Here is a 53,006-nt window from a genome sequence, read left to right on the forward strand (position 1 = left end):
AGGGCGTGCTGACCAGCGTCGCGGACGCCAACATCGGCTCCATCCTCGGCATCGGCTTCCCCGGCTGGACCGGCGGCGTGCTGCAGTACATCAACGGCTACCCGGGCGGGCTGGACGGGTTCATCGCCCGGGCCCGCGAGCTCGCCGCCCGCTACGGCAGCCGCTTCGACCCGCCGCAGCTGCTGCTGGACAAGGCCGCCCGCGGCGAACAGTTCCGCTGACCGCACACCGAAAGCCGGGCCCGGGGATGCCGCCACCCCGGGCCCGGCCCTGGTTTCTGGCCTGGTGTCAGGTTTGGTGTCCGGTCTGGTACATCTCGTCGATGACGGCCGCGTGCCGCTCGGCGACGACCCGGCGGCGCACCTTCAGCGACGGCGTGAGCTCACCGCTCTCGGGGGTCCAGGGGTCGGGCAGGATGCGGAACGCCCTGATCTGCTCGGGGTGCGCCAGCCGCTCGTTCACGGCGGACACCGCGGACGCCACGGCGGCGTGCACCGCGGGCTCCTTGGCGAGCGCGGCGGGCCGCCGGTCGGGCAGGCCGTGCGCGCCGGCCCAGATCGGCGCAACTTCCTCGTCGAGCACGACCAGCGCGGTGATGTACGGCCGCCGGTCGCCGATCGCGGCCGCCTGGCCGATCAGCGGGTTGGCCCGCAGCAGGTTCTCGATCTGCTGCGGGGCGATGTTCTTGCCGCTGGAGTTGATGATGAGGTCCTTCTTGCGGTCGGTGATGGCGAGGAAGCCGTCGGCGTCGAGCTCGCCGACGTCGCCGGTGGACAGCCAGCCGTCCTCGTCCACGACCGGCTCGACCTCGCCACTGGCCCGCAGGTACCCCTGGCACACGAGCGGGCCGCGGACCTGGATCTCGCCGTCGTCGAGCAGCCGCAGCTCCATACCGGGGTTGATCCGCCCGACGGTGCCGGGGCGGAAGGCAGCCGGGGTGTTGACGGTGGCTGAGCCGGTCGTCTCGGTCATGCCCCACACCTCGAGCACGTCGATGCCGAGGCCGGCCAGGAACAGCAGCACGTCGGCGGGGATCGGCGCGGCGCCGCTGCCGGCCCAGCGCAGCTCGTCGAGGCCGAGCATGCGCCGCATCGGCTGCAGCACCGCGGCGTCCGCCTCGGCGAGGCGGGCCAGCTGCTCGGCGGTGAGCGTCCGGCCCTCGGCCCGGGCGAGGTGGTGCTCGCGGGCCAGGGCGCTCGCCGCGTCGAACGCCTCGCGTACCGCGGGCTCGGCGGCGTCGAGGTGTGCCCGCACGCCGGCGGCGAGCCGCTCCCACACGCGCGGTACGCCGAACAGTGAGTGCGGCCGCACGACCCGCAGCGCGGCGGCGAACTGCTGCGGGTCGGGCACGATCGTGACGTACCCGGCCCGGTACACGAAGTTGTAGATGCCGAGCATCCGTTCGGCGATGTGCGCCAGCGGCAGGTACGCCAGGGTGCGCGGGTGGTCCGGCAGCGTCACCGTCGCCTCCAGCACCGCGGCCTGGTGCAGCACGTTGCGGTGGGTGAGCAGGACGCCCTTGGGGTCGCCGGTCGTGCCGGAGGTGTACAGCAGCGTCACCGGCTGCTCGGCGCGCACCTGCTGCCAGAGCGCCTCGAACACCGTGGGGTCGGCGCCGTGCGCGGCGGCGCCGTAGGACTCGACGGCGGCCAGCGGGGTCGTGCCCGGCTCGGCGGCGCCGGCGTCCACGACGATGACGTGCCGCAGGTCCGGCAGGTCGCCGAGCACGCCGAGCCAGCGGCGCAGCTCCTCCGGGCCGTCGACGACCAGCACCTTGGCCCGGCTGTGCTGGGCGACGTACCGCAGCTGGCCGGTGCTCAGGGTGGCGTACACGGTGCAGGGCACGGCGCCGAGGTGGACCGCGGCCAGGTCGAGCGTCCAGTGCTCGACCCGGCCGGGCATCATCATGATCATGCGGTCGCCCGGGCCGAGGCCGAGGGCACTGAGCCCGCGGGTGAGCACAGCGACCCGATCGCGCAGCGCGCGCCAGGTCACGATGCTGTCGACGCCGTGGATGCTCAGCGCCGCGTGGCCCGGGTAGTCGGTGGCGTTGCGGTGCAGCAGTTGGGGGATGGTGGCGCCGTCGGCGGTCGGCACGGGGACCTCCTGCTCGGGTTCAGAGGCGGGCGGCGAGACGTTGCGCGTTCATGTGGGCGATCGCCTGGATCGAGATCATCGGGTTGACCCCGGACGACGTCGGGAAGGTGGACGCGTCGGCCACGACCAGGTTCGGCACCTCCCAGGTGGCGCCGTCCGGGTCGGCGGCGGAGGTGGTGCGGTCGGTGCCCATCCGGGCGGCGCCCATGATGTGCATCGCGGCCATGGCGAGCTGCCCCGGGGCAGTGCCGAGGGCGGTGGTGTGGCCGATGAAGTCGTCGATGGTGCCCTTGCCGCGCCGCCAGGTGAGGCCGCGCTGGTGGCCGGAGAAGATGCTGGTCGCGCCGGCCGCCTCGACGATGCGGGCGGCGCCGTCGATCCCGGCGCGCAGGTGCGCCGCGTCGTACGGCGACAGGCGGTAGTGCACGACGGGCTCGCCGTCGCGGCCGACGGTGACCCGCCCGCTGTCGCGGTCGCGGGTGATGATGCCGACCCCGCTGAGGTGCGGCAGGGACCGCATCCGCTCCAGGTGGGCGCGGGCACCGGTCCAGCTCATGAACGACACGGCGATGGCCGGGTTGGTGGCGGCGGTCTCGTAGATGACCCCGTACCCGTGGCCGTCGAGGTCGGCGTGCTGGGTGGAGTACCGGGTCTGCATGCCGCCCTCCCACGGCCGGACCTCCTCGTCGAAGATGCCCCATACCCCGGTGGCCGGGTGCAGGCGCAGGTGCCGGCCGATGTTGGGGTTGCGCAGCCCGGAGCGGCGCAGCAGGGCCGGGGTCTGGATGCTGCCCGCCGCGGCGACGACGGCGCGGGCGTGGACGGTCACCGGGTGGCCGCCGGCCGCGGTGCCGGTGACGCCGGTGGCCCGGCCCGCCACGATCGTCACCGCGCGCACGTCGACCCCGACGAGCAGCCGGGCGCCGGCCTCCTGGGCGTCGACGAGCCAGGTCTTGGCGGTGGAGCGTTTGGCGCCGATGCGGCAGCCCAGCCCGCACCGGCCGCACTCGATGCCGGTGTCGCAGCCTTCGACGTTGCGGGGCATCGCGTCGACGTGCCAGCCGAGCCGGTGCAGGCCCCGTTCCATGAGCGCGTCGCGGGAGGAGGGCCGGTTGTGGCGCAGGTTGACGCCGAGGCGCTCCCACACCGCGTCGAGGCTGCGGTCGTACTCGGCGGTGGTGAACGGCCCGCCCCACTCCTCGCGCACGCGCGGCGGGGTGCGGAAACAGGTCGAGTAGTTCACCACGGTGCCGCCGCCGACGCCCTGACCCTGCAGCAGGCTGAGCTGGCCCTCGGCGGTGCTGGACGGGCCGGGCGCGTAGAGGCGGGACAGCCCGGACAGCTCCCCGCCGTCGAAGTCACGGTCGTCGTGGTACTCGCCCTTCTCGATGACGACGACATTGAGGCCGGCCGTGGCGAGGACGGCGGCCGCGGTGCCACCACCGGCGCCGGAGCCGACGACGACCACGTCACAGTCCAGGACGGTCGGGCCGGTCGGGCGGATCGGGGTGAGCGGCGGTTCGGGGGCGTCGGGGCGGGTGCCGAGCGGGCCGGGGTAGCCGATGGCGTCCCAGACCGGCGAGTGCCCGGTCGGGCCGGGCGTCATGTAGTACGCGAGCGTCGCGGCGCCCTTGAGCGCCTGGAACAGCGCCCGTTTCTGGGTGAGGCCCGAGTTGGCCAGGGCGAGCAGCATCTGTTCGCGGCGCTGCTGGGGCTGGCGGCTGAACCGCCGGGCGCCGCCGCCGAGGGCGAGGCGCACCAGGCGGGAGTCCCAGCCGCTCAGCAGCTGCAGGAACTGCCGGGTCTCCGCGGCGCGCGGGTTGTGCAGCGCGAGCGCGGCGACGACGTCGACGGCGCCGAGCCGGCTGGCGGGCGGGACGCCGTCGCCGTCACCCGGTGTGAAGGTGTCGCAGATGCTCTCCAGGGCGGCGCGCTGCTTCGCGGTCAGGTCCATCGGGTGGTGCCTCCGGGTCGGTGGGGGTGGTGCCGAAGTACGCCTCGGCGACGGCGTGCCGGTCGGCGCGCAGTTCGGCGGCCGGCCCGGCGAGGGCGACGCGGCCGTGGTGGAGCACGATGGCGCGGTCGGCGATGGACAGGGCCAGGTCGATGTGCTGCTCGACGAGCACGACGCCGACGCCGTGCCGGTCGGCGAGGGCCCGCACGGACGGCAGCAGCGCCTGCACCGCGACCGGGGCGAGGCCCATGCTCATCTCGTCGACCAGCAGCACGCGCGGCCGGCCGACGAGGGCCTTGGCGATGGCGAGCATCTGCTGCTCGCCGCCGGACAGCAGGCCGCACCGGCGCGGCATCAGCTCCGCGAGGGCGGGGAACAGTTCCAGGACCTGTTCGAGGCCGCCGCGCCGGGCGAGGGCGAGGTTCTCCCGGACCGTCAGGCCGTGGAACACGGCCCTGGTGTCGGGCACCAGGATCAGCCCGGCGCGCGCGTTGCGTTCCAGCCGCCGGTGCAGCGGCCGGCCGAACGCGGTGACGGTGCCGGCGCTGGGGCGGATGACGCCGGCGGCGGTCAGCAGGGTGGTCGTCTTGCCGGCGCCGTTGGGGCCCAGCAGGGCGAGCACCTCACCCTCGGCGACCTCCAGGTCGAGGTCGCGCACGGCGGGGATCCCGGCGTAGCCGGCGGTGATGCGGTCCAGGCGCAGCACGGCGGTCACGGCACCAGCTCCGATCCGAGGTACGCGCGGCGCACGAGCGGGTCGGCGAGGACCGCCCGCGGTGTGCCGTCGGCGATGACGCGGCCGTAGTCCAGGACGTAGACCCGGTCGCAGACGTCGGCGACGAGGGTCATGTCGTGGTCGATGAGCAGCACCGCGAGGCCGGACGCGGCGATCGCGCGGACGTGCGCGCCGAACTCGGCGCTCTCGTCGGTGTCCAGGCCGGCGGCCGGCTCGTCCAGCAGCACGACCCGGGTGGCGCCGACCAGGGCGCGGGCCACGCCGGCGATCTTCTGCCGGCCGAGGCTCAGCTCGCCGGGCTTGAGGTCGGCGACGAAGTGCAGGCCGAACATCTCCAGCACGTCGTCGACCCCGTCCTGGGGCGCGCGGCGGCCGATGAGGTCGCCGTACAGGTTGCGCAGCGGGCCGCGGCCGGTGGCGACGGCGACGTTCTGCCGGACCGTCAGGTCGGCGAACAGCTCGCCGGCCTGCCAGGTGCGGGCCAGCCCGGCGCGGCGGCGCCGGTGCGGCGGGAGCCGGTCGATGCGCTGCCCGGCGAGGCTCACCGTGCCGTGCGCCGGGGTGAAGCCGGTGACGGCGTCGACGAGGCTGGTCTTGCCGGCGCCGTTGGGCCCGATCAGCCCGACGACCTCCCCCGCCCCGACGGTGAGACTGACGTTGTCGTCGGCCAGGACCCCGCCGTAGCGGACGGTGAGCCCCGCGACGCTGAGCATAGTCATGCCGTCACCTCCGCTTCGCTCCGGCGCCGGCCTGACCTAGAAACTGCGCCCATGACCGAGAAACTGCGCCCATGATGACCAGCTCCTCGCTCCGCTGCGGGCCGGTCATGCCGCCACCTCCGCTTCGCTCCGGCGCCGCCCTGACCTAGAAACTGCGCCCATGATGACCAGCTCCTCGCTCCGCTGCGGGCCGGTCATGCCGCCACCTCCGCCGGGCGGCGGGCCGGTTTCGGCCGGCGTCTCAGGTGGGTGAGGCCGCCGGCGAGCCCGGACGGGTTGAGCACGGCCGTCACGATCAGCGCGCAGGCCGCGATGAGGGTGTAATACCGGCCGAGGCCGAGGGTGGAGCCGAGCAGCGTGTACAGCACGCCGAGCGGGGCGACCAGGCCGGCCACGAGCGCGCCGCCGATGCTGGTGATGCCGCCGACGTAGGCCATGCACAGGACGCTGAGCCCGACCACGACGTTGAACGACTCGGCCGACAGCTGGGAGCGGCTGTAGCCGATGAGGCACCCGCCGACGCCGGCGAGGAACGCCGACAGGGCGAACCCGGCGAGCTTGGTGCGGGCCACGTCGATCCCGGCGCTCGCCGCGGCCCGTTCGTTGGAGCGGATCGCCAGGAACGACTGGCCGGTCGCCCCGGCGAGCAGGCGGGCGACGAGGGCGACGAGCAGGCCGACGACGACCAGGACCGTGCCGGAGAACGCCGCGGTGGTCAGGTCGGTGCCGTTCCGCACGGCGAGGTCCCAGCCGAACAGGGCCGGCCCGTCGATGAGGTTGCCCTCGAACGGGGTGAGCGCCGGGTTGGCGAAGATGAGCTGTTGCAGCGCGACGGCCCCGGCGAGGGTGACCACCGCGAGCTGCGCGCCGCGGATGCGCAGCGCCGGCAGGCCGACGGCGACGCCGACGAGCGTGGCGACGGCCGCGGACACCAGGATCGACAGCGGGAACGGCACGCCCCAGGCGACCGTGGCCCGGGACAGGACGAACCCGCCGGTGCCTGCGAACGCCATCGAGGCGAGCGAGATCTGCCCGAGGTACCCGGTGAGCACCACCAGCGACAGGGCGATGAGGCCCATGATGACGGAGGTGACGACGCCGAAGCGCCAGCTGCCTGAGGTGACCGCGACGGCGACGGCCGCGGCGGCGGTCAGCCCGGCCGCCGCGGCCCACGGGTGCCGGGGCAGGGTGACGGCCGGCATGCGCACGGCGCCGAGGGCGCCGCGGGCCGGGATGTGCCGGCCCAGGACGACCAGCGCGACGACCACCAGGACGAACGGCAGCGCCTCGCCGAAGCCGGCCTGGGCCCAGGCCGGCCAGCCGTCCTTGGTGCTCAGCAGCAGCAGGATCGACTGCAGGCAGCCGATCGCGACGCCCGCCGCGCCGGCGACGGCGACCGAGGTCAGCCGGGCCAGCAGCGCGGCGGCGAGGCCGGGCAGGACGGCGAACATGGAGCCGATCGGGTCCAGGCCGATGCTGGGCGCGGCGAGGGTCGCCACGAGCGCCGTCGCCGCGCCGGTGATCACCCACATGACGCCGGCCAGCCGGTCCGGTGACAGGCCGGTGAGCCGGGCGGCGCGTTCGTCCTCGGCGCACGCCCGGGTCGCGACGCCCCACCGGGTGAGGCGGAAGTAGGCCGCCAGCGCCCCGGTCACCGCGACCGCCACCGCGAGCAGGAGCAGGTCGCTGACGTTCACGAAGGTGCCGCCCACGGCCAGGGTCCGGTCGGTGAGCAGCGGCTCGGCGAGGGCCCCGTTGGTGCTGAACCGCAGCGGCACCAGCGCGGCGATGGCCAGCATCAGCCCGACCGACGCGACCACCTGCGACAGCGGCGGCGCGGTGCGCAGCGGCCGGAACACCAGCCAGTGGGCGGCCAGCGCGAGCGCGGCGGTGCTGAGCACGCCGATCCCGACGGCCGTCCAGGCGGACACGGGGGCGCCGAGCGGCACCGAGCCGACCGGCAGCACGAGCGTGCCGCTGCGGCGCAGCTCGGCGACCACCCACATGCCCCACAGCGCGAACGAGCCCTGGGCGAAGTTGAGGACCCCGGTGGCGGCGTGCAACGACACGATCGACGCGGCGATCACGGCGTACACGGCGCCGGCCGCGAACCCCAGGGTGACGAACAGCAGGACCTGATCCATGGCTCGGGTTACACCGCTCCCGGGATGACGGCGAGGACCTGCGGCACCGGCGTGATCCACGTGCCGGTGGTGGGCTTGGCGGTGCCGTCGGGCTGCACGACGAACAGCAGCATCTGGGTGGTGCAGTTGGGTGAGGTGGCGCTGCCACAGGTGATCTTCGGGCCGAGGAAGCTCGGGAAGTCCTTGAGTGCCTTGAGGGTCTTGAGCACGCCGGGCCCGGTCAGGTCGGCGTCGCCGGCGGCGGCCAGGGCCTTGGCGAAGGTGACGAAGAGCGCGAACTCGCCGTAGGCGTAGTAGCCGGCGGTGCCGCCGTTGACCGCGGAGATGTACTTCTGGGCCAGGGTCAGTTCGGCCTGCGCGTCGGCGGGGGCGTACTTCGCCGCGGCCGGCAGCCAGGTCGAGGAGTACAGCGCGCCGCCGGCGGCCTGCGCGGGCGAGCTCTTGATGTAGTCGGTGCAGGCGGCGGTGAAGATCTCGCCCTGGTACTGCAGCTGCCGCAGCGCCTTGACCAGCGCCGAGCAGACCGCCTCGCTCGGGGAGGCGACGAGGCCGCCGACGTCGGGGTTGTCCTGCACGATGCTCGACGCGACGGCGGTGAAGTTGGGGCTGGTGGCGGAGAAGTAGATACCCTTGGCGGAGATGCCGAGCGTCTTGGCGAGCACGGGCAGCAGGTTGTCGATGGTCTGGTGCGAGGACGGGGTGTCGACCAGGGCCAGGGTGACGGACTTCTTTCCCTCGGCCTTGAACGCCTGCAGCGCGCCGATGAGGAACGACGCCTGCGGCGCGGCGAAGAACACCCGGTTCTCGGCCTTGGCGCCGGTCACCGAGTCGAACGGGATCATGCCGACGAGCGGGATCTGCGCGGCGGTGAGGGCTGGCAGGGCGGCGCTGGAGGACAGGTTGTAGCCGTCCATGACGGCCACGACCTTCTTTTCGACGAAGGTGTTCGCGCACGACTGGGCGCGCTCCGGCGTGGTGTCGGTGTCGCAGGGCACGACCTCGAGGGGGTGGCCGTTGATGCCGCCGAGCTCGCCGTTGATGTACGACAGGGCGGCCTTGACGCCGGTGTCGGTGCCGGGCTGCGGGACCGGCCCGCCGGACGGGTTGAGGAAGCCGACGGTGATCGGTGGTTTCGAGAAGGTGGGCGAGGCGCCCTGGGGGGTTGGGGTGGAGGAGGAAGAGCAGCCGGCCAGCAGGGTGGCGGCAATGACGGTGGCGGCCAGGGGGACGGTGGGAGACCGGCGCATGGGTTCGCTCATTTCGAAGACGTGGTCGCCGCCCGGTGGTGGTTGGGCGGTCGACGGACAGCTCGCCGTTGATGCAGACGCGGGATGGCGCGTGCCGGTGAACCGGTGTGCGGCCGGTTCACCGGCACCGGAGGTGCCAGGCTGATCGACCCGCGCGTTGCGCGGGCCCTCGTCGTTCTGCACGGCACTGTAAACCGGCGTTAACTTCTTTGGGAAGAGGGCACGTTTTTTGGCCGCCATGCTTGAGCCGGCAGGCGGTCATCGGTGAGAATCAGCCCTAACAAAAGGGCGGGGCGGTCAGGCCGCCGGGGCGTCCAGCATCGGCACCAGGAAGCGGCGGGCGACGTCGCGCAGCTGCTCCTCGTCGTCGAGATCGACCACGGCGCTCGGGGTGATCAGGAAGGAGGCCGACAGGCGGGTCCACAGCTCGGCGACGAGCTCGACGTCCACCTCGGCGCAGATCGTGCCGGCGTGCTGCTCGCTGCGCAGCTGCCCGGCGACGAAGCGCTGCACGGTGGCGTGCGTCCGGCCGCCGTCGCCGACCACGGACGGCACCACCAGGTCGGGCTCGGCGTTCATCAGCCCGCCGATCAGCGGGTTGCGCCGGATGGCCTGCAATGAGCTGACGAAGCCCAGCACGACCCGGTCGGCGACCGTCTCGGCGCGCTGGATGTCGAGCAGGAACTGGTCGAAGTAGCGCCGGAACTCGCGCCGCACGACCTGCTCGACCAGGGCGTCCTTGGTGGCGAAGCGCCGGTACGCGGTGATGCGCGAGACCCCGGCCCGCCGGGCGACGTCCTCCATCGTGGAGCGCCGGATGCCCATGCGGCTGAACTGCTCGTAGGCCGCGTCGAGCAGCCGCGTGGCGACCTCGTCGTTGTCGCCGGTGCGCTCCAGCGCCTCCGCGTAGGCCCGCTCCAGCAGCGAGTCAGCATCGGAAGTGGTGGCGACGAGGGCCGACAGCAACGGTTCCACGCGGCCGCCCCTCCCCCACTTCCGGACCGCGTCATCATACCGGGGAGCGCCGCCTGCCCGGATCGGCCCGGCGGGCGAGCGTGCCCGCCGAGCGGACCTGCGCCAGCGACACTGTGGCCAGGCTCAGCTCGTCCGGGGCGGGGTCGTCGACCAGCACGACCCGGCGCAGGCTGGGCAGGTCCGGCAGGATCGGCCGCCAGCGGACGAGGTCGGCCGGGCCGGCGAGGACCAGCAGCTGCGCGGCGCTGTGCCGGGCCAGCCGGCGCAGCGCCTCGATGCCCAGCGTGGGCCGCACCGGCACCGGCGTGGCGCCGACGTGCACCACGGCGACGTCGATCAGCCGGTACTCGGGGCGGCCGGCCAGCATGATCAGCACCCGGCCGCCGGGGCGCAGCCCGATGACGGTGAGGCCGCGGGCGACGACGGCGGCATCCTCGGGCAGGTCCTCAGACAGGGTGGTGCCGTCCCAGCGTTCGCCGGTTCCGTCCACGACGCGCTCCCTCAGGTCACTGAGCCGTCCAGCCGCCGTCCACGTGCAGGACGCTGCCGGTGACGTAGCTGGCCGCGTCCGAGGCGAGGAACGCGACCGCGCCGACGATCTCCTGCGGGCGGCCGAACCGGCCCATCGGGATGCGCTCACGCAGCCGCTTCGACCACACCTCGTGGTTGCGCAGGTCCTCGGTCATCTGCGTCTCCACGTAGCCGGGCGCGACCGCGTTGACCCGTACGCCGGCGTGCGCCCATTCCAGCGCCAGGGTCCGGGTGAGCTGCTCGAGGCCGCCCTTGCTGGCGCTGTACGCGGCCAGCCGGGGCAGCCCGACCTGGCCGTGCACCGACGACATGTTGATGATGCTGCCCGCGCCCTGGCGCAGCATGACCACGCCGGCCGCGCGGGCGCAGATGAAGACCCCGGTGAGGTTGGTGTCGAGCACCCGCTGCCAGTCGGCGGTGCCGAGCCGCTCGCTGCGCTGCAGCGCCGGGCTGATCCCGGCGTTGTTGACCAGCACGTCGAGGCGGCCCCAGCGCCGCTGCGCCAGCTCCACGACCGCGTCGGCGGTGGCCTCGTCGGTGACGTCGCCGGCGACGGTCTCCGCGGTGCCGCCGGCGGCGACGATCCGCTCGCACACCTCCCGCAGCGTGCCGGCGGCCCGCGCCTGCAGGATCACCGCGGCGCCCTGCTCGGCGAGACCCTCCGCGACCGCCGCGCCCAGCCCCCGTCCGGCCCCGGTGACCCAGGCGACCTTGCCTTCCAGCTGCCGGGTCATGCCATCGCCTCCGCTGCGCTCCGGCGCCGCCCTGACCCCGAAACAGCACCCATGACGCCCAGCCCTCCGCTACGCTGCGGCCCGGTCATGCCATCGCCTCCGCTGCGCCCCGGCGCCGCCCTGACCCCGAAACAGCACCCATGACGCCCAGCCCTCCGCTACGCTGCGGCCCGGTCATGCCGGCTTCCGGACCTGGAGCATGGGCACGAGGAACTGCCGGGCGACCGCGGCGAGGCGGGCCTCGTCGTCGAGGTCGACGATCTCGCTGGGGATGGCGAGGAACGACGCGGAGACCCGGACCATCATCTCCGCGGTGAGGTCGACGTCCAGCTCGGCGGGCACGTTGCCGGCGCGCTGCTCGCGGCGCAGCTGCCCGGCCAGGAACCGGCGCACGGTCGCGAGGGTCTGCCCGCCGTCGCTGATCATCGACGGCGCGACCAGGTCCGGCTCGGCGGCCATCAGGCCGCCGATCAGCGGGTTGCGCCGCAGCGCGCGCAGCGAGCTGACGAACCCGACGACCACCCGGTCGGCCACCGTGCCGGCCCGGCCGATGTCCAGCAGGAACTGGTCGAAGTAGCGCCGGAACTCCCGCCGCACGACCTCCTCGACGAGCGTGTTCTTGTTCGCGAAGCGCCGGTAGACGGTGATGCGGGAGACCTTGGCGCGGCGCGCCACGTCCTCCATGGTGCAGCGCTGGATGCCCACCCGGCAGAACTGCTCGTAGGCCGCGTCGAGCAGGGCCGCCTTGGCTTCGTCCTCGTCATCCACACCTTCAACTGCGTCAATGTATGCGCGTTCCACGAGCGACGTCACGATCACCTCCTTGAACGGTCTTGTGATGGCCGACACGGTGTGGTCTCATACGTGAAACACCGAGGCAATCTGCGTTTCATCGTATCAGATCTGCTTAAGACCTCAAGAAGGGGAGACGGGCATGGACCGGCTCAGCAGACGGAACGTGTTGGTGGCGGGCGGCGCCCTGGGCGCGATCGGTGCGCTGGGGGTGCCGGCCCCCGCGTGGAGCTGGTCGCCGTCCGGCTCGATCGCCGGCGCCGGCGCGGGGGTGGACCCGCGCTGGGTGTGGGACGAGGAGGCCGACCCGCTGGTCGCGGCGCTGATCGAGCGCGGCGACGTGCCGCGGGTCAACGACCTGCTGCGGACCTGGACCAAGAACGGCCAGGCACTGCCCAGCGGGCTGCCGGCGGACCTGCGCGACTTCATGGAGCACGCCCGGCAGCTGCCGGCCTGGGTCGACCAGCGCAAGCTCGCCCTCGCGGTGGACTTCAACACCAAGCGCGGGCTCTACCTGGGCGTGCTGTACGGGCTGGCCAGCGGCATGATGAGCACGGTCATCCCGAAGGAGGCGCGGGCGGTCTACTACTCGCAGGGCGGCGCCGACATGAAGGACCGCATCTCCAAGACCGCCAAGCTCGGCTACGACATCGGCGCGTACAACGCGTACCAGCCCGACGGCGAGATGATCGTGACCTGCGTCAAGACGCGCCTGGTCCACGCGGCGGTGCGCCACCTGCTGCCGCAGTCGCCGTACTGGTCGGCCGCCGCCGACGAGGAGATCCCGATCAGCCAGCGCGACATGATGGTCACCTGGCACAGCCTGCCGACGACCGTCATGCAGAAGCTCAAGGCCTGGAAGGTGCCGATCCCGGCGGCGGAGTCCGCGGCGTTCCTGCACTCCTGGCAGCTCGGCGCGTACCTGCTGGGCATCAAGGAGGAGTACATCCCCGCCTCGTGGGCCGAGGCCGACTCGCAGGCCGCGCAGGTGCTCACGCCGGTGCTGGCACCCACACGCGAGGGCATCAACCTGGCCGACATCCTGCTCAACCTGGGCGCCGGGATCGACGGCGGGCTGCTGACGAAGCCGATCCTCGGCGCGTTCACCCGGTTCCTGCTCGGCGACCAGATCGCCGGGTGGCTGCAGATCGGCCGCGAGCCGCTGTGGGACACGCTGCTGCGCACCGCCTGGGGGCCGTTCATCGCCGTGCGGGAGGGGCTGCTGCCGTTCCCCCTGGCCCCGGCCGCGTACTGGATGTTCGACGAGTTCCTGCGCAAGGCGGCGCTGCTGTTCCTGTCCGAGGCGCGGCCGATCCGCATCGAGATCCCGGTCGCCAACCGGCCGACCTGAGCTTGTTCTGATACGGAGAAACATCTAGCGTATCTACGTATCATTGCGAATACCCGAGGAGGGTGTACGGCATGGCGGAGCTCAGCCGAAGAAAGATTTTGATCTCGGGCGGCGCGTTGGGTGCGCTCGGTGCGCTGGGGGTCGTGTCCCCGGCGCACGCGGCGCCCTGGAACTGGCCGTCGGCGGGCTCGCTCGCCGGCGGCGGGGCCGCGGCCGGCGCCGACCCGCGCTGGGTGTGGGACGCGGAGGCCGATCCGCTGCTCGCGTCCCTGATCGACCGGGGCGACGTCCCGATGGTCAACCAGCTGCTGTGGGACTGGAACCGCAACGACCAGCCGCTGCCCGCCGGCCTCCCGGCGGACCTGCGCGACTTCATGGAGCACGCCCGGCAGATGCCGGCGTGGGCGGACCGGGCGAAGCTCGAGCGGGCGGCGCAGTTCAACAAGGCCCGTGGGCTGTATCTCAACCTGCTCAACGGCGTCGGCGGCGGGATGCTCAGCACCGCCATCCCGAAGGAGGCCCGGGCGGTCTACTACTCCAAGGGCGGCGCCGACATGGAGGACCGGGTCGCCAAGACCAGCATCCTCGGCTTCGCCGTCGGCGACCTCAACGCCTACCGCCCCGACGGCGACTGCATCGTGCAGGCGGTCAAGACCCGCCTGGTGCACGCCGCGGTGCGGCACCTGTTGCAACAGTCGCCGCACTGGGACGGCACCATCCCGATCAGCCAGGAGGACATGCTCGTCACCTGGCACACGCTGCCGACCTTCGCCATGCGCCGGATGCGTGACTGGCAGGTGCCGATGACCACCGCGGACACCGACGCCTACCTGCACGTGTGGCAGGTGACCGCCCACCTGCTCGGCATCAAGGACGAGTACATCCCCGCCAGCTGGGCCGCCGCCAACGCCCAGTCCGACCAGATCCTGCCCCGCAACATGGGCCCGACGCCCGAGGGCGTCATCCTCACCGACATCCTGCTGGGGCAGCTCGCCGAGCAGACCAGCCCCGGCTCCATCAGCCGCCCGCTGTGCAACGCGCTCGCCCGCTACCTCGTCGGCGACCAGGTCGCCGACTGGGACGGCATCCGCCGCGAGCCGGTGTGGGGCCCCCTCGTCAGCACCCTCTGGCCGCTGCTGGTCAAGTTCCGCGAGGGGCTCATCCCGCTGCCCCTGGTGCCCGAGACCGCCTGGGTCATCGACGAGGCCGTCCGCCGGTACATCCTGTTCTACCTCACCAAGGGCAAGGAGACGAAGCTCGAGATCCCCACCATGAACCGCCCCGAGTGAGGCGGCGATGAGCGAACCATTCGGGCGGCGGCGGTTTCTCGGCTACGTGCTGGCCGGCCCGGTCCTGGCGACCGCGGCCGAGCTCGCCCTGGGCCGGGACACCGCCGCCGCCCAGGCCCCGCAGGTACCCTCGCCGGAGATCACGGACCTGCTCGACCTCAACGACATGATGACCGCGGCTGCCCTGCCGACGTCCGGCCTGATCTCGGTCGAGGTGCAGCCGGACGGCACGGTCTCCTTCTCCCTGCCCCGGGCCGAGGTCGGGCAGGGCATCACCACCTCGACGGCGATGCTGATCGCCGAGGAGCTGTCGGTGCCGCTGGACCGGGTCCGGGTCACCCTCGCCGACGCCCGGCCCGAGCTGCTATTCAACCAGCTCACCGGCGGCTCCAACACCACCATCGCCACCTACACCCCGATCCGGGTGGCCGCCGCCGTCGCCCGCCTGCGGCTGCTGCAGGCCGCCGCGGGCGAGTTCGGCGCGGCCCCCGCCGACCTCCGCCTCCGCGACGGGATCGTCCTGGACCGGGCCGGCCGCAGCATCGCCATCGGCGATCTCGCGGTGAAGGCCGCGAGCACGCGGACCGAGCCGGTCGCGGTGGACCTCGCCCCCCGCGAGTCCTTCACCGTCATCGGCCGCCCCACCAACCGCGTCGACGCGCTCGCCGCGGTGACCGGGCGCAAGCGGTTCGCCATGGACCTCGACGTCGCGGGCGCGAAGCCGACCATGGTGTGCCGCCCGCCGACGATCAACGGCAAGGTCGGCTCCGTCGCCAACCTCGCCGAGGTGCGCGCCATGCCCGGCGTCACCGACGTCGTGGTGATCTCCACCGGCGTGGCGGTCCGCGCGGACACGTTCGGGCAGTGCATCGACGCGGTGCGGGCGCTGCGGGTCACCTGGCGGCCCGGCACCGCCGAGGGCAAGTCCGACCAGAGCGTCCGGCAGTCCCTCGCCGCCGCCGAGATCCCGCTCGGGCTGCGCCCGCCGACCCCCGTCGTGGAGGGGCTGTTCACGTTCCAGTTCCGCAGCAACAGCGCGCTGGAGCCCAACTGTGCCATCGCCGACGTCCGCGCCGGCCGGGCCGAGATCTGGTCGGCGCTGAAGTCGCCGATCGTGACCAAGCAGGCGATCGCGGCGAAGCTCGGGCTGCCGGTGTCCGCCGTCACCGTGCACGTCACCGAGGGCGGCGGGTCGTTCGGCCGCAAACTGTTCGGCGACGCCGCGCTGGAGGCGGCCGAGGTGTCCCAGAAGCTCGGCAAGCCCGTGAAGCTCATGTGGCACCGGGCCGACGACTCCCGCCAGGGGCGCGTGCACCCGATGGCCACCTCCCGCGTACGGATCTCGTACCTCGGCGGCACGGTGCTCAGCTACACCCAGCGGCACACCAGCGTCGCCACCGACCTCAGCCACGGCCTGGGCGAGATCATCACCGCCATGGCCGCCCGGCTGCCGGTCGGCGACATCGGGTTCTCCGAGACGTTCTTCCAGCTCAGCCAGCAGATGTCGTACAACTTCGGGGCCAACAGTCGGCTGCTGTCCGAGACCGACAAGAGCTTCAACACCGGCAGCATGCGCAACGTGTACTCCCCCGACGTCACCTGCGCCCGGGAGCTGGTCGTCGACCAGGTCGCAGCGCGGATGGGCAAGGACCCGTACCGGTTCCGGCGGGAGTTCCTGCGCGACGCGCGCTGCCGCGCGGTGCTCGACGCGGTGGCCACCGCCGGCGGGTGGGGCCGGTCGATGCCGGCCGGCACCGCCCAGGGCATCGCGTTCCACGCCGAGTACAAGGCGGTCAGCGCCGCGCTGGTGGAGATCGACTGCCGGCCCGCCACGGTCAACCGGCCGATCCGCGACGGCGTGGCCGGCCCCCGGGTCACCAAGGTCGTGTTCGCCGTCGACGTGGGGCTGGTCGTCAACCCGCGCGGGCTGGAGGCGCAGATGATGGGCGGCGTCATGGACGGCATCGCCCAGGCGCTGACCGCCGGCCTGCACCTGCGCGACGGGTACTTCCTCGAGGCGAGCTGGGACAACTACTTCTACACCCGGCAGTGGAACACCCCGCCCGAGCTTCGGGTCATCATCGTGCCCAGCACCAGCGAGCAGCCCGGCGGCGCGGGCGAGCTGGGCGTCGCCGCGTCGATGGCCGCGGTCGCGTGCGCGTACGGGCGGGCCACCGGCACCATGCCGACCACCTTCCCGATCAACCACGGCACGCTGTCCTTCACCCCGAAGCCGACGATCCCGCCCGTCCCGCCGTCGCCGTCCGACGGCCTCGCGCACCCCTGGGAGCCCTGACATGCCCGAGCACACGTTCCGCGTCAACGGCGAGCAGGTCACCGTCGACGTCCCCGACGACGTGCGGCTGCTGTGGGTGCTGCGCGACGTCCTGGGCATCACCGGCCCGAAGTACGGCTGCGGCATCAGCGTCTGCAAGGCCTGCACCAGCCACCTCAACGGCAAGGGCATCACGCCGTGCGCGGTGCCGGTGAAGGACCTCGGGCCGGCCGACGAGGTGACCACCATCGAAGGGCTGGCCGCGACCGCCGGCGGTGACCTGCACCCGATGCAGCAGGCCTGGCTCGACCACGACGTGTCCCAGTGCGGGTACTGCCAGCCCGGGCAGATCATGGCCGCGGTCGCGCTGGTTCGGCGGGTCGCCGCCGAGGGCCGCGCCATCACCGACGCGGACCTCGACAGCCTGCGCAACGTCTGCCGCTGCGGCACGTACCCACGCATCCGCCAGGCCATCAGGGCGGCCGCGGCGAACATGTGACGGCGGCGGTCACCGACCCCCGGCCCGGGCGCTGCCACCAGGAGGCGCGCCCGGGCCGCGGCCGATCACACCGCGGGCTGCCCGCCCGCCTGCGGGCCGCCGCTGGTCAGCCCGGCCACCGGAGCGTCACCGGCCGCCGGGGCATCGCCAGCCACCGCGGCACCACCGGCCGCCAGGGCACCACCGGCCGCCAGGGCACCACCGGCCGCCGGGGCACCACCGGCCACCGCGGCACCACCGGCCGCCGGGGCATCGCCGAGGCCGAACTGGCCGCCGGCCTGTACCGCCCCGGCGTCACCGCCGGTTGACCCGGCCCGGCGTCACAGCTCGGCGCGGGTCAGCAGGAGGCGGCGCAGGCTGGTGGGGTCGCCGGCGAGGAGGCGGTTGGTGGTGGCGCGTTTCAGGTACCGGTGCGCGTCGTGCTCCCAGGTGAAGCCGATCCCGCCGAGCAGCTGGATCGACGCCCTGGTCACGGTCCACGCGGCCTCGGTGGCGATGAGCTTGGCGAGCGGGGCGGCGGTCGCGAACTCGGGGGTGCCGTGGGCCCGCAGGGCGTACCAGACCGACGACTGCGCCTGTTCGACGGCGACGTGCAGGTCGGCGACCCGGTGCCGCAGCGCCTGGAAGGTGGCCAGCGGTACCCCGAACTGGGTACGGGTGCGCAGGTGCTCGGCGGTGCTGCGCAGCGAGGCGCGGGCGACCCCGACGGACTCCGCGGCGAGGGCGGCGTGCAGCAGGTCGTGCGCGCGGCCGGCGTCGCGGGCGACGAGCCGGGCCGGGGCCTGCCACAGCACGAGGGTGCCCTGGCCGCGGGTCTGGTCCAGGGTGGGCTGCGGGCGGATGTCGGGGTCGGTGACGGCGTACAGCGCGGTGCCGTCGGACACCATCACCACCCCGGCCGTGTCCGCGTCGAGGACGTGCGCGAACGAGCCGTCCAGGACGTAGCCGTCGCCGTCGGGGCGGGCGGTGCAGGTGCCGTCGAGGGCGACGGCGCCGACGAGGTCGCCGGAGGCGAGCGCCGGCAGCAGCTCGGCGGCGGCGGGCAGGTCCGGGTCCAGGGCGAGGGTGGCGACGGTGGTGGCCAGCAGCGGCGAGGCCAGCAGTGCGGCGCCGGCCTCCTCCAGCACGATGCCGGCCTCCACGAGGGTGGCGCCGAAGCCGCCGTGCTCCTCGGCGACCGCGAGGGCGGTCAGGCCGAGTTCGCCGGTGAGCCGGTCCCAGTCGGCGCCGGTACGGAAGAACGCGGCGACGCTGTCGCGCAGGGCGGCGTGTTCGGGGTTCATCGGGTGCCTCGCGGGGTGCGGCCGAGGACGTGGTCGGCGACGATGTTGCGCTGGATCTCGTCGGAGCCGCCGTAGATGGTGTCGGCGCGGGTGAACAGGAACAGCCGCTGGGCGTCGGTGAGCTCGTACGGCGCGGCCTCGGCGATCGTCGCGGCGGCCCCGGCGACGTCCATGGCGAGCTCGCCGAGGCGCTGGTGCCAGCCGGCCCACAGCAGCTTCGCCACGGACGCGCCGGCCGGGTCCGGTGACGTGGCCGACAGCGCCCGCAGCGCGTGGTGGCGCAGGCCCTGCAGTCCGGCCCAGGCGTCCGCGATCCGGTCGGCGACGACCGGGTCGTCGAAGGTGCCGTTGGCGCGGGCGGCAGCCACGACGGCGGCCAGCTCGCGGGCGAAGCCGAGCTGCTGGCCGAGGGTGGCGACGCCGCGCTCGTAGGTCAGGGTGCTGGTGGCCACCCGCCAGCCGTCGCCGGGTGCGCCCACGACCAGGTCGGCGTCGGTACGGGCACCGTCGAAGAACACCTCGTTGAACTCCGAGGTGCCGGTGAGCTGTTTGATCGGCCGGACCTCGACGCCGGGCTGGCGCATCGGGACCAGCAGGTAGGACAGGCCGTCCTTGCGGGTGGCGGCGGGATCGGTACGGGCCAGGACGAAGCACCAGTCCGCGACGTGCGCCAGGGACGTCCACACCTTCTGCCCGGTGATCCGCCAGGCGCCGTCGTCGCCTTGGATCGCCCTGGTACGCACGCCGGCCAGGTCGGAGCCGGCGCCAGGCTCGGAGTACCCCTGGCACCACAGCTCCTCGCCGCGGGCGATCGGCGGCAGGAACCGCTCGCGCTGGGCGTCGGTGCCGTGCGCGATGAGGGTCGGCGCGAGCAGGTACTCGCCGATGTGGCTGAGCCGGCCTGGGCCGCCGGCGCGGGCGTACTCCTCGAAGAACACGACCTGTTCGGCGATGGTGGCGCCGCGGCCGTACGGTGCGGGCCAGCCGAGCCCGATCCAGCCGGCGGCGCCGAGGACGCGTTCCCAGCGGGCCCGCAGCTCGAGGTGCTCGTGCTCGCGGCCCGGGCCGCCGGCGCCGACGAGCGGGGCGAACTCGCCGGTCAGGTGCTCGCGCAGCCAGGCGCGGATGTCCGCGGCCCGCAGCGCGACCTCAGGCGCCATAGACGGCCGCCGGGGCTGGGGCGCGCGAGAGCAGCTCACGCACGACGGGGCCGAGCTCGTCGGGGTGCCAGCGGCGGCCGGCGTCGCGGGTCTCGCCGTGCTGCCAGCCGTCGGCGACGCTGATCGCGCCGCCGGAGACCTCGAAGACGCGGCCGGTGACGTCGCCGCTGTCGGCGCCGGCGAGCCACACGACGAGCGGGGACACGTTCTCGGGGGCCATGGCGTCGAAGCCGGTGCCGGGGGCGCGCATCGCGTCGGCGAACACGGTCTCGGTCATGGCGGTGAGCGCGGCGGCGTCCAGGTCGTTGAGCACGAGCCGGGCGCCGGCCTCGGCGAGCGCGAGCGCGTGCGCCCGGCCCAGGCCCTGGGCGGCGCCGGTGACGATGACGGATCTCATACGCGGAGCACCTCTCGCTGGTACCGGCGGATCTTGTCGCGGACGCCGACGGGGTCGTTCGGGTCGGCCCGGATGACGACCCGGGACACGCCGAGGGAGCGCAGCGTCTCCAGGTCGCCGACGTTGCCGGGGGCCCGCATGGTGATCTCGATGTCGTCGAGGCTGCGCCCGGCGGCGGCACACTCCTCGGCGAGGGCGGCGCGCAGCTCGGCGAAGCGGGTGCCGGTGACGCCGAGGGGGTACCAGCCGCTGCCGTGCCGGGCGGCGCGGCGCACCGCGGCCATGGAGTGCCCGCCGACGACGATCGGCACGCCGCCGGGGCGGGTGGGCCGGGGGCGGCTGTGCACGTCGCGGAAGTGGACGAACCGGCCGGTGTACGTGGCCGGCGCCTGGGTCCACAGCGCGCGCATGGCCTCGAGGTACTCGTCGGCGCGGGCACCGCGGTGCTCGAAGGGTACGCCGACGGCGTCGTACTCCTCGCGCAGCCAGCCGACACCGATGCCGGCCAGGAGCCGCCCGCCGCTGAGCACGTCCACGGTGGCGAGGCGTTTCGCGAGGTCGACGGGGTGGTGCTCGGGCAGAATGAGCATGGCGGTGCCGAGGCGCAGGCGGGTGGTGTGCGCGGCGGCGAAGGTGAGCCAGTGCAGCGGGTCGGGGATGTCGTCACCGGCGCCGAGGTTCATCCGGCCGCCGGGGTCGTACGGGTACGCCGAGGTGTAGTCGTCAGGCACGACCACGTGCTCGACGGCCCAGACCGACTCGCACCCGAGCTCCTCCAGCAGCCGCACGAAACGCGCGGTCGTGGCCGGGTCGGCCGCGCCGGTGCCACCGAGGACCGGCATGACCCCGAGTTTCAGCTCCACGACGGGTACTCTACCAAACGCTTGCTTGGTAACGTAAGCGGATGGATTTCACGTTCCGCAAGGGCGTCGCGGTCGTCACCGGCGCCACCGGCGGCATCGGCGAGGCCGTCGCCCGGCTCCTCACCGCGCGCGGCAGCCGGGTGCTGCTGGCGTACCGCAGCAACGCGGCCCGCGCCGAGGCCCTCGCCGCCGAGCTGCCCGGCGCCACCACACACCGGGTCGAGCTGACCGACCCGGCCTCGTGCGCCGCGCTGCTCGACGCCGCACCGGTCGTGCACACCCTCGTGCACGCCGCCGGCCCGCACGTACCGATGCTGCACCTGAGCCGGGTCACGCCGGAGCACTTCGCCGCGCAGCTCACCGACGACGTGGCCGGCTTCTTCAACATCCTCGCCGCGACCCTGCCCCGGCTGCGCGAGTCCCGCGGCAGCCTGGTCGCCGTCACCACCGCCGCCACCCGCCGCTTCCCCGTCCGCGACGGCCTGTCCGCCGGCCCGAAGGCCGCGGTCGAGGCCCTCGTGCGGGGCATCGCCGCCGAGGAGGGCCGCTTCGGCGTACGAGCCAACTGCGTCGGCCCGGGCATGCTCACCGACGGCATGGCGGCCCGTCTGATGACCGACGGCGACCTGGACGAACGCGCCCTGGAGGTGACCCGGGGCAACATCCCGCTACGGACGTTCGGCACGGCCACCGACGTCGCCGAGGCGGTGTGCTTCCTCGCCAGCGACCGGGCCAGGTTCATCACCGGCCAGAAACTCGACGTCGACGGCGGCTACGCCGCCTGACCGATGTCATGACCGACCAGCGGCAGCGCTCGTCCGCAGCAGGATCGCGCGGTGGTCAGCGCTCGCTGTCGCCGAGTCCGCGCCATTGCCCGTCCGGCAGCATCTGGTACCGGCGCGGCGGTCTCATACGTTGCAGGACGCTCTTCATCCTTGCCTCGCGTTCCGCCGCTTCCTGGCCGGTCGGGTCAGCAACTCGGAATCCGTGCAGGTGAACCTCGAACGGATCGACATCGTCCGGATGCGGACGGCCTTCGAGGATGAAACCGAACAACGCGCGCAGGGCCATCTCCCCCAGCTCCAGCGGATGGAAGGGCAGCGGGTACGGGCCATCGCCGGGCACCATCGGCTTGACCGGATGCGCGCCCGCCCGGTACGGCAGCTCGAACTGGTACGGCTCGCCGATGTTCTCCCCGATGCCGCCGTCCGGTGAGACACTCAGCGAGCGGACGAGGTCGCCGTTCTCCCACACGGCGAAGCACAGCCAGCCGGAGCCCGAGTGCATCCCGTGCATGACGATCCGCCGGCCCGCACCGGCTTCGAGCAGGCGGTCCGGCAGCTGCGACGGGCGGTCGCAGATGAGCCTCCGGTCGCAGAACAGCTCGGCGCCGGCCAGGACGGTCGCGTAGCTCGTGTCGTCTGGCGGGTAGACGTCATCACCGAGCGAGCCGTCGCCGATCGCCGTCACCTCGTAGCCGGGATGCAGTCCGCGCACGAGGTCGATGACCTCCGCCGGATCCGACCGGACCGCGCCCCGCAGCGAGGGCCGAAGCTCGCCGTCGGTGAAGGCGAGCAGTGCGGTCTTCGCGCCCATCGAACCTCCCGCCTCCATCCAGGATGACCTGCACAGACTCCGGCCGTGGCACCTCCGCGGTCGCGGCCCGATCACCGGTGATCTTACCCCGTTGATCGAAGTCCCGGCGTGGTCATCCAGGCGACCGGGACGCGACTTCGATCACCGCCCGGCGATCTCCTGCCAGCGGGCTAGCCGGCATCGACCTCGGTGGGCGAGTCGCTGGTCGTACGCTGTTGCGGTCCGCGGACCAGGACGACGGCCAGCAGGACGGCCATGACGCCGACACCGACCCACATGCCCTGCTGCCAGCCGTCGACGAAGGACTCCTTTGCGGCGCTCACCAGCGTCGCGGCCTGAGGGCCGGCCGTGTCCGCCACCGCGAGGGCGTTGGACACACCTTCCCGGGCGGTCTCCGCGGCGCCGGCCGGGATCCCGTCGAGGCGAGGGCCGATCGCTGTGCGGTACCCCGCGGACAGCACCACGCCCAGCAGTGCCACGCCGAGCGCGGTGCCGACTCGCGCGTGACGTCGTTGAGCGCGGACGCCACACCCTGCTGCGAACGGGGCAGCGACGAGGTGATGGCCTCGGTGGACGGCGTCATCGCCAGGCCCATGCCCAGCCCCATCGCGACGATGCCCGGCAGCACCGACAGGTAGCCGCCCTCGACGGACACCAGACCGGCCATCAGCGCCAGCCCCACCGCGCCCAGCGCGATACCGGGTGCCAGCCACGACTGGGTCTACGTCCTCAACGGCACACTGCGCCTCGTCCTGGGCGAGCACGACCTGCTGCTCAGCGCCGGCGAGGCGGCCGAGTTCGACACCCGCACACCGCACTGGTTCGGCGCCACCGGATCCGGCCCCGTCGAGTTCCTCAGCCTCGTCGGCCGGCAAGGCGAACGCGCACACGTCCGCGCCGCGGCACGAACAGCCTCCCCCGAGTGAGCGACGGGACCTCGGCACTCGCCTGTCTGGCCAGAGCCGGCGTTATGGCGCGTCCACTGCTCGAACCTCGGCGAGCCGCTTGACTGCGTACTCGTCGTCCCAGCAGACAGCGGCCTCCCACGCGGCCGACGCCTGCGCGGCGATGTCGTACGCACCGTCGTCGAGGCCGGCGGCGTTGCCCGGCAGCACGAGGTCGAGGTCGGGCACGTCGACGTGCGCCTCGTCCCAGTCGATCAGCGCGACGTGATCCACGGTCATGCGGACGTTGCCGGGGTTGGGGTCGCCGTGCACGACGCAGGTCTGACGTCCGGCGAGCCGCGCCCATGCCGCCCGGCATCGGGCGACGCCCTCGACCGGCATCGCACCGAGGTCGATCTTCGTCCCGGTCTCGGCGTGCAGGAGGTCGGCCGACGACCGCCAACCCGGGCGCTGCGGCCAGCCCCGGGTCAACCGATGCAGCTCGCGGAGCGTGCCGGCCACCCGACGCCAGTCCGCCTGCGTCTCCGGTGGTCCGCCCTCCAGGTAGGTCATCACCACCAGACCGTCGGCGAACAGCCGGCCGTCCGTGGTCGGGATCGGCACCGGCACGGTCAGACCCGCACGGTCGAGATATCGGAGCAGCCCGGTCTCCCACGCGAGATCAGCATCGCTCCTGCCGCCGAGACGACCGACCGCGAGGTGCCCGTCGACGCGCACGCTCCACACGTCGTTGGCGACCCCGCCGGCGAGCGGCTCGATGCGAGCGACGCCTTCACCCCACTGCCCGAGCGCCTCCCACCCCATCCGCCCCACCTTACGGGCCTCCCGGCATCGACGTTCCGGCATTTCGAACGCCGGAGATCGGCGGCCTGGCCCGCATGACCGGACAACGCATGTACGTGTGGTACGAGGGGTGACGGTCGGACCGCCGCATCGCACGCCGACGACCTGGCCGTCCGGCATGCCTGAACCCGCGGCGCGGCACGACCGCCACCCTGCGCTGCCGCCAGGGTCAGTGTGCGGCGGTTTTCAGCACGCCCATGCGGGTGCGGTACTCGTCGTCGAGGGCGGCGCCGCCGTCCTCGCGGGTGGCGACGACCTCGCCGCGGACCAGGACGTAGCCGCGGTCGACGGCGCCACGGACGGCGCCGAGGGCGGGCTCGGCCATGAGGACCGCGACGCCGTCGGCGGCGAGCTGGGTGACGGTGCGCAACAGCTCCTGCACGACGAGCGGGGCGAGGCCGGTCATCATCTCGTCCAGCAGCAGCACCCGCGGCGAGCCCATCAGGGCCCGGGTGACCACGAGCATCTGCTGCTCGCCGCCGGACAGGACGCCGACGAGGCTCTTCATGCGGGTCCGCAGGATCGGGAAGCGGTCGATGGCGGTGTGCACCGCGCTGCGTGGCAGGCGCAGCAGCTCCGCCATGACCTGCAGGTTGTCCGCGACGTTGAGCTTCGGGAAGAGCTGGCGGCCCTGCGGCACGACGGCGATGCCGGCGCGGGCCCGGGCGGCGGGCTTGAGCTTGCTGACGTCCTCGCCGTCGAGGAAGACCCGGCCGGTGGCGGCGACGGAGCCGTACGCGGCGAGCAGCGCGCTGCTCTTGCCGGCGCCGTTCGGCCCGACCAGGGCGGTGACCACGCCGCCGGGGGCGACGATGTCGGCGTTGGTGACGGCGCTGGCGTGCCCGTAGCGGACGCTCAGCCCTTCCAGGCGCAGTTCATGAGCCGACACGGTCAGCCTCCTCGGGGGCGTCGGTGACGCCGAAGTACACCTGCTGCATCTGCGGGCTGTCCAGGCACTCTCGGGGCGAGCCGTCGAACACCGACCGGCCCCGGTCCAGCAGCATGATCCGGTCGACGAGCCCGGCGACCAGGTCGACGTTGTGGTCGACCAGGATGACGCCGTGCCCGCGGCGCTGGACGGTGCGCACGACCTCGGAGATGCCGGTGACGCCGGCCGCGTCGGAGCCGGCGAACGGCTCGTCCAGCAGCAGCACCAGCGGGTCCTGGCCTAGGGCGCGGCCGACCTCGACGAGCCGCTGCTCGCCGAGAGACAGGTCGCCGGCCGGGCGGTCCAGGCGGTCGATGCCGAGCTCCTCGGCGATCGCGGCCACGGCGGCGGTGTCGGCGGCCGGGTACGGCCGCAACGCGCCGCTGAACGAGCCGGCGATCATCTGCCAGACGGTGCCGTGCCGTCGGGCCGCGCGGCCGAGCAGCAGGTTCTCCGCGACGGTGAGCTCCAGGGCGAGCTGCGGGTACTGGAAGGTGCGGGCCAGCCCGGCCTTCGCCCGCCGGGACGCGGGGCCGGTGAGCCGCTGCCCGCGCAGGGTCAGCAGGCCCTCGGTGGCCGGCTGCGCGCCGGAGATGAGGTCGACCAGGGTGGTCTTGCCTGCGCCGTTGGGGCCGACGAGGCCGAGGACCTCGCCGGCGGTCAGCGAGAACGACACGTCCTGCAGCGCGGTGACCCCGCCGTAGCGTTTGGTGAGGCCCGATCCGACCAGCAGCGTCTCAGCCACGACGGCCTCCTGCGAGTTTCAACAGTCTGCTCGCGTAGCCGATCACGCCCTGCGGCGCGACGAGCAGGATGACGAGGACCCCGAGCGCGAGGATCAGCGTGCCGCTGGTCTCCACGGCGGGGAAGTTGAGGGTGAGCTCGACGGCGATGACGGCGCCGAGCACGGCGCCCCAGGGGGTCGCCGACCCGCCGATGAGCGGCATGAAGATGGCCAGGAACACCAGGTTGAGGGTGAACGTGTCCGGGGTGACGCTGCCGGCGGAGTAGGTGAACAGCCCGCCGCCGATGGCCGCGATGGCGGCGCCGATGGCGAGGGCCACCAGGTTCATCACCGGCACCCGCACCCCGGCGGCCTCCACGGCGCGGGGGGCGTCGCGCATGGTCCGCACGATCACGCCCCACGGTGACATCCGCAGCCGGTCGAGCAGGAACGCGATGACGCACACGACCACGGCGGAGCCGACGACGACCTGGTAGTGGCTGGGCTGCCAGCCGAGGATGTCGAGCTTGCGGAGGCTGCCGAGACCGGCGGAGCCGCCGGAGATGCCCTCGGCGTCCACCAGCCAGGCGGTGAACGCCATGCCGAACAGCAGCGTCACGGCGGCGAGGAAGAACCCGGACAGCCGGCGGGTGGCCAGGCCGAGCAGCACGGCGACGGCGGCGGCGACGATCGGCCCGACGATCCAGGCGACGATCATCGGCAGGCCGCTCTTGCTGGAGATGAGGCCGACGGCGTAGCCGCCGATGCCCGCGTACGCGCCGTACGCCATCGACAGCGAGCCGGCCATCAGGTACGGCACGTACATGCCGAGCGCGACCAGTGCGTAGGTGGCGGTCGTGGTGACCAGCGTCTGCTTGTAGCCGTCGGCGCCGACCCACAGCAGGATCAGCACCGCGCCCACGGCACCGACCAGCAGGCCGAGGGAGCCGGGGATGCGCTTCATGCTCGTACCCTCCGCACGAACAGGCCGCTCGGTTTGAGGGCGAAGAACAACAGGGCGACGATGAGCAGCCCGTACACGTGGGACTGCCCGCCGAAGTAGTACGGCACGAACACCTCGACGGCGCCGAGCAGCAGCCCGCCGACGAGCGGGGCCCACACCGAGCCGGTGCCGCCGACGACCATCGCGAGGAAGCCCGACAGCGCCCAGCTCAGCCCCGACAGGGAGCTGACGCCGGCCTTCGGCGCGAACAGCAGCCCGGTGATCCCGGCGAGCAGGCCCGACAGGACGAACGCGATGAGCCGGACCCGGTTGACCGGCAGGCCGAGCAGCTGGGCGGCGTGGGTGCTGTCGCCGACGGCACGCAGCAGCCGGCCGGAGCGGGTGGCCCGGATCCACGCGGCGAGCGCGCCGAACGCGACGACGGTGAACGCGAGCAGCACCAGGGTGCTCGGCTGGACCGCGGTGTCACCGACGGTCACCGGGTCGAACGTGAACAGGTGCTGCCCCGGCAGCGTGGTGTAGCCGAACAGGTACCCGGCGAGCTGCTGGATGGCGAAGAGCACGGCCGCGACGGCGACCAGCGCCGGCAGCTCCCCGCCGCCGGAGCGGCGCTGCACCGGCCGGACCACCGCGAGCTCGGTGACCACGGCCAGGGCCGCGGCGGCGCTGATCGCCACCGCCGCGGCGGCCCACACGTTCATGTCCTCGTACAGCACCAGGTAGGACGTGCACAGCCCGCCGATCATGGCGTACGGGCCGATCGCGAAGTTGAAGAACCCGGCGCCGACCAGGACCAGGTAGTAGGCCAGCGCAAGGAGGCCGAAGAAACACCCCATCTCGAGGGCGGACAACCACAACTGCAGCTGGCCCATCTGCCTACCTTTCTACTTGTTGCACGGCGGCTGGAAGGTGGCCCAGGGACCCTTGGGCTTGTTGTCCGCGCCGAACTCGATCAGCGACAGCCCGCACGGCCCGTCGGCGCCCAGGTGCTTGTCAGCGCCGAAGGAGAGGGTGAAGTTCGCCTGGCCGAAGGTGGCAGGGTACCCCTTGATGCTCTGGATGGCCTCGTTGAGCTTCTTGGAGTCGTCGACCCCGCCGGCCTTCTCGATCGCCTGCTTGAGCACGTGCACCGAGTCCCACGCCTGAGCGTCGTACGCGGTGATGTCGTAGTCCTTGCCGTACTTCTCCTTGAGCAGCGTCACCAGCGCCTGGGTGCGCGGGTTCGCGGTGTTGATCGAGCCCATGAAGATCAGGCCCTCCAGCGCGCCGGGGGCGGCGAGCTTCCAGGACGAGGGCTGGTTGCCGATCGACGCGAGGGAGAAGCGCTTGGTGCCCTTCATCTGGCTGCCGAGGGTGTTCTGGGCGAGGACCTCGAACGCGCCGCCGACGCTGGTCACCAGGATGGCGTCCGGGTTGGCGTTCTTGAGCCGGGCGACCTGCGCCGACAGGTCGGAGGCGTTGGCCGCGCCCTTCTCGGTGGCCACGATCTGCACGCAGTTCAGCGCCGGCAGCAGCGCCTTGTCCAGCGCGGCGATGGTGGTCGTGTCGTCGGTGAGGACGCCGAGCTTGGTGATGTTCGCGGCCTTGAAGGCGCCGCAGTACACGTCGGCCCAGTCGGTGGTCGTGTTGGCGAGCATGTAGATGAGCTCGTTGTCCGGCGGCTGGACCAGCGTCGCGGTGACACCGGTCGGGGCGATGGCAGGCAGGCCGAGCGTGGTGAGCGTCGACTTCGCCTGCAGGATGGCGGCGCTGCCGCTCTGCAGGAACAGCGCCTTGGCGCCCTGGCCGGCGAGCTTCTGCAGCACGGCCGGTACCTTGGTCGGGTCGGACTCGTCGTTCTCCACGACCAGCTGCAGCGGGCGGCCGAGCACGCCGCCCTTGTCGTTGACGTCCTGGATCGCCAGGCGGATGGTCTTGCCCGCGATGGTGCTGTAGGAGGCGCCGGAGCCGGTGCTGTCCTCATCCAGGCCGATGATGATCGGCGCGCCGGAGGCGGTGCCGTTGGTCGGCTTCTCGTCCCCGGCCTTGTTGCCGCAGCCGGCGACGGTGAGCGCCGCCAGTGCGAGACAGCTGACGATGCGACTCGTCGTTGAAACGCCCATTTGTACCCCTGTCACGGAATTATACGAATCGTCAGCCTCGGGAGGAGTGATCACGGCGGAACGCCGCCTGGCTGGTGTGGCCAGAATCATAAACCTAACAAGCGCTTGGTTTCTACATCTTGGTCACGGCCGCCCGGGGTGTCAAGAACACGGAGGACGCACGGACGTAACAGAACCGTCAAAAACTCGTGCCACTCAGGACCGGACGGCGGGCAGCACCTCCAGCGCGAGCCGCTCCCCCTGTTCCCGCCGGTCAGGGCCGGCCAGCTTCAGGTTGAGCACCGTAAATCCCATGGCGAGCAGCGCCCGCAGCCGCCCAGCAACGAGGTCCGCCGGCCCGGACACCGCACCCGCCCGTTCGGCCCCGACGGACACCTCGACGTTGAGTGCGCACGTGACGTCGGACGGCGACCGCCCGGCCGCCTCCGCCGCCGCGCCGATGCGCGCGAGCATCCCGGGCAGCCGGTCCAGCGGCGCGTAGCCCAGCGACGGCATCCACCCGTCGGCGAGCCGGCCGGTGACGTCCAGCGCCCGGGGCCCGAAGGTGCCGACCCAGATCGGGATCCGCCGCGCCGGCTTCGGCTCCAGCGGCGCCTCCACGACGCGATGGATGCGGCCGGTGTACGTGAACGCCGGCTCGACCCACAGCCCCCGGATGATCCGGATGGCGTCGGCGAGCCCGTCGACCTTGTCGCGCGGCGGCGGCACGGGGATGCCGAAGGCCCGGAACTCCTCGTCGGAGGCTCCCCCGCCCAGCCCCAGGATCAGCCTGCCGCCGGCGAGGCGGTCGAGGGTCTCGGCCATCTTCGCCACCATGGCCGGGTTGCGGTACGGCACGCCGAGCACCCGCGGCATGACCTCGATGCGGCTGGTGTGCGCGGCGATCCAGGTGAGCATCGTCCAGGTCTCGTTGCTCGGAGCGGTGCCGCTGGGATGGTCGGAAGTGGAGACGAAGTCGTAGCCGAGCTCCTCGGCGGTGCGGGCGGCGGCGACGGGGTCCACGCCCGCCGCGGCGGGGATGTCGAGGCCGAATCTGTTTGACATATCAAGCACGCTACGGTCGACGAGTTTGACATGTCAAACAGATCTCGTACGCTTGGCCGCATGCCCGAACCTCGCTGGCTCACCGACGCCGAGATGCACACCTGGCTGGGCTACCGCCGCATGCGCACCCTGCTCGACCTGCAGCTGACCCGCGACCTGGGCGCCGACTCCGGCCTGTCCGACGCCGACTACGACGTGCTCACCACGGTCTCGGAGGCGCCCGGCCGGCAGTTGCGCCTCGGCGAGCTGGCCGGGGCGCTGCGCTGGTCGGCGAGCCGGCTGTCGCACCAGGTGACCCGGATGCAACAGCGCGGCCTGGTGGCCCGGGCCGGCTCCCCCGACGACGGGCGCAGCGCGACCGTGCTGCTCACCGAGCACGGCTGGGCGACCGTGCAGGCCGCGGCGGTGCACCACGTCGCATCGGTCCGCCGGCACTTCATCGACGTGCTGAACGAGCAGGACGTGGCCGCCCTGGGCCGGATCACCGACAAGGTCCTGGCGCACCTCAGCGAGGTGACCGCCCCGACACCCCCGCGGCGCAGGGTCAGCTGAGGGCGGGGCCGGTCGGGCGGGCGTCGAGGGGGTGGACGGCGATCCGGCCGGCGAGATCCCCGGCTATCGATGCGGCCGCGGCGCTGCCGGGCTTGCGGCCGGCCTGGTCCTCGAAGCCGGCCAGGAACTGCGCGCCGAACCCGAGCCGGGGATAGCGGTGCAGCGTGGCGGTCCGCGCGTCCGGCGGGAACTCCTCCTGCCACCGGCCCACCACGTCCCAGCTCGTCGCCACCTGCAGCAGGTGCGACTCCGGGTCCACGTCCGCGGCGACGTCGTCGCGCATGTGCAGCACGATGATCTGCGCGACCCGGTCGGTGCGGGCCGCGGGCCAGCCCGCCGCGGTGCCGAACACCCGGGCCACCTCGCCACCGGCCACCTCGAACGGCACCGTGTGACTGTCGAACACCGGCGACAGCGCGATGTCGTGCAGCAGCGCCGCCACGCAGAACAGCTCGTCGTCGCGGTCGATGCCGTGGGCCTGCGCGTACATCGCGCCCCAGACGTAGCTGCGCACGGAGTGGTTGAGGAACGCGGGCGTGAAGTACCGCTCGGCCACCGCCATGGCGGCCGCGACGGCGGACGTGTCCGGCACGGCCGGCGCCGCAGCGATGGGTTGCGCGCACATGGGTCAACGGTCCGGCGCCACGGCGCCGCCCGGCCTCACCCGGCCGGCGCGACCGCGATGTTGTGCGTGACCTTCAGGTTCGACGCGGTCGTCATCATCGCGTGTCACGCAGCCTGAGCACGTAGGTCGCGGTCAGGGCGACGGGACGGTCGGCGTCGTTCGCGAGCTCGGTGAGGGCGCCGGTCGCCACGCCGCCCGGGATGTCGGCGAGCGCCTGGGTCAGCCGCTGCCGCGCCGCCGGTACGACCTCACTGCTGCCGAGGCGCTCGACCAGCCTGGTGGCGATCGGGTCCGCCAGCGCGGGATCGCCGGCCAGCGCGCTGAGGGCGTCGGCCGCGTCGGCGTCGTTCGTGTCCTCGACGATCATGTCGACGAGGGTCGGCACCGCGTCGGGCCCGCCGCGGTGGCCGAGCGCGAGCGCAGCGTACCTGCGTACCACGGCATCCTCGCTGGTCAGAGCGGTGCGCAGCAGCCCGGTCGCGGCGTCGCCGGGCACCTCGGCGATGGACCGCACGGCGCGCTTGCGCACCTCGGCGTCCGCCGCCGTGAGGCCGTCGGCCAGCGGTGCCAGCCCGCCGGAGCCCGACCGGGCGAGGGCCCAGCGCAGCGCGCCGGCGACGTTCGGGTCCGCCTCGTGCAGCACCGCCTCGACGAGCGCCTCCACCGGCGCCTCGTCGGCGGAGGACAGCGCGGCGCGCTGCCGCCGGCCGGCGCTGTCGGACCCCAGCGCCTGCAGCAGCGCGACGATGCGCAGCACGTCGCCCCAGTCGGCGGGCTCGGCGCCGCCGATCTGCTGCAGCCGGGTGAGCAGCTCCGTCTCGCTCGCGATGCGCTCGCGGGTCTGGCTGATGAGGTCGTCGACGAGCTGCGCGGGCGCGAACCCGGGGTCGTCCAGGGCACGGCCGACCTCACGCAGCGACAGCCCCAGCGACCGCAGGCTCTCCACGTGGAAGATCCGCTGGATGTCGTCGGCCGAGTACTCACGGTAGCCGGACCCGGTGCGCCCCGTCGGCCGCACCAGGCCCAGCGACTCGTAGTGCCTGAGCATGCGGGCGCTGACCCCGGAGCGCCGCGCCACGTCACCGATCAGCACGGTCCCATCATCCCTCCCGGCCCTCTGGCCCGAGAGCGAAGACGCGCTTGGCCTCCTCGACGGCGTACCCCGACCCGGCCTCCGGGTCGAGCAGCAGCTGCCGGGTGGCGGCCGCGTGCTGCCGTACACCGGGATCGCTGCTGTGCTCCGCGGCACTCAGGACCGGCAGGATGTCCTCGCCGAGCGTGACCAGCGCCCGGCTGAGGCTCAACTGCGTGTCCCGCCCGCCCCGGCCGAGCTGCGTCGCCAGCACCCCTGCCAGCTCCGTCCGGCCCTCCTCGGGCACCAGCACGACCGCCGCCCGCCAGGCGCTGCGGGCGACGTCGTCGTCGGCGTCGGTCAGCAGCGCCCCGGTGATCGCCGGCCACGCCCGCCGGTCGCCGACCTTCGACAGCGTGTGCAACGCCTGGCTGCGCGCCTGCGCCCGCGCCGACCCGAGCTCCTCAACCAGCGCCGGTACGGTCAGCGCCGGCTCGTGCCGGGTGATCGCCCACGTCAGCATGTCCCGCACGAAGAAGTCCGGCTCGACCCCGCACCGCGCGACGAGCGTGCCGACCAGCCCTGGGTCCGGCGTGGTACCCGCGGCGAGCGCCGCCTGCAGCCGCACCGACGCGCTGCCGTGCTCCAGCCCCCGCACCACCCGTGCCGTGCCCGTGCCCGTCTCCTGCATGGTCATCCCGACCACCTCCCGGCGACCAGTGAAGAGCTTGCCACCGTGTCAAGGTCAAGCCCCGCCGCTCATGGCGGGTTCGGCCGCGGCGGGCGCGGGCGGTGGGAGGGTCACCTCGCGCAGGCCGACGCGCGCGTGCAGGCGGCGCAGCGGTCCAGGGGCCCACCAGTTCCACCGGCCGAGCAGGGTCATGGTGGCCGGGACGAGCAGGCAGCGCACCACGGTCGCGTCGACCAGGACGGCCGTGGTGAGGCCGAGGCCGATCTGTTCGATGCTGCCCATCTTCGCCGCGGCGAAGCAGCCGAAGACGATGACCATGAGCAGCGCGGCGGAGGTGATGACGCGGCCGGTGTGCTGCAGGCCGCGCCGCACGGCGGTGTTCGTGTCGTCGCCGGCGTCGACGTACTCCTTGACCCGGCCGAGCAGGAACACCTCGTAGTCCATGGACAGCGCGAACGCGAACGCGAAGAGGATGACCACGACGAACGGGTCCAGCCCGCCGACGGTGAGGGTGCCGAGCGCGCCGGCGAGCCAGCCGTGCTCGAACACGGCGACCATGACGCCGAGCGTCGCGCCGAGGGAGACGACGTTGGCAAGGATCGCCTTGATCGGCACGACCACCGACCCGGTCATCGCGAACAGCAGCACGAGCATCGCGGTGAGGGTGATGCCCAGCGCGAGGGGCAGGTCGTCGAGGATGAGGTCGACCAGGTCGACGAGGACGGCGGCGTCGCCGGTCACCCACGACTGCACGCCGTCCGGGCGGTCGGCGCGGATGCGGTGCACGAGGTCCTGGGCGGCGTCGTCCTGGGCGCCGCCGCGCAGGCTCAGGTCGACGATGGCCAGGCCGGACCCGGCGGGTTTGGCCGGCTGGACCTTGCCGACGGCCGGGTCGGCGGACCAGCGGGCGGCGTACGCGTCGAGGTCGGCGGCGCCCGTCCGGGCGACGATCCTGACCGTCGGGGCGAACGACCGGCCGAAGCGGGTCTTGAGCTCGTCGGCGACCCGGACCGACTCGATGCTGCGCGGGGTGCCCTCCAGGCCGGGCAGCTTCACCGTCGCCGACAGCAGCGGCGACCCGGCGGCGAGCAGCACCGCCGCGGTGAGCACGGCGACGAGCGCGGCGCGGCGCTGCACGAGCGCGGCGAGGGCGGCGAAGAAGCCGCGGCCGGCCTCGTCACCGGCGGGCCGGCGCGACGGCTTGAGCCGGCGGCGGGCCAGGCCGATGAGCGCGGCCGTGAACGTGAGCGACACCAGCATCGCGACCAGCGCGATCGACACGCCGGCCGCGCCGAGGGCGGTGAGCTGCCGGACCGAGAACGCGAGGAGACCGGCGAGCGCGGCGGCGACGGTGAGCGCGCTGAACAGGATGGTGCGCCCGGCGGTGGCCCAGGCGCGGCCGATGGCGACCTCGGGGCTGAACCCGGCGGCGAGCTCCTCCCGGTAGCGGGCCACCAGCAGCAGCCCGTAGTCGACGGACAGGCCCAGCCCGAGCAGCGACGCGACGGTCAGCGCGTTGGAGTCCACGTCGGTGAACGTGGTGAAGACGTACAGGACGGGAAAGACCGTCGCGATGGACACGACGGCGGCAAGGACCGGCACGCCGGCCGCGACGAGGCCGCCGAACACGACGACGAGCACGATCAGGGTGAGCGGCAGCGACAGCAGCTCGGCCTGGGTGCGGTCGGCGTCCAGGGTACGTCCGGCGTCGCGGCTGATCGTGGCGGAGCCGCCGACGCGCACGTCCGCGCCGCCGGGCAGCTCGCCGCCGAGCCGGTCGAGCTCGGCCTCGACGGCGTCGACGGCCGCGTTGCGGGTCGGCTTGTCGACCTTCTCCAGGGTGGCCACGACCAGCAGCGCCCGCCGGTCGGTGGACACCGCGGCCGTCTCGACCTGCCGGACGTGCTCGGTCCCGCGCAGCCGGGCCGCGGCCGCGTCGACGGCGGCGCGGACGTCCGCCGCGGCCGGGTCGACGCCGTCCACCAGCCCGACGACCTGCCCGGAGGAGTCCTCGGCGGTGCCGATCAGGTCGTACGCCTCGATCGACTCGACCTTCTTGCGCACGCTGCTGTCCTCGGAGATGGCGTCGAGCAGGGGGCCCGCGGCCAGCACGCCACCGGCGACCACGACCAGCCAGACACCGAGCACCCACCACCGGCGCCGGAAGCACCAGCCACCGAGCCGCGCCATGAACCCCTCAGCCATCCGTCCTCGCCCCCGCCGGTACCGCCGAATCCGTTGCACCAACGTGCCAGATGCCTCGGAAGGTTGCCGCGGCGGGGGCGAAGACGGGGCGCGGGGGTCAGCGCACCGCGGCGTTGTAGTTGTCGATGTCCTTCTTCAGGCTCGCGGCGGCGTCCTTCATCGCCTGCTCGGCGGGTTTCGAGCCGAGGATGGCCTGTTCGAGGCCGTCTTCGCTGGCCTTGCGGGCCTGGGGCATGACGCCGAGCAGGCAGCCGGCCGAGGCGACCGACGGCTTGCGGGCGTGCAGCTGGTCGACGGCGGTGCCGAACTGCGGGTACTTCGCCCGCCAGTCCTTGGTGACGGTCTCGTCGTGGGCCTTGACGTTGACCGGCACGTAGCCGGTGCCGACGTGCCATCGGGCCTGTTGCGCCGGCTGGGAGACGAACTTGACGAACTCCCACGCGGCGCGCTGCTCGACCGCGCTGTGGCCGGGGCCGCTGATCCACAGGGAGGCACCGCCGATGATGGGGCCGCCGGTGGAGGCGGCGCTGATCTTCGGGTACGGCGCGGTGGCGACGGTGAACCTGCCCTTGGCGGCGTCGACGTAGCCGCGCAGCACCGACGTGGACTCCAGGTGCATGGCGACGTTGCCGGACTTGAACGCGGCCTGGGCGTCGTCGGTCTTGCGGCCGGTGTTGGTGGCGTAGCCGTTGCGGACCAGGTCGGCCCACCACTGCGCGACGCGGACTCCGGCCGGGGAGTCGAACTGGACCTTGCCGGCCAGGCCGGAGCGGCCGTTGCCCTGGTCGCAGTACTCCTTCTCGTCGGTGGCGAGCAGCTGCTCCAGCAGCCAGCCGTAGATGGCGGCGCCGAAGCCGTACTGGGTGACCTTGCCGCCGGCGTCGCGGACGGTGAGCTTCTTCGCCGCGTCGGTGAGCTCGTCGAGGGTGGCGGGTGGTTTCGCGGGGTCCAGGCCGGCCCGTTCGAACGCCTCCTTGTTCATGTACAGCAGCGGCGTGGAGGAGTTGAACGGCATCGAGTGCAGCTTGCCGTCCACGGAGTAGTAGCTGGCGATGTTGGGCTCGATGTCGGTGGCGGCGGCGCCGTCCTTGTCGAGGAACCCGGCGACGGGGACGGTCTGCTTCGAGTCGATCATGAAGCGGGTGCCGATGTCGTAGATCTGCACGAGGGCGGGGGTGTTCTTCTGCTGCACGGCGGTCTTGTACTTGGCGACCGTCTCGTCGTAGCCGCCCTGGAACACGGGCTTGACCTCGATCTTGTCGCCGTACTGCTTGGCGAAGTCGGCGACGAGGGCGTCGATCGCCTCGACGTTGGCGCCGCGCATCGAGTGCCAGAACTCGATGGTGACCTTGCCGGTGGCGTTGTCCAGCACGTCGCGGCCGGGGATGCCGGACGAGCCGCCGTCGGGTGCGTCGTCGCCGCCGCAGCCGCTCAGCGCCGCGGCCCCGGCGATGAGCAGCGCGGCCGCGAACCGGCCCATGGAGTGGATGAGCATGCGCTTCCTCCTTGCGGTGGTCGCGTCAGCGCAGCGCCCCGGCGGTCAGCCCGCGGACGATGTACCGCTGCCCGAACACGACGATGGCGAGCGTTGGGATGAGGGAGAGCACGACGCCGGCGAGGATGAGGCCTGGGTCGGCGGCCTCGGCGTCGTTGAGCTGCGACACGCCGATCTGCAGCGTCTGGTACTGCGGGTCGCGCACGAGGATCAGCGGCCAGAAGTACTGGTTCCACGCGGACAGGAACACGTACACGCCGACCGCGGCGATCGTCGGGCGCGACAGCGGGATCAGGATGCGGGCCAGGAACCGGCCGTGGCCGCAGCCGTCGACGGTCGCGGCGTCGCGCAGCTCCGCGGGGAACTGCAGGAACGCCTGCCGGAACAGGAACGTGCCGAACGCCGAGGCGAGGAACGGCAGGACCAGCCCGACGTAGGTGAGCGGCCCGCGGACGAGGCCCCAGTCGGAGATGGTGAGGAAGTTCGGGATGATGATCGACTCCCACGGCACCATGAGGGTCGACAGGAACAGCCCGAACGTGAACGCGCGGGCCCGCATCGGCAGGAACGCGAACGCGTAGCCGGCCAGGATGCTGGTGAGCAGCTGGGCGACGGTGATGACCCCGGTCTGCAGGGCCGAGTTGAGGTACTGCCGGCGCAGCGGCACGGCGTCGAGCACCGCGCCGAAGTTGCCCAGGTGCACGCCGCCGGGGACCAGCGCGGGCGGGTACACGGCCAGCTCGCGCAGCGTCATCACGGAGCCGGCGACGGCGTAGTACACGGGGAACAGCACCGGCACGGCGAGCAGGACGAGCAGGATGTGGACCGCGGCGCGCCTCACCGGTAGTGCACCCGCCGCTCGAGCACCCGGAACTGCACGAGGGTGCAGGCGAGCACGATGACCAGCAGCACGACCGCCTGGGCGCTGGCCGCCCCGTAGTCCGACGAGCCGTAGGCGAACGCCTCGGTGTAGATGGAGTAGACCAGCGTGGTGGTGGCCCGGTCCGGCCCGCCCTTGGTGAGGATGTGTATCTGGCCGAAGCTCTGCAGCGCGTGGATCGTGGTGACCACGACGAGGAAGAACAGCTGCGGCGACAGCAGCGGCACGGTGATGCGCCGGGCCAGGGCGAGGCCGGTGGCGCCGTCGAGCCGGGCGGCCTCCACGACCTCCGGCGGGATGGCGCCGATCCCGGCGGACAGCACGAGCACGTTGTAGCCGAGGCTCATCCACACCGTGGTGGCGCACGGCGCGGGCAGCGCGATGTCCGGGTCGGTCAGCCACTGCACCCGGTCGATGCCGACCTGTCCGAGCAGGCCGTTGGCGACGCCGATGGCCGGGTTGTAGATGATCGCGAACACCACCGACGCGGTCGCCACGGAGAACGCGAACGGCAGCGCGAACGCGGTGCGAAACCACCGCGTCGCGCGGATCCGCGCCTCCAGCAGCAGCACGACGAGCAGCGCCCCGGCCACCGACGGCAGCACCGTCAGCAGCGTGAACAGCGCGGTGGTGACCAGCACCTTGCCGAAGCCGTCGGCGACGAACAGGTCGCGGTAGTTGTCCAGGCCGGTGAACCGCCCGGCGCCGCCGAACAGGTCGCTGCCGTGCGCCGACAGGTACAGCGACCGGCCCAGCGGCCAGAACACGAACAGCGCGAACACCGCCGCGGACGGCAGCAGGAACGCCCAGGCGAGCAGCTGTTCCCGCGGTCGTGTGCCGACTCCTGCCATGTGCCCCCGCTCCGATCCACATTGATCGACAAGCGCAAATTATTACATCGTTGCCGACGAATGAACAACCGGTGAACGACGCTGGCCGGTGGAGGTTTCCGCACGGTGAGGGTGGCGCCGGCCACAGCCGGCGCCGCCCGTCGATCACGTCACTCGCAGCTGCCGACGAGACAGACGCTCTGCCCGAACGGTCCGGCACGCAGCACCAACCGGCGGTCCGTGCGGCGCCCGTGAGCACCCGCCTGCCCGGCCGCCACCCCACCCGGCCGGGCAGGTGAGCACGGCGTCGGGCACCGGCCCGCCGGCGCCGCGGTCAACACGTCGACGGCGCGAGACCCGGAAAGGCTGACGGCAGTCCAGGGACTATGCTCGACGCCGTGCCGGTGATCGACTACTACGACGCGGGAGGCTGGGGCGGGCAACCGCCGGAGGAGCTGCGCCACCGTCAGGTCGTCGCGCGCGACATCATCGCAACCACCCTGGCCCGAGACACCGGCACAGCACCGCGGGTGCTCGACGTCGGCTGCGGCGACGGGGGCTTCCTCGCGCACGTCGCCACGCACGTCGACGATGAGCGCGTCCGCTGGGTCGGCGTCGACTACTCCGAGTACCAGCTCGCCAAGGCCGCCCGGCTGCCGTACGAGTTCCATCAGTGCGATCTCGGGGAGGGCATCCCGCTGCCCGACGCGTCGATGGACCTGGTCCACGCGGCTGAGGTGATCGAGCATCTCAACAACCCCGATCTGCTGGTCGAGGAGTGCGCGCGGGTGCTGCGCCCGGGAGGGCACCTGCTGCTCACCACGCCCAACCTGCACGCCTGGTACAACCGCCTGCTGTTTCCGGCCGGCATCCAGCCGATCTTCTACGAGACGTCGAGCCGCTCCACCGAGGTCGGGGCCGGCCCGCTGCGCCGGCTGAAGCAGCAGACCCTGCCCGTCGGGCACCTGCGGCTGTTCAACCGCACGGCACTGCTCGACCTGCTGCGCCGCGAGGGTTTCCAGCCGGTCAGTGTGCGCGGCGCCCGGTTTCACGGTGTCCCACCGGCGTTGACCTGGCTGGATTCGGTCTTCTGCCGCCGCCCGTCGATGGCGTCGATCCTGGTCGTTCTCGCGGTCAAGCCCTGACCCGGCCGGGGTCGACCGGTTCCGGCCGGCCACCGCCGGTCGGCGACTGGCGCACCGCCGGTCCGACGTGGAACAGTGGCCCGACGGCGGACACCAGCACCAGATCCAAGGCACCGCAGGTCACCACCGAGTCATGACGCACGCATCCCCCGGACGGCCGAAATTGGTTGAAGCTTCGCGGAGCCTGCCGCGCCTGCCCGCCCTTGACGCTGTGCGCGTCATGGGGGCCCTCGCCGTGGCCGGGCAGCACACCGGCTTCTACACCGGGGTGACGCTGACCGCCGCGTGGGGCGACTGGCTGGGCGCGCTCGACGTCGGAGTGGCGCTGTTCTTCGTGCTGTCGGGGTTCCTGCTCTTCCGGCCGTGGGCGGACGCGGCGGCGGCCGGTGCGCCCCGGCCGGGTGCCGGTCGCTACCTGTGGCGGCGGATGCTGCGCATCCTGCCCGCCTACTGGGTGACGGTCGTGGTGGTGCTGACCCTGCTCCCCCACGACAGGCCGGTGTCCCTGGGCGACTGGGTGCGGCACGCGACGCTCACCCACATCTACGACGGCAGTCCCCTGCGCGAAGGCATCGGCCAGACCTGGAGCCTCGCGACCGAGGTGGCCTTCTACATCCTCCTGCCGCTGGTGGCCGCGGCGGCGCTCGGACGGCGGTGGAGCCCTCGGCGGGTCATGGTGGTGGCCGCGCTCAGCGTGCCGGTCACCGCCGGCTGGCTGATCGTCATGGAGACCGGGCTCGTCGCCCGGTGGCCCGGCGGCCTGTGGTTGCCGCAGTTCGCCATCTGGTTCGGGGCCGGCATCGCGCTCGGCGGAGCCCACGTCGCGCTGCAGACGGGCACCGCGCCGAAGGCGTGGCGGTTCCTGGACACCCTCGGCTCGGCGCCGCTGGCATGCTGGACCGTTGCCGTGGCGGCGCTGGCGGTGGCGACCACGCCGCTGGCCGGTTGGCACGACCTCATGCCGTCCAACACAGCCCAGGTCGCCACGCGGCTCGTGCTCTACCTCGCGGTCGCCGTGATGGTGCTGATCCCGATCGCCTTCGGCCCGCGCACGCAGACGAAGGCGGTCCTCGGCAGCGGCACCGCCCGCTGGCTGGGCTCCGTGTCGTACGGGCTGTTCCTGTGGCACCCGTTCGCGCTCGAGTGTTTCTACTGGGTGACCGGCCGGCCGATGTTCTCCGGCAGTCTGCTGTCGACGTACGCGATCACGGTCGGCGCGGCCCTGGCCCTGGCGTCGGCCAGCTACTACCTGGTGGAGCGCCCGATTCAGCGCTGGGGCGCCCGATGGCCCCGGCGGCGCGCCGGCATCACGGCCGAGAGCCACAGCGTCGTGGCGGTGGCCAACGCCGCCAGCTGAGGCAGCGCCGCCGTGTGCGGGTCGGCGCTCGTCATCGACTGCCAGCCGGCCACCGCGAAACCTGCGACGGGCAGCAGCCACACCAGCGCCCGCGTCAGGACCCGCAACCGCCGCCGGTCACCGCCGGACAGGCGACTCGTCAGCACCCCGTGCAGCGTCACGGCGGCCAGCCCCGCGAGCACCATGGCGACGGCGGCGATCCCGCCGATCAGCAGCAGCGCGGCGGCACCGACGAGAGCGGGCACCAGGCGCGTGCCGTGCCTGCCGCCGGTCGCCGCCGGGATCGTCGCGGCCCCCGCGGGCCGGTCCGCGCGCAGGTCCTCGCCGGAGTCAGGGTCGAACGCCTTGCCGGGTTCGTTGCCGGGTTCGTCGTCAGGGCCGTCGTCCTTGCGCCGCCGTAAGGGCAGGGCCAGCACGAGGACCAGGCCGAGCAGCGAGGCCCCGACCGCCATCCCGCCGCGGTACTGCCGGTCGGCGGGGAACGACAGCACGACCTCGCCGTGCACGCCGGGCGGCACCAGCCAGCCCTGCTGCCATCCGTCAACGGTGACCGGCGTGAGCCGCTGCCCCGCCACGGTCGCCTGCCAGCCGGGGTTGCTGTTCTCCCGCACCGCGAGCAGCAGCTCCTTGTCGTGCGGCGCCAGCTGCAGCCGGCGTTGCGTCGCGCCCCAGCGCTCGACCCGTACCGGCGCCGCCACCGGCGCGGCCTGCGCCTGCACCGGGGCCAGTGCCAGCCGCACCGGGGTGAACGCCGCGCTCGCGGTCGCGGTCAGCCGCGTGCCGCCGGGGCCGAGGGTCAGTTTCGTGCGGCTGTCGGTGCAGACCCGGGCCTTGACGTCGCGCAGCTGGACGAGGTCGCGGACGGTCGTGGTCACCGCGGTGGCCATGAGCACGCCGCCGACCCGCACCGCCGGGCCCTGCCCGCACGGCAGCTCCACCCGCTGGTCGAGTTTCGGCAGCGGGTTCTGCCCGCCCGGCAGCACGATCAGCTCGCCGACGCCGACCGGCAACGACTCGAACCGGTTGTTGTAGGGGTCGTACGAGGTGGCCGGGAAGCCGGGTGGGAACAGCACGGTGATGTCGTCGGTCCGCATCGGCCGGTCGAACACGACCCGCCCCTCCTCGTCGAGGGTGCCGGTGCGCGGCCCGTCGTCGCCGACGACCTGGACGCGGGTCGGCCGGGCGGCGGCGACCTCCGCGTGGGAGGTGAGGCGCAGGCCGCTGATGGTGCGTTGCTGAGGCCATGCCACCCGCAGCCACGGCGCGGGATCGCTCACCGCCGGCAGCCAGGCGGTGGCCGGGTCGCCGTCGAGCACCGCGCCCGGCCGGGCGGCCGGGTGGGGCAGCCGGGTCGACGAGGCGGTCACCGTCGCGGTGCCGTCACGCGATGTGGCCGTCTCGCGCTGCCCGTCCAGCAGTGCGTCCAGCGCCGTGCCTGGACGCGGCCGCACCCACAGCTCGGTCGTGTACGTGCCACCGGCCGGCAGCTGGACGAGACGGTCGATCCGGTCGGCGTCCTCGGAGGCGCGGGAAACCCCGTCCCCGCACCGGGGCTGGTCGTCGATGAAGAAGCACGACGGCACGGTGGGCGCGGCGGTGACGACCACCGTGGCCGGCTGGTCCGACGCCGGCGGCTGGGGTGGCACCAGGGTCCGCTCCACCTCGAGGCCGGGGATCTTCAGCTCCGCGAGGCCGATGGAGTTGTACTGGAATCCGACGCTCACGCTGTCGAAGGTGATGCGGACCCGGCGGGTGGCGTGGACACCGTCGAGGTGCACCTCGGCGGCACCGTCGACCACGTCCGTGGTCGCGCGTTCGGCCCCGGCGCGGACCGTCACCCGGGCCGGCTGCGCGTCGGCCGCCAGGTCGAACTGCAGCTTCACCTCATCGACCGTGCGCGGCTCGGCGAACTCGACCTCGAACCATTGCTGGGTCGGGATGCTGCCCGGAGCCGAACGCCACGACGTTGCGGGGTCGCCGTCGAGGGCGGCGTACGGGTGATGCGCGGGGCGGGCCCCGGCGAGCGGGTTGGCCTGCGACCACGAGCTGGACGCGGTGACGGCCCGGGCACCTTCGTACCGCACGACCGTCGCCTGCCCGGGACCCCACGCCGGCAGGTAATCCGCAGCGGGCGTCCCGAGCTGGAAACTCTCGGCCGGGTCCATGGTGCTGGAGGCGCTGTCGGACGCAAGGCCGAACGCGACCTCGCGGCGGCGCATGCCGTCGGTGATCGCGACGGGCCCGAACGCGGGCCGGCCGGCGAGGTCACCGGCGAGCACGGCCGGTGCGTCCGGCAGCCGGCCGGCGGCCGCGAGGTCCAGCAGCGATTCCGGTCCACCGACGACGGTCGTGACGCTGCCGGTCTCGTAGGCCACCACCCGGTCGACCGTCCGGCCCACCTCGATGACCTCCAGCGCGCGGACGGGGACGTCCATCCCCTCGTCGACGTAGCCGCCGAACAGCTTGTTGTTGCCGACGATGGGACCGAACGCGGCCACCGACCGCAGTCCCGGCGACCGGTCGAGCGCCTGGCGGACGACGAGCGGGCGGGCCGATCCGGTGGCGCCGTAGTTGAGGTCGGACCGCACCAGCAGGTACCGCACGCCGGAGCGGGCCAGCAGGTCGGCGAGGCCGGCGGAGCCCGCGCCGGTGGCCAGCGCGGCATCGACGGCGTCGAGGAGGCGGATCGTCGTGGGCGGCGTCAGGGGGATCGCGCCGCGTACCGCCCAGCTGCCCTTCAGCAGCGTCTGGACCACCTCGTCGGTGGGGCTGCCCCAGGTGTAGCGCGGGAACCGGGCCGCCGGCACGACGAGGACGCGGTCGCCGTCGAGGTGGTGGTCGAGCCACGTGGTGGCTTCCCGCCAGTAGCCGGGGACCTCGGTGAAGCTGCCCCGGTTCGGCAGACCACCGGTGATCGCCGGCGTCGCGCAGCCGAGGATCGCGGCGACGGCACCGGCGGTCACCGCGACGGCGCGCCGGCGGGTCACCTGCCAGCCTCCGCCGGCCGCCGCCGCGGACCGGTGCAGGACCCCCAGCATGTGGGCGAGGCCGAGGATCAGCGGCAGCCGCAGGACGACGTCGAACTTGTGCACGTTGCGCAGCGGCGCACCGGCGCCGTCGAGGAACCGCTGCTGCAGCTCGGCGGCGAGCCCGTCCACGGTCCCGACGTGGCCGAGCCCGACCAGCCCGAGGCCGGTGAGCAGGCCGGCGATCAGGAACCGGCGGTGCGGCATGCCCCGGCGGGCCAGCCCAGCGACACCGAGCCCGGCCACCACCAGCGTGGCAGCGACCAGCCAGGGCTCGGTCGCCAGCCGCCACCCCGCCGGCCAGGCCGGGCCGTAGACCTCACCGTAGAAGCCGAGCCAGTGCGACGCGCCGCGCAGCACCGTGGTCGTGTCCGTGACCCGGGTCGTGACCGCGGCGGTTTCGATGTAGTCCAGGAACGGTGGGCTGTACCGCCCGAGCAGCAGCAGTGGCACCACCCACCAGGCGGTGGCGGCCCCGACCGCCGCGCACCACGCCGCGATGACCGTCAGCCGGCGGCGCCGCGGCTGCGGTGATGTTGCCAGCATCAGCACGGCGAGCGGCACCACGGCCAGGACCGCGGTCGCGTTGGCGCCACCGGCGCAGGCGACCGCCACCGCCGAGAGGGTTACGGCCCGGCGGGCCGGCAGGCCGCGGCTCAACCCCGCGAGCGGCACGAGCACCCAGGGCGCCAGTGCGCTCGGCCAGGCCTCCACGGAGATCGGGCCCATCTCGGTGAGCAGCCTCGGAGACAGCGCGAAGGCGACGCCGGCGATGAGGCGGGTGGCCGGTGTGCCGATCCGCAGCCGCTCGGCGAGCATGACGACCCCGACGAACGCGAGGCACATCAGCAGCGCCCACCACAGCCGCTGGACCGCCCACGCCGGGATGCCGGTCCAGTCGCCGATGACGAAGAACGGCCCCATCGGCCACAGGTAGCCGTACGCCTGGTTCTGCAGCTGGCCGAACGCGCCGGCCGGGTCCCAGACGTGCAGCGCCCGTGCCAGCCAACGGGCCGGGTCGACCACCAGGTCAGTTTTGGAGTCGGCGGCCGTCAGCCCTGGCCGCTGCAGGAACGCGAGACCGGTCAGGGCCGCGCAGACCGCCGCGGTGCGCAGGCGCCATACCGCTGAAGCGGGCGACGGGGAGACGTCCGGCCGTGCGGTGCCCGGAGCGGAACGTGACGCCGGTGAACTGTTCGGCGTCACCGCCTCATCGGCAGGCGCCGTCGGTGTCACGTTCCCATCCCATCGTGGTCACTGCTGCTGATCATTGCCGCTGCCACGCCGTCGTCGGGCCGGAACGGCAAGGCCTTCGGGCCTGGACAGGTCAGACCGGCGCGCACAGGTCCGGCCGCCACCCACGCCAACAGGCAGGCGCTGGTCGCGCCTGCCGGGTTTGCGCTACTGGTGGTCACGTCGAAGAGCGGCGGTCACGGTCGAGAAGTCGCGTAGGTCGGAGACGGCGCCGCCCGTGGAGGCGGCGCGCGTCAGCGCAGCGGCGTGCTTACGACGAACCTACCTGCGGCCGTACACCTGAGGCTGCGCGGGCTCCTGCTCTGCGGTGACCGCGGACTGCAACGAGACGCTCAACTGCTGGTTGAGCGCAACCAGCCCCACCACGGCGAGGACTCCACCGATAAAGCCAGCCAGCAGCAACGTGAGTGCTCGTGGCATGTGACACTCCTCCTCGTTCGTGACGGGTCGCACGTTACCACGCGGTAGCTCAGTTGCGACAGGTCTCAATCCGGCGCCTGCGCAGCACCACAACCAGGTTCCAGGTGAGCACCTCGCGCACGCCCGGCACCCGGACCAGCGGCTTGGCCCACCTGGGAAGATAGCGCGGCATGAGATCGACGACCTCGGCGTCGGACTGCCGCCGGACCCACCGCAGGACCTCGGCGACGGAGACGGCGAACATCGTCTCGCCGTAGACGTTCTTCGGCCGCCGCCCGTACCGTCGCTCGTACCGGCGCGCCGCCCGATGACCGCCCAGGTAGTGCCACGGCGACGTCTCGTGGCCGCCCCAGGGCGAGAGCCAGTTCGTGTACGACAGGTAGACGATGCCGCCGGGCCTGGTCACCCGCACCATCTCCTGCGCCATCCGGATCGGATCGGGCACATGTTCCAGGACGTTCGACGAGATGCACAGATCGACCAGACCGGTGCCGACCGGCAACTGCAGCGCGCTGCCCAGCACGCTGCCGGCGGGAATCACGCCGTTACGGGCGGCCATCTCGCCCGCGTCACAGTCGACGCAGACCACCGTGGCGCCGGCGTCGCGCAGCGCCTCGGTGAAGTAGCCGGAGCCGCCTCCCACGTCGAGCACTGTCGCGCCGGTCAGCTCGGTGTACGCCCGGAGCTGCCCGACGGTGTCCTGGGCGAGCATCCCGTAGAAGAACTCGGGGTCGCTCTGCTCACGGCGGAACGCGCGGAACAGCCGCACGGAACGGGCGAGATCGGCCCGGTGGGGTGGTACAGACATGTTGGCTGCGCTCCTGGATCGCAACGACACCGGCGGAGGATCATCGGCAGACCTACGCCCGCCGGAACAATACAGAGTTGACGTAGCGCGGCCTCGGCACCAGCACGCGCCGCAGGAAACTCTGCCGCACCCGCCTGATCGCCGCGCGCTGATGGGCGATCAGGTCGAACTCGGCGAGCGGGATCCAGTGCTCGCCGGGCAGGACGTACCCGCGGTAGCCCCACCCAGCCAGCAGGTCCACCACCGGCTCGACGGGCTGCACCCGCTCCTCCACCTCGATGAGCAGCACGGGACCGTCGCGGCGGATGGTCTCGGCGGCGCCGCGCAGCGCCGGCAGCTCATGGCCCTCCACGTCGATCTTCATGAACCGCACGTCGCTGAGGTTCAGCCCGTCGACGGTGACCAGCGGCACCGTCACCGACCGGTCGCCGCCGTGCTCCAGCGAGGACGTTCCGACCGCCGGGCCGGCCTCCGGCAGGTACAGCCGGGCGGTCCCGGTTCGGTCGGACACGGCCGCCTCGATGACCCGCACGTCGGGGTAGGCGACACCGACGCTGCGGGCGAGCTGGGCATTCGGCTCGACGGTGACCACCAGGTCGGCCAGCTTCCGCAGGCCACGCGTCCACGGCCCGTACCACCCGCCGATGTCCAGCGCCGTCCCGCCGCGCGGCACGAACTCGGCGATGCGGGCCAGTTCGGGCTCCACCCGGGGGTACACCCGCCGGATCAGGGCCGCGACCATCCGTTCGGGGACCGCCGACGCCACCAGGGCGCTCGCCGCGGTGAGCCGGCCGGTCCGTCGAGCCATGAGCGTGCCACCTGCGCTTCCTGTCAGGGCCGCGTCCTGGGCCGGACGAGCGTGCGTCTGCCGGACGCGGCCAGCGACGCCAGCAGGACGCCGAGGGCGAGCAGCCCGGCCGCGGTGACGAGCGCTCGCCGCCAGCGGTCCGCCCTGCGCTCGGGGGCGGCTTCGGGATTCTCGTACAGGGTGAGCGTCGGCCCGCTGTAGACGAACCGCAACCCGGCGAGGGAAGCGGCATCGACGGGCTTGCCCGCGTCGCGCTGCACGACGACCCACCGTACGCCGGTCTCCGCCACGGAGCGACCCGAGGCCATCAGCCGCCGGATATCGGCCACCCTGGCGTTCTCGCCCTCCACCACCGAGTCGCCGACCAGCAGCCGGTCGTCGGTGATGACCTCGGCGGGCAGGTACCGTGGCAGCGGGTCGATCACCACCGACCCGGGATTCCAGTGGTAGACGCGGTACGCCGCCAGCGGCAGCGACAGGACGGTCCCGGGCCGCTCGCCGACCCGGCCGGCCACCACCTCCCAGTCGGCCCCGTACTGCACCGGACGCAGCCGGCCGGCCCCCGCCAGCGCGAGGTCCGGCATCGCCACGACCGGCAGCAGCATCAGCCCGATCAGCAGGGACCGCCCCGCCGCGGGCGCGTTCGCCGGCATCCGGGCCGCCAGCCGTTCGACGCCGAGCGCCGCGGACAGGACGAGCAGCAGCGCGTACGGCGCGAGAAACTTCTGCCCGTCGCGCAGCAGCCCGCCACCGGGCACGTTGGACACCAGCCACGCCAGCCCGTCCGCGACCACGGGCACCGCTCCGGCGGCGGCGACGGCGAACCCGCCGAGCGCCAACGCGGCGAGACGCACCGCGGGCCCCGCAGCCAAGGGTGACCCGTCGCCGGCCCACCTCCGCCGCAGCACCATGAACCCGGACACCGCGAACGCGAGCAGCACCGCCGTCACCAGCGGTGTGAGCGCCGACTGCCGGCTGGCAGGCGTCGTCTGGGCGTTCCAGATCCCGCCGGTACCGGCGAGCGCGCCGAACGCGCCGCTCCAGTTCTCGGCGCGCGCCGCGAACGCCGTGACGCCGAACGGATCGGAGCGGCCGCCCGCGGTGGTGATGGCGGCCGCGGCCAGCCAGGGCGCGTTCAGCGCGGCCACCGCCGCGATCGCCAGCACGGTGGTGGGCCGCAACGACGCAGGCCGGACCGCAGCGACCCGGCCGGGCACCAGCACAGCCACCACCACGAACGCCATGAGCCCGCCGGTCGGGGTCAACGCGGCCGGCGCGGCGGCGAGCACCAGCCGGGCCAGCGAACCGGGCCGGCCCGCCCGCAACCCGATCGCGGCAGCGACCAGCCACGGCAGCGTCGCGTAGCCGAGCAGCAGCGCCCAGTGCCCGATGAGCAACCGCTCCGCCACGTACGGAGTCCAGGCGTATCCGACGGCCGCCACGAGTCGGGTCAGCAGCCGGTCGGCCGGCACCAGGCGGCCGGCACCGACGGCCGCCACCGTGAGCACCGCGACCAGCACGAAGCGCTGCAGCAGCCAGCCGGGCACGACCTGCGTGACCAGCGAGACGACCACGTCGAGCGGGACCGCACGGGGCAACGCGTCGGCCGGGGCAACCAGATCCCACCGCAGGGGCTGCCGAGGGACAAAGACCATGTCGTACGCGAGCACGTACCCCGGCACGACCAGCGGACCCAGGACAACGACGCACACAACCGCGGCGATCCCGTACAGCGCGACCCGTTCCCGCATGCCCGACCTCCCTACGCTGCACCCCAAGGTGGCGACACTGTACGTTCGCCCAGCGATCGGCGTGCAGCGCGGTGCTGCCACTGGTCGAGCACGGCCTGGAAGCACAGGTCTTCACCACTGCCTCAGAAGGGGCAGGCGTCGGCGGCCCCTCGGTCAGTGCGGTGCTGCTGCGGAGATGTTGATGATCTTTGGACATACTCCGCGTCCATGCCGTTGCCGCCATATCGACATGGCGCCTGGCGGTGAGTGCATCACCCGGCCGGTAGGTGAACGACCGGGCCTCCTCGAGCGTGATTCCGCCCAAGGTGGCGCCCCCGCCATGCCCATGCCGCCGCCGAGGCACATCGACTCGGCGGCGGGCCGCTGGTCGTGCCACACGTCAGTGCGCCGCCGGGGACGCACGCTTGAGTTCGGTGCGCGCGACGGTGCGCCGGTGCACGGCGTCGGGGCCGTCGACGATGCGCAGGACCCGCGCCCAGGCGTAGAAGTAGGCGAGCGGGAAGTCGTCGCTCACACCGGCAGCGCCGAAGACCTCGATGGCGCGGTCGATGACGGCCGTCGCCACCGCGGGAGCGGCAACCTTGATGCCGGCGATCTCCGAGCGGGCGCCGCTGGCGCCGTGCTTGTCGATGAGCCACGCGGTGCGCTGGACGTACAGGCGGACCTGGTCGATCTCGATGCGTGACTTCGCGATGAGATCCTGCACGACGCCCTGGTCGGCCAGGGTGGTGCCGAACGCGACCCGGTGCTTGGCGCGCTGGACCATCAGCGCCAGGGCCCGCTCGGCCATGCCGATCGCGCGCATCGCGTGGTGGATGCGGCCGGGGCCGAGCCGCGCCTGCGAGATCAGAAAACCGTCGCCCTCCTCGGCCAGCCGGTTGGCGACGGGGACGCGGACGTCGGTGAAGGCGAGCTCGGAGTGGCCGTGCTGGTCCTGGTAGCCGAAGATCGGCAGGTGACGCACGATCTCCAGGCCGGGGGTGTCTCGGGGGACGAGCACCATCGACTGCTGACGGTGGGTGGACGCCTGCGGATCGGTCTTGCCCATGACGATGAAGACCTTGCAACGCTCGTCCGCCACGCCGGTGATCCACCACTTGCGGCCGTTGATGACGTACTCGTCACCGTCGCGCACGATCGACAGCTCGATGTTGGTGGCGTCGGAGGAGGCGACCTGCGGCTCCGTCATCGCGAACGCCGAGCGGATCTCGCCCGCGAGCAGCGGGTCGAGCCACTGCTTGCGCTGCTGCTCGGTGGCGAAGCGTTCGAGCGTCTCCATGTTGCCGGTGTCGGGTGCCTGGCAGTTGATCGCCTCCGGCGCGATGACCGGCGACCAGCCGGTGATCTCGGCCACCGAGGCGTACTCCAGGTTCGTCATGCCGCTGAGTTCGGGCAGGAAGAGGTTCCACAGACCACGCTTGCGGGCCGAGGCCTTGAGCTGCTCCATGATCGGCGGGTACGAGTGTTCGCCGTGCTCGCGCAGGTGGTCGTGCCACACCCGTTCGGCCGGGAAGACTTCTTCGTTCATGAAGTCCCACATGCGGTGGCACATGTCGTGGGCCTTGGCCGACAGCTCGAAGTCCATCACGGCTTCCCTTCGTCGAGGATGGCGAGCCCGCGGCCCGCGATGCGTTCGATCTCGGCGTCGAGATCACCGAAGTCCTGCCCGGCCATCTGGCCGCCGGCGACACGCGCGGCGATCCCTTGGGCGATTCCGGCGAACTTGAAGTGCGCGAACGCGACGTACCAGTGCAGCTGGGCCAGGTCCCGGCCGGAGACGTTTCCGTAGCGCTCGGCGACGTACGCCCGGCCGGGGAAGCCCGGCGCTGCGGTCAGGTTCGGCGTCAGGGTCGGCCTGGGTTCGCCGGTCTCCACCCAGTAGGACAGCAGCATGCCCAGGTCGGCGAGCGGGTCGCCGAGCGTGGAGAGCTCCCAGTCCAGGACGGCGTTGACCCGCGAAGGGTCGGCCGCGTCGAAGATGCAGTTGTCGAGCCGGTAGTCGCCGTGGACGACCGAGGCGCGCGCCGGCTCGGGCCACTCGTGCCCGGCCAGCCGCGTGGCGAGCGCGTCGACGGCCGCGACGTCGTGTGTCTTGGCGGCCTCCCACTGCCTGGTCCAGGTGCGGACCTGCCGGGCCACGAAGTGCTGCGGCCGCCCGTAGTCGCCGAGCCTGACCGCCTCGGGCTCGACCTCGTGGAGCACGGCGAGCGTGTCGACGAGCGCGTCGACGGCGGCGACCCGCTCCGCCGCGGTGGGGACGTACCCGTCCAGCGCGGCGTCGGTCATCACGACACCGGGCACCTTCTCCATCACGTAGAAGGGGACGTCGAGCAGGTCGGGCTCACGCTGCTCGAGGACGATCGCCGCCACCGGCACGCCGGTGGCGGCCAGCGCCCGCTGCACCCGTGCCTCGCGCCCCATGTCGTGGGCACGGGGCAGCAGCGGCCCGGTCGGTGGCCGGCGCAGGATCAGCGAGCCGGCCGCGCTGGTGAGCTCGAAGGTGAGGTTGGACTTGCCGCCGGTGATGAGCAGCGGCTCGAGGTGGGCCCACCGGGCGTCGCCGGTCGCCTCCGCCAGGAGCTGCCCCAGCCGGTCGGGGCGGATCAGATCGTTGCCGTCCACGCCGTGACTATAGAACGCTTGCTCGGTCGTTGCGAATGCCCCTTCTGCGAACTCTGGATAATTGGTCGACCGGTGTTCAGATATGCTGAACACCATGGCGGCCACGCTAGGATCCCGGATGCGGGCGGCACGGCAGCGCCGCGGACTCTCGGTGCGCGCGCTGGCCGATCGGCTCGGCGTCAGCGCGGCGACCATCAGCGCGATCGAGAACGACCGGACCGGGGTCTCGGTGCAGCGGCTTCTCGATCTCGCCACCGCACTGGACGTGTCCGCCGGGTCCCTACTGCACACCGCTCCTTCATCCCACTCGTCCGCCGGGACGGAGGCCTGGCGGGTCTTCGGGCCGCTCGACGCCGACCCGGTGCTGTCCGCGGCGATCGAAGAGTTCGTCCGCACCGGCTATCACGGAGCGACCATGCGCACGATCGCGGCCCGGGCCGGGATGAGCATCCCCGGCATCTACCACTACTACGAGAGCAAGCAGGCGATCCTGGTGCGCATCCTGGATCTCACGATGGACGAGATCGACTGGCGCATCCGGGAGGCCGCCGGTGATGCCGACGGCCCCCTGGCACGGCTGGCGCGCCTCGTCGAGGCGCTCGCGCTCTTCCACACCTCACGACCCGAGCTGGCCTTCATCGGAGCCAGTGAGATGCGCAGCATCGCCGAGCCGGACCGCAGTCGCGTCGCAGCACGGCGAAACGAGGTGCAGCACCGGATCGACCTGGAGATCGCCCACGCCGTCGAGCGCGGCGACGCGCACGTCGCCATGCCGCTGGAGACCGGGCGGGCCATCGCCACGATGTGCACCTCGCTGCCACAGTGGTTCGACCCTGCCGGCCCGACGAGCCCGGCCGAGATCGCCCGCGAGTACGCCGAGCTGGCGCTGCGGATGATCGGGGCCCGGGAGCACATTTTTCGACGCCATCAAGGAGCGGCCTCTCCTCGTCCCGACGTAGTAGAGTCACGCTCCAACGCGGAGATCGACGCTTCCACAACGCGTGACGGACGCTGAAGGACCCGGCGGGAGTACGCTCGTGAGTTCTGAACAGGGAGAGCACGACGCGGCTGTCCGGTTCCTGGTGATCGTCGGGGCAGTTGTCCTTGGTGCCGGCGGCGTGGTCGGGCTGCTGTTGTGGTTGGCCGGGCAGCTGGCAGCGCTGCTGTCCGGTAACGGCTGGCCCGACGCCGGTCCCGGTGATGCGCCGGGAATCCTGGTGAGGTTCGTGCAGCATCCGTCCGATCCGGCGCTCGCCTGGCCCGAAGCCGCCCGGTCGTCGTTCGGCCCGACCTGGCTGTTCCTGTTCATCCTC

The 53,006-nt window shown here is 72.9% G+C and carries 47 protein-coding genes and 3 pseudogenes; 13 read left to right on the forward strand and 37 right to left on the reverse strand.

The features are described from left to right. A pseudogene (locus tag AB0H83_RS43455) lies at window positions 1–221 on the forward strand (3-hydroxyacyl-CoA dehydrogenase); the annotation flags it as partial. A gap of 67 nt (window positions 222–288) precedes the next feature. Here AB0H83_RS43455 and AB0H83_RS43460 read toward each other — a convergent pair. The 10 genes from AB0H83_RS43460 to AB0H83_RS43505 form a co-directional block, all read right to left on the reverse strand. Further along, window positions 289–2,097 (reverse strand): long-chain fatty acid--CoA ligase, encoded by a 1,809-nt coding sequence (locus AB0H83_RS43460; RefSeq protein ID WP_360106867.1) that lies wholly within the window; start codon window positions 2,095–2,097, stop codon window positions 289–291. Window positions 2,098–2,116: 19 nt separating this feature from the next. After that, window positions 2,117–4,051 carry a GMC family oxidoreductase N-terminal domain-containing protein gene (locus tag AB0H83_RS43465; protein WP_360106870.1) on the reverse strand — a complete coding sequence of 645 codons (1,935 nt, stop codon included), beginning with the start codon at window positions 4,049–4,051 and terminating at the stop codon, window positions 2,117–2,119. Next, window positions 3,987–4,766 (reverse strand): ABC transporter ATP-binding protein, encoded by a 780-nt coding sequence (locus AB0H83_RS43470; RefSeq protein WP_360106873.1) that lies wholly within the window; start codon window positions 4,764–4,766, stop codon window positions 3,987–3,989. Before AB0H83_RS43470 ends, AB0H83_RS43465 begins: the two co-directional genes overlap by 65 nt. After that, window positions 4,763–5,506 (reverse strand): ABC transporter ATP-binding protein, encoded by a 744-nt coding sequence (locus AB0H83_RS43475; RefSeq protein WP_360106876.1) that lies wholly within the window; start codon window positions 5,504–5,506, stop codon window positions 4,763–4,765. Before AB0H83_RS43475 ends, AB0H83_RS43470 begins: the two co-directional genes overlap by 4 nt. 194 nt (window positions 5,507–5,700) lie before the next feature. Beyond that, entirely contained in the window at window positions 5,701–7,650 is a 1,950-nt protein-coding gene (locus AB0H83_RS43480; protein WP_360106879.1) for an ABC transporter permease, read from the reverse strand. 8 nt (window positions 7,651–7,658) lie between these two features. Beyond that, window positions 7,659–8,897, reverse strand: coding sequence for an ABC transporter substrate-binding protein (locus tag AB0H83_RS43485; RefSeq protein WP_360106882.1), 1,239 nt, complete (start codon window positions 8,895–8,897; stop codon window positions 7,659–7,661). Between the two features lie 297 nt (window positions 8,898–9,194). After that, window positions 9,195–9,872, reverse strand: coding sequence for a helix-turn-helix domain-containing protein (locus tag AB0H83_RS43490; RefSeq protein WP_360106885.1), 678 nt, complete (start codon window positions 9,870–9,872; stop codon window positions 9,195–9,197). A gap of 34 nt (window positions 9,873–9,906) precedes the next feature. After that, a complete protein-coding gene (locus AB0H83_RS43495; protein ID WP_360106888.1) occupies window positions 9,907–10,362 on the reverse strand; it encodes an AMP-binding protein in 456 nt (151 codons plus the stop codon). A gap of 16 nt (window positions 10,363–10,378) precedes the next feature. Continuing rightward, the gene (locus AB0H83_RS43500) at window positions 10,379–11,137 is read right to left on the reverse strand and encodes a 3-oxoacyl-ACP reductase family protein (RefSeq protein WP_360106892.1); all 759 of its coding nucleotides are present in this window, start codon (window positions 11,135–11,137) and stop codon (window positions 10,379–10,381) included. Between the two features lie 174 nt (window positions 11,138–11,311). Continuing rightward, a complete protein-coding gene (locus tag AB0H83_RS43505) occupies window positions 11,312–11,950 on the reverse strand; it encodes a helix-turn-helix domain-containing protein (RefSeq protein ID WP_360106895.1) in 639 nt (212 codons plus the stop codon). Window positions 11,951–12,071: 121 nt separating this feature from the next. Here AB0H83_RS43505 and AB0H83_RS43510 point away from each other — a divergent pair, with 121 nt between their 5' ends. From AB0H83_RS43510 to AB0H83_RS43530, 5 genes are all read left to right on the forward strand, one after another. Continuing rightward, the gene (locus AB0H83_RS43510) at window positions 12,072–13,280 is read left to right on the forward strand and encodes an oxygenase MpaB family protein (protein WP_360106898.1); all 1,209 of its coding nucleotides are present in this window, start codon (window positions 12,072–12,074) and stop codon (window positions 13,278–13,280) included. 71 nt (window positions 13,281–13,351) lie between these two features. Then, the gene (locus AB0H83_RS43515) at window positions 13,352–14,569 is read left to right on the forward strand and encodes an oxygenase MpaB family protein (RefSeq protein WP_360106901.1); all 1,218 of its coding nucleotides are present in this window, start codon (window positions 13,352–13,354) and stop codon (window positions 14,567–14,569) included. A 7-nt stretch (window positions 14,570–14,576) separates the two neighbouring features. After that, window positions 14,577–16,865, forward strand: a complete 2,289-nt coding sequence (locus tag AB0H83_RS43520) for a molybdopterin cofactor-binding domain-containing protein (RefSeq protein ID WP_360106904.1) — start codon at window positions 14,577–14,579, stop codon at window positions 16,863–16,865. 1 nt (window position 16,866) lies between these two features. After that, window positions 16,867–17,343 carry a (2Fe-2S)-binding protein gene (locus tag AB0H83_RS43525; RefSeq protein ID WP_360106907.1) on the forward strand — a complete coding sequence of 159 codons (477 nt, stop codon included), beginning with the start codon at window positions 16,867–16,869 and terminating at the stop codon, window positions 17,341–17,343. After that, window positions 17,340–17,651: a hypothetical protein gene (locus AB0H83_RS43530; RefSeq protein WP_360106910.1), complete on the forward strand. Its 312-nt coding sequence runs from the start codon at window positions 17,340–17,342 to the stop codon at window positions 17,649–17,651. Before AB0H83_RS43525 ends, AB0H83_RS43530 begins: the two co-directional genes overlap by 4 nt. Before the next feature lie 12 nt (window positions 17,652–17,663). Here AB0H83_RS43530 and AB0H83_RS43535 read toward each other — a convergent pair whose 3' ends face one another. From AB0H83_RS43535 to AB0H83_RS43550, 4 genes are read right to left on the reverse strand one after another with little or no spacing between them, the layout of a single operon-like run. Further along, window positions 17,664–18,626, reverse strand: coding sequence for an acyl-CoA dehydrogenase family protein (locus AB0H83_RS43535; RefSeq protein ID WP_360106913.1), 963 nt, complete (start codon window positions 18,624–18,626; stop codon window positions 17,664–17,666). Beyond that, the gene (locus AB0H83_RS43540; protein WP_360106916.1) at window positions 18,623–19,786 is read right to left on the reverse strand and encodes an acyl-CoA dehydrogenase family protein; all 1,164 of its coding nucleotides are present in this window, start codon (window positions 19,784–19,786) and stop codon (window positions 18,623–18,625) included. Before AB0H83_RS43540 ends, AB0H83_RS43535 begins: the two co-directional genes overlap by 4 nt. After that, the gene (locus AB0H83_RS43545; protein ID WP_360106919.1) at window positions 19,776–20,183 is read right to left on the reverse strand and encodes an SDR family NAD(P)-dependent oxidoreductase; all 408 of its coding nucleotides are present in this window, start codon (window positions 20,181–20,183) and stop codon (window positions 19,776–19,778) included. Before AB0H83_RS43545 ends, AB0H83_RS43540 begins: the two co-directional genes overlap by 11 nt. Continuing rightward, window positions 20,180–21,046, reverse strand: a complete 867-nt coding sequence (locus tag AB0H83_RS43550; RefSeq protein WP_360106922.1) for an LLM class F420-dependent oxidoreductase — start codon at window positions 21,044–21,046, stop codon at window positions 20,180–20,182. The genes AB0H83_RS43545 and AB0H83_RS43550 overlap by 4 nt, the downstream gene beginning before the upstream one ends. Window positions 21,047–21,087: 41 nt before the next feature. Between AB0H83_RS43550 and AB0H83_RS43555 the strand changes: the two genes are divergently transcribed. Further along, window positions 21,088–21,831, forward strand: coding sequence for an SDR family oxidoreductase (locus AB0H83_RS43555; protein WP_360106925.1), 744 nt, complete (start codon window positions 21,088–21,090; stop codon window positions 21,829–21,831). Between the two features lie 55 nt (window positions 21,832–21,886). Here AB0H83_RS43555 and AB0H83_RS43560 read toward each other — a convergent pair whose 3' ends face one another. Continuing rightward, window positions 21,887–22,642: a hypothetical protein gene (locus AB0H83_RS43560; RefSeq protein WP_360106928.1), complete on the reverse strand. Its 756-nt coding sequence runs from the start codon at window positions 22,640–22,642 to the stop codon at window positions 21,887–21,889. Between the two features lie 170 nt (window positions 22,643–22,812). After that, a complete protein-coding gene (locus tag AB0H83_RS43565; protein ID WP_360106931.1) occupies window positions 22,813–23,121 on the reverse strand; it encodes a hypothetical protein in 309 nt (102 codons plus the stop codon). Between the two features lie 231 nt (window positions 23,122–23,352). Between AB0H83_RS43565 and AB0H83_RS43570 the strand changes: the two are divergent. Next, a pseudogene (locus tag AB0H83_RS43570) lies at window positions 23,353–23,568 on the forward strand (cupin domain-containing protein); the annotation flags it as partial. 42 nt (window positions 23,569–23,610) lie between these two features. On the opposite strand, the gene AB0H83_RS43575 reads toward AB0H83_RS43570, so the two are convergent. The 7 genes from AB0H83_RS43575 to AB0H83_RS43605 form a co-directional block, all read right to left on the reverse strand. Beyond that, window positions 23,611–24,351 carry a phosphotransferase gene (locus AB0H83_RS43575; protein WP_360106934.1) on the reverse strand — a complete coding sequence of 247 codons (741 nt, stop codon included), beginning with the start codon at window positions 24,349–24,351 and terminating at the stop codon, window positions 23,611–23,613. Window positions 24,352–24,559: 208 nt separating this feature from the next. Next, window positions 24,560–25,279 carry an ATP-binding cassette domain-containing protein gene (locus tag AB0H83_RS43580; protein ID WP_360106937.1) on the reverse strand — a complete coding sequence of 240 codons (720 nt, stop codon included), beginning with the start codon at window positions 25,277–25,279 and terminating at the stop codon, window positions 24,560–24,562. Then, window positions 25,266–26,063, reverse strand: a complete 798-nt coding sequence (locus AB0H83_RS43585; RefSeq protein WP_360106940.1) for an ATP-binding cassette domain-containing protein — start codon at window positions 26,061–26,063, stop codon at window positions 25,266–25,268. The genes AB0H83_RS43580 and AB0H83_RS43585 overlap by 14 nt, the downstream gene beginning before the upstream one ends. Continuing rightward, a complete protein-coding gene (locus AB0H83_RS43590) occupies window positions 26,056–27,006 on the reverse strand; it encodes a branched-chain amino acid ABC transporter permease (protein ID WP_360106943.1) in 951 nt (316 codons plus the stop codon). Before AB0H83_RS43590 ends, AB0H83_RS43585 begins: the two co-directional genes overlap by 8 nt. After that, window positions 27,003–27,878: a branched-chain amino acid ABC transporter permease gene (locus tag AB0H83_RS43595; protein ID WP_360106946.1), complete on the reverse strand. Its 876-nt coding sequence runs from the start codon at window positions 27,876–27,878 to the stop codon at window positions 27,003–27,005. The genes AB0H83_RS43590 and AB0H83_RS43595 overlap by 4 nt, the downstream gene beginning before the upstream one ends. Window positions 27,879–27,890: 12 nt before the next feature. After that, window positions 27,891–29,108, reverse strand: coding sequence for an ABC transporter substrate-binding protein (locus AB0H83_RS43600; protein WP_360106949.1), 1,218 nt, complete (start codon window positions 29,106–29,108; stop codon window positions 27,891–27,893). 195 nt (window positions 29,109–29,303) lie between these two features. Then, complete coding sequence (locus AB0H83_RS43605; RefSeq protein WP_360106952.1) at window positions 29,304–30,152, reverse strand: LLM class flavin-dependent oxidoreductase; 849 nt, start codon at window positions 30,150–30,152, stop codon at window positions 29,304–29,306. Window positions 30,153–30,212: 60 nt separating this feature from the next. Here AB0H83_RS43605 and AB0H83_RS43610 point away from each other — a divergent pair, with 60 nt between their 5' ends. Then, entirely contained in the window at window positions 30,213–30,704 is a 492-nt protein-coding gene (locus AB0H83_RS43610; protein ID WP_360106955.1) for a MarR family winged helix-turn-helix transcriptional regulator, read from the forward strand. Here AB0H83_RS43610 and AB0H83_RS43615 read toward each other — a convergent pair. The 7 genes from AB0H83_RS43615 to AB0H83_RS43645 all read right to left on the reverse strand — a co-directional run bounded on the left by AB0H83_RS43615 (window position 30,697) and on the right by AB0H83_RS43645 (window position 38,523). Next, complete coding sequence (locus AB0H83_RS43615) at window positions 30,697–31,329, reverse strand: HD domain-containing protein (protein ID WP_360106958.1); 633 nt, start codon at window positions 31,327–31,329, stop codon at window positions 30,697–30,699. The genes AB0H83_RS43610 and AB0H83_RS43615 overlap by 8 nt on opposite strands. A gap of 94 nt (window positions 31,330–31,423) precedes the next feature. Continuing rightward, window positions 31,424–32,422 (reverse strand): HEAT repeat domain-containing protein, encoded by a 999-nt coding sequence (locus AB0H83_RS43620; RefSeq protein WP_360106961.1) that lies wholly within the window; start codon window positions 32,420–32,422, stop codon window positions 31,424–31,426. 7 nt (window positions 32,423–32,429) lie between these two features. Beyond that, the gene (locus AB0H83_RS43625; protein ID WP_360106963.1) at window positions 32,430–33,098 is read right to left on the reverse strand and encodes a HEAT repeat domain-containing protein; all 669 of its coding nucleotides are present in this window, start codon (window positions 33,096–33,098) and stop codon (window positions 32,430–32,432) included. A gap of 48 nt (window positions 33,099–33,146) precedes the next feature. After that, on the reverse strand, window positions 33,147–35,297 hold the full coding sequence (locus AB0H83_RS43630) for an MMPL family transporter (RefSeq protein WP_360106966.1): 2,151 nt from the start codon (window positions 35,295–35,297) through the stop codon (window positions 33,147–33,149). A 97-nt stretch (window positions 35,298–35,394) separates the two neighbouring features. Continuing rightward, entirely contained in the window at window positions 35,395–36,792 is a 1,398-nt protein-coding gene (locus AB0H83_RS43635; protein ID WP_360106969.1) for an ABC transporter substrate-binding protein, read from the reverse strand. Between the two features lie 25 nt (window positions 36,793–36,817). After that, complete coding sequence (locus AB0H83_RS43640; RefSeq protein ID WP_360106972.1) at window positions 36,818–37,633, reverse strand: carbohydrate ABC transporter permease; 816 nt, start codon at window positions 37,631–37,633, stop codon at window positions 36,818–36,820. Continuing rightward, window positions 37,630–38,523 (reverse strand): sugar ABC transporter permease, encoded by an 894-nt coding sequence (locus tag AB0H83_RS43645; protein WP_360106975.1) that lies wholly within the window; start codon window positions 38,521–38,523, stop codon window positions 37,630–37,632. The genes AB0H83_RS43640 and AB0H83_RS43645 overlap by 4 nt, the downstream gene beginning before the upstream one ends. A gap of 377 nt (window positions 38,524–38,900) precedes the next feature. On the opposite strand from AB0H83_RS43645, the gene AB0H83_RS43650 reads away from it, so the two are divergent. Both AB0H83_RS43650 and AB0H83_RS43655 read left to right on the forward strand, forming a co-directional pair. After that, the gene (locus AB0H83_RS43650; RefSeq protein ID WP_360106978.1) at window positions 38,901–39,647 is read left to right on the forward strand and encodes a class I SAM-dependent methyltransferase; all 747 of its coding nucleotides are present in this window, start codon (window positions 38,901–38,903) and stop codon (window positions 39,645–39,647) included. 133 nt (window positions 39,648–39,780) lie between these two features. Then, on the forward strand, window positions 39,781–41,004 hold the full coding sequence (locus tag AB0H83_RS43655; protein WP_360106981.1) for an acyltransferase: 1,224 nt from the start codon (window positions 39,781–39,783) through the stop codon (window positions 41,002–41,004). Here AB0H83_RS43655 and AB0H83_RS43660 read toward each other — a convergent pair. The 7 genes from AB0H83_RS43660 to AB0H83_RS43690 form a co-directional block, all read right to left on the reverse strand. Further along, the gene (locus AB0H83_RS43660; RefSeq protein ID WP_360106984.1) at window positions 40,914–45,236 is read right to left on the reverse strand and encodes an alpha-(1->3)-arabinofuranosyltransferase; all 4,323 of its coding nucleotides are present in this window, start codon (window positions 45,234–45,236) and stop codon (window positions 40,914–40,916) included. The genes AB0H83_RS43655 and AB0H83_RS43660 overlap by 91 nt on opposite strands. Before the next feature lie 309 nt (window positions 45,237–45,545). Beyond that, complete coding sequence (locus tag AB0H83_RS43665; RefSeq protein WP_360106987.1) at window positions 45,546–45,704, reverse strand: hypothetical protein; 159 nt, start codon at window positions 45,702–45,704, stop codon at window positions 45,546–45,548. Between the two features lie 49 nt (window positions 45,705–45,753). After that, entirely contained in the window at window positions 45,754–46,512 is a 759-nt protein-coding gene (locus AB0H83_RS43670; protein WP_360106990.1) for a class I SAM-dependent methyltransferase, read from the reverse strand. A gap of 52 nt (window positions 46,513–46,564) precedes the next feature. Beyond that, window positions 46,565–47,320, reverse strand: a complete 756-nt coding sequence (locus tag AB0H83_RS43675) for an FkbM family methyltransferase (protein ID WP_360106993.1) — start codon at window positions 47,318–47,320, stop codon at window positions 46,565–46,567. A 23-nt stretch (window positions 47,321–47,343) separates the two neighbouring features. Next, window positions 47,344–49,071: a hypothetical protein gene (locus AB0H83_RS43680; RefSeq protein ID WP_360106996.1), complete on the reverse strand. Its 1,728-nt coding sequence runs from the start codon at window positions 49,069–49,071 to the stop codon at window positions 47,344–47,346. Window positions 49,072–49,450: 379 nt separating this feature from the next. Next, a complete protein-coding gene (locus tag AB0H83_RS43685) occupies window positions 49,451–50,656 on the reverse strand; it encodes an acyl-CoA dehydrogenase family protein (protein ID WP_360106999.1) in 1,206 nt (401 codons plus the stop codon). Beyond that, on the reverse strand, window positions 50,656–51,693 hold the full coding sequence (locus AB0H83_RS43690) for a phosphotransferase family protein (RefSeq protein WP_360107002.1): 1,038 nt from the start codon (window positions 51,691–51,693) through the stop codon (window positions 50,656–50,658). Before AB0H83_RS43690 ends, AB0H83_RS43685 begins: the two co-directional genes overlap by 1 nt. A 94-nt stretch (window positions 51,694–51,787) precedes the next feature. On the opposite strand from AB0H83_RS43690, the gene AB0H83_RS43695 reads away from it, so the two are divergent. Then, the gene (locus AB0H83_RS43695; protein ID WP_360107005.1) at window positions 51,788–52,708 is read left to right on the forward strand and encodes a TetR family transcriptional regulator; all 921 of its coding nucleotides are present in this window, start codon (window positions 51,788–51,790) and stop codon (window positions 52,706–52,708) included. Beyond that, window positions 52,695–53,006, forward strand: a pseudogene (locus tag AB0H83_RS43700) (hypothetical protein); the annotation flags it as partial. The gene AB0H83_RS43695 and the pseudogene AB0H83_RS43700, both read left to right, overlap by 14 nt.

The sequence above is a fragment of the Dactylosporangium sp. NPDC050688 genome (assembly GCF_040654515.1).
GTDB lineage: Bacteria > Actinomycetota > Actinomycetes > Mycobacteriales > Micromonosporaceae > Dactylosporangium.

Bases quoted from the DNA above. Each gene is read 5' to 3' on its own strand.
- AB0H83_RS43465 (WP_360106870.1), bottom strand. From the start codon at position 4,051: ATGGACCTGACCGCGAAGCAGCGCGCCGCCCTGGAGAGCATCTGCGAC.
- AB0H83_RS43475 (WP_360106876.1), bottom strand. From the start codon at position 5,506: ATGACTATGCTCAGCGTCGCGGGGCTCACCGTCCGCTACGGCGGGGTC.
- AB0H83_RS43480 (WP_360106879.1), bottom strand. From the start codon at position 7,650: ATGGATCAGGTCCTGCTGTTCGTCACCCTGGGGTTCGCGGCCGGCGCC.
- AB0H83_RS43485 (WP_360106882.1), bottom strand. From the start codon at position 8,897: ATGCGCCGGTCTCCCACCGTCCCCCTGGCCGCCACCGTCATTGCCGCC.
- AB0H83_RS43500 (WP_360106892.1), bottom strand. From the start codon at position 11,137: ATGACCCGGCAGCTGGAAGGCAAGGTCGCCTGGGTCACCGGGGCCGGA.
- AB0H83_RS43510 (WP_360106898.1), top strand. From the start codon at position 12,072: ATGGACCGGCTCAGCAGACGGAACGTGTTGGTGGCGGGCGGCGCCCTG.
- AB0H83_RS43515 (WP_360106901.1), top strand. From the start codon at position 13,352: ATGGCGGAGCTCAGCCGAAGAAAGATTTTGATCTCGGGCGGCGCGTTG.
- AB0H83_RS43520 (WP_360106904.1), top strand. From the start codon at position 14,577: ATGAGCGAACCATTCGGGCGGCGGCGGTTTCTCGGCTACGTGCTGGCC.
- AB0H83_RS43525 (WP_360106907.1), top strand. From the start codon at position 16,867: ATGCCCGAGCACACGTTCCGCGTCAACGGCGAGCAGGTCACCGTCGAC.
- AB0H83_RS43535 (WP_360106913.1), bottom strand. From the start codon at position 18,626: ATGAACCCCGAACACGCCGCCCTGCGCGACAGCGTCGCCGCGTTCTTC.
- AB0H83_RS43540 (WP_360106916.1), bottom strand. From the start codon at position 19,786: ATGGCGCCTGAGGTCGCGCTGCGGGCCGCGGACATCCGCGCCTGGCTG.
- AB0H83_RS43545 (WP_360106919.1), bottom strand. From the start codon at position 20,183: ATGAGATCCGTCATCGTCACCGGCGCCGCCCAGGGCCTGGGCCGGGCG.
- AB0H83_RS43555 (WP_360106925.1), top strand. From the start codon at position 21,088: ATGGATTTCACGTTCCGCAAGGGCGTCGCGGTCGTCACCGGCGCCACC.
- AB0H83_RS43560 (WP_360106928.1), bottom strand. From the start codon at position 22,642: ATGGGCGCGAAGACCGCACTGCTCGCCTTCACCGACGGCGAGCTTCGG.
- AB0H83_RS43575 (WP_360106934.1), bottom strand. From the start codon at position 24,351: ATGGGGTGGGAGGCGCTCGGGCAGTGGGGTGAAGGCGTCGCTCGCATC.
- AB0H83_RS43590 (WP_360106943.1), bottom strand. From the start codon at position 27,006: ATGAAGCGCATCCCCGGCTCCCTCGGCCTGCTGGTCGGTGCCGTGGGC.
- AB0H83_RS43595 (WP_360106946.1), bottom strand. From the start codon at position 27,878: ATGGGCCAGCTGCAGTTGTGGTTGTCCGCCCTCGAGATGGGGTGTTTC.
- AB0H83_RS43600 (WP_360106949.1), bottom strand. From the start codon at position 29,108: ATGGGCGTTTCAACGACGAGTCGCATCGTCAGCTGTCTCGCACTGGCG.
- AB0H83_RS43605 (WP_360106952.1), bottom strand. From the start codon at position 30,152: ATGTCAAACAGATTCGGCCTCGACATCCCCGCCGCGGCGGGCGTGGAC.
- AB0H83_RS43610 (WP_360106955.1), top strand. From the start codon at position 30,213: ATGCCCGAACCTCGCTGGCTCACCGACGCCGAGATGCACACCTGGCTG.
- AB0H83_RS43615 (WP_360106958.1), bottom strand. From the start codon at position 31,329: ATGTGCGCGCAACCCATCGCTGCGGCGCCGGCCGTGCCGGACACGTCC.
- AB0H83_RS43625 (WP_360106963.1), bottom strand. From the start codon at position 33,098: ATGACCATGCAGGAGACGGGCACGGGCACGGCACGGGTGGTGCGGGGG.
- AB0H83_RS43630 (WP_360106966.1), bottom strand. From the start codon at position 35,297: ATGGCTGAGGGGTTCATGGCGCGGCTCGGTGGCTGGTGCTTCCGGCGC.
- AB0H83_RS43635 (WP_360106969.1), bottom strand. From the start codon at position 36,792: ATGCTCATCCACTCCATGGGCCGGTTCGCGGCCGCGCTGCTCATCGCC.
- AB0H83_RS43645 (WP_360106975.1), bottom strand. From the start codon at position 38,523: ATGGCAGGAGTCGGCACACGACCGCGGGAACAGCTGCTCGCCTGGGCG.
- AB0H83_RS43655 (WP_360106981.1), top strand. From the start codon at position 39,781: ATGACGCACGCATCCCCCGGACGGCCGAAATTGGTTGAAGCTTCGCGG.
- AB0H83_RS43665 (WP_360106987.1), bottom strand. From the start codon at position 45,704: ATGCCACGAGCACTCACGTTGCTGCTGGCTGGCTTTATCGGTGGAGTC.
- AB0H83_RS43670 (WP_360106990.1), bottom strand. From the start codon at position 46,512: ATGTCTGTACCACCCCACCGGGCCGATCTCGCCCGTTCCGTGCGGCTG.
- AB0H83_RS43675 (WP_360106993.1), bottom strand. From the start codon at position 47,320: ATGGCTCGACGGACCGGCCGGCTCACCGCGGCGAGCGCCCTGGTGGCG.
- AB0H83_RS43680 (WP_360106996.1), bottom strand. From the start codon at position 49,071: ATGCGGGAACGGGTCGCGCTGTACGGGATCGCCGCGGTTGTGTGCGTC.
- AB0H83_RS43685 (WP_360106999.1), bottom strand. From the start codon at position 50,656: ATGGACTTCGAGCTGTCGGCCAAGGCCCACGACATGTGCCACCGCATG.
- AB0H83_RS43695 (WP_360107005.1), top strand. From the start codon at position 51,788: ATGGCGGCCACGCTAGGATCCCGGATGCGGGCGGCACGGCAGCGCCGC.